This is a genomic window from Streptacidiphilus carbonis (assembly GCF_000787775.1).
In the GTDB taxonomy this organism is placed as follows: Bacteria; Actinomycetota; Actinomycetes; order Streptomycetales; family Streptomycetaceae; genus Streptacidiphilus; species Streptacidiphilus carbonis.
In genome coordinates, this window is record NZ_BBPM01000006.1 from 74,939 (window position 1) to 130,154 (window position 55,216).

General features: G+C 71.4%; 57 protein-coding genes and 1 pseudogene (1 of these 58 only partly in view). 28 read left to right on the top strand and 30 right to left on the bottom strand.

The features are described 5' to 3' along the window. Positions 1–54: 54 nt before the first annotated feature. Together TR46_RS06515 and TR46_RS06520 are read right to left on the bottom strand one after the other, a co-directional pair. Entirely contained in the window at positions 55–1,410 is a 1,356-nt protein-coding gene (locus tag TR46_RS06515) for an aminotransferase family protein (RefSeq protein WP_236655226.1), read from the bottom strand. 49 nt (positions 1,411–1,459) lie between these two features. Then, a complete protein-coding gene (locus tag TR46_RS06520) occupies positions 1,460–3,010 on the bottom strand; it encodes an aldehyde dehydrogenase (RefSeq protein WP_084718013.1) in 1,551 nt (516 codons plus the stop codon). A gap of 170 nt (positions 3,011–3,180) precedes the next feature. Here TR46_RS06520 and TR46_RS06525 point away from each other — a divergent pair, with 170 nt between their 5' ends. Beyond that, entirely contained in the window at positions 3,181–3,783 is a 603-nt protein-coding gene (locus tag TR46_RS06525) for a TetR/AcrR family transcriptional regulator (RefSeq protein ID WP_042395072.1), read from the top strand. 78 nt (positions 3,784–3,861) lie between these two features. Here TR46_RS06525 and TR46_RS06530 read toward each other — a convergent pair whose 3' ends face one another. From TR46_RS06530 to TR46_RS06540, 3 genes are read right to left on the bottom strand one after another with little or no spacing between them, the layout of a single operon-like run. Then, positions 3,862–5,037, bottom strand: a complete 1,176-nt coding sequence (locus TR46_RS06530; protein ID WP_084718015.1) for a M20 family metallopeptidase — start codon at positions 5,035–5,037, stop codon at positions 3,862–3,864. After that, entirely contained in the window at positions 5,034–5,714 is a 681-nt protein-coding gene (locus tag TR46_RS06535) for a DUF1028 domain-containing protein (RefSeq protein WP_042395075.1), read from the bottom strand. The genes TR46_RS06530 and TR46_RS06535 overlap by 4 nt, the downstream gene beginning before the upstream one ends. Continuing rightward, a complete protein-coding gene (locus tag TR46_RS06540; protein ID WP_236655239.1) occupies positions 5,711–6,181 on the bottom strand; it encodes a RidA family protein in 471 nt (156 codons plus the stop codon). The genes TR46_RS06535 and TR46_RS06540 overlap by 4 nt, the downstream gene beginning before the upstream one ends. Before the next feature lie 163 nt (positions 6,182–6,344). Here TR46_RS06540 and TR46_RS06545 point away from each other — a divergent pair, with 163 nt between their 5' ends. Further along, positions 6,345–7,280, top strand: a complete 936-nt coding sequence (locus TR46_RS06545) for a LysR family transcriptional regulator (protein WP_042395081.1) — start codon at positions 6,345–6,347, stop codon at positions 7,278–7,280. Between the two features lie 16 nt (positions 7,281–7,296). Here the strand turns inward: TR46_RS06545 and TR46_RS06550 are convergent, their stop codons facing one another. Then, a complete protein-coding gene (locus TR46_RS06550) occupies positions 7,297–7,920 on the bottom strand; it encodes a TetR/AcrR family transcriptional regulator (RefSeq protein WP_042395084.1) in 624 nt (207 codons plus the stop codon). Between the two features lie 80 nt (positions 7,921–8,000). Next, positions 8,001–8,276, bottom strand: a complete 276-nt coding sequence (locus TR46_RS06555) for an antibiotic biosynthesis monooxygenase (RefSeq protein ID WP_161790092.1) — start codon at positions 8,274–8,276, stop codon at positions 8,001–8,003. A 281-nt stretch (positions 8,277–8,557) separates the two neighbouring features. Here TR46_RS06555 and TR46_RS06560 point away from each other — a divergent pair, with 281 nt between their 5' ends. Continuing rightward, positions 8,558–9,202 (top strand): dihydrofolate reductase family protein, encoded by a 645-nt coding sequence (locus tag TR46_RS06560; RefSeq protein ID WP_042395091.1) that lies wholly within the window; start codon positions 8,558–8,560, stop codon positions 9,200–9,202. 87 nt (positions 9,203–9,289) lie between these two features. Further along, a complete protein-coding gene (locus tag TR46_RS06565) occupies positions 9,290–10,792 on the top strand; it encodes a carboxylesterase/lipase family protein (protein ID WP_042395095.1) in 1,503 nt (500 codons plus the stop codon). Between the two features lie 18 nt (positions 10,793–10,810). Here the strand turns inward: TR46_RS06565 and TR46_RS06570 are convergent, their stop codons facing one another. After that, a complete protein-coding gene (locus tag TR46_RS06570; RefSeq protein WP_042395097.1) occupies positions 10,811–11,083 on the bottom strand; it encodes a glutaredoxin domain-containing protein in 273 nt (90 codons plus the stop codon). 188 nt (positions 11,084–11,271) lie between these two features. On the opposite strand from TR46_RS06570, the gene TR46_RS06575 reads away from it, so the two are divergent. From TR46_RS06575 to TR46_RS40745, 3 genes are all read left to right on the top strand, one after another. Further along, the gene (locus tag TR46_RS06575) at positions 11,272–12,291 is read left to right on the top strand and encodes an ATP-binding cassette domain-containing protein (protein ID WP_042395584.1); all 1,020 of its coding nucleotides are present in this window, start codon (positions 11,272–11,274) and stop codon (positions 12,289–12,291) included. Beyond that, positions 12,288–13,133 carry an ABC transporter permease gene (locus tag TR46_RS06580; RefSeq protein ID WP_042395100.1) on the top strand — a complete coding sequence of 282 codons (846 nt, stop codon included), beginning with the start codon at positions 12,288–12,290 and terminating at the stop codon, positions 13,131–13,133. Before TR46_RS06575 ends, TR46_RS06580 begins: the two co-directional genes overlap by 4 nt. Positions 13,134–13,298: 165 nt before the next feature. Continuing rightward, on the top strand, positions 13,299–14,075 hold the full coding sequence (locus TR46_RS40745) for an amidase domain-containing protein (RefSeq protein ID WP_042395105.1): 777 nt from the start codon (positions 13,299–13,301) through the stop codon (positions 14,073–14,075). A gap of 199 nt (positions 14,076–14,274) precedes the next feature. On the opposite strand, the pseudogene TR46_RS44015 reads toward TR46_RS40745, so the two are convergent. The 3 genes and pseudogenes from TR46_RS44015 to TR46_RS06600 all read right to left on the bottom strand — a co-directional run. Next, a pseudogene (locus tag TR46_RS44015) lies at positions 14,275–14,430 on the bottom strand (mycothiol transferase); the annotation flags it as partial. Next, the gene (locus TR46_RS06595; protein ID WP_236655227.1) at positions 14,358–15,719 is read right to left on the bottom strand and encodes a YbfB/YjiJ family MFS transporter; all 1,362 of its coding nucleotides are present in this window, start codon (positions 15,717–15,719) and stop codon (positions 14,358–14,360) included. The pseudogene TR46_RS44015 and the gene TR46_RS06595, both read right to left, overlap by 73 nt. A gap of 109 nt (positions 15,720–15,828) precedes the next feature. After that, positions 15,829–16,131, bottom strand: coding sequence for a muconolactone Delta-isomerase family protein (locus TR46_RS06600; protein ID WP_042395109.1), 303 nt, complete (start codon positions 16,129–16,131; stop codon positions 15,829–15,831). A gap of 180 nt (positions 16,132–16,311) precedes the next feature. Here TR46_RS06600 and TR46_RS06605 point away from each other — a divergent pair, with 180 nt between their 5' ends. The 4 genes from TR46_RS06605 (at position 16,312) to TR46_RS06620 (ending at position 19,404) form a co-directional block, all read left to right on the top strand. Continuing rightward, the gene (locus TR46_RS06605; RefSeq protein WP_042395112.1) at positions 16,312–17,232 is read left to right on the top strand and encodes a LysR family transcriptional regulator; all 921 of its coding nucleotides are present in this window, start codon (positions 16,312–16,314) and stop codon (positions 17,230–17,232) included. A gap of 202 nt (positions 17,233–17,434) precedes the next feature. Next, positions 17,435–18,148, top strand: coding sequence for an SDR family NAD(P)-dependent oxidoreductase (locus TR46_RS06610; protein WP_042395114.1), 714 nt, complete (start codon positions 17,435–17,437; stop codon positions 18,146–18,148). Between the two features lie 49 nt (positions 18,149–18,197). Further along, positions 18,198–18,569, top strand: coding sequence for a nuclear transport factor 2 family protein (locus TR46_RS06615; RefSeq protein ID WP_042395117.1), 372 nt, complete (start codon positions 18,198–18,200; stop codon positions 18,567–18,569). Between the two features lie 112 nt (positions 18,570–18,681). Further along, positions 18,682–19,404, top strand: coding sequence for a carbon-nitrogen hydrolase family protein (locus TR46_RS06620; protein ID WP_236655228.1), 723 nt, complete (start codon positions 18,682–18,684; stop codon positions 19,402–19,404). 52 nt (positions 19,405–19,456) lie between these two features. Here TR46_RS06620 and TR46_RS06625 read toward each other — a convergent pair whose 3' ends face one another. Both TR46_RS06625 and TR46_RS06630 read right to left on the bottom strand, forming a co-directional pair. Further along, on the bottom strand, positions 19,457–20,602 hold the full coding sequence (locus TR46_RS06625; protein WP_042395120.1) for an RNA polymerase sigma factor: 1,146 nt from the start codon (positions 20,600–20,602) through the stop codon (positions 19,457–19,459). 8 nt (positions 20,603–20,610) lie between these two features. Further along, the gene (locus tag TR46_RS06630) at positions 20,611–21,018 is read right to left on the bottom strand and encodes a YciI family protein (protein WP_042395123.1); all 408 of its coding nucleotides are present in this window, start codon (positions 21,016–21,018) and stop codon (positions 20,611–20,613) included. 276 nt (positions 21,019–21,294) lie between these two features. Here TR46_RS06630 and TR46_RS06635 point away from each other — a divergent pair, with 276 nt between their 5' ends. From TR46_RS06635 to TR46_RS06660, 6 genes are all read left to right on the top strand, one after another. Beyond that, a complete protein-coding gene (locus TR46_RS06635) occupies positions 21,295–22,020 on the top strand; it encodes a G1 family glutamic endopeptidase (protein ID WP_052432588.1) in 726 nt (241 codons plus the stop codon). A gap of 90 nt (positions 22,021–22,110) precedes the next feature. Continuing rightward, complete coding sequence (locus TR46_RS06640; RefSeq protein ID WP_042395124.1) at positions 22,111–22,812, top strand: Clp protease N-terminal domain-containing protein; 702 nt, start codon at positions 22,111–22,113, stop codon at positions 22,810–22,812. A 173-nt stretch (positions 22,813–22,985) separates the two neighbouring features. Further along, positions 22,986–23,681: a response regulator transcription factor gene (locus TR46_RS06645; RefSeq protein ID WP_042395127.1), complete on the top strand. Its 696-nt coding sequence runs from the start codon at positions 22,986–22,988 to the stop codon at positions 23,679–23,681. Beyond that, positions 23,674–24,765: a sensor histidine kinase gene (locus TR46_RS06650; protein ID WP_042395130.1), complete on the top strand. Its 1,092-nt coding sequence runs from the start codon at positions 23,674–23,676 to the stop codon at positions 24,763–24,765. The genes TR46_RS06645 and TR46_RS06650 overlap by 8 nt, the downstream gene beginning before the upstream one ends. Positions 24,766–24,894: 129 nt before the next feature. Continuing rightward, entirely contained in the window at positions 24,895–25,890 is a 996-nt protein-coding gene (locus TR46_RS06655; RefSeq protein WP_042395134.1) for an endonuclease/exonuclease/phosphatase family protein, read from the top strand. 121 nt (positions 25,891–26,011) lie between these two features. Beyond that, positions 26,012–26,392 carry a VOC family protein gene (locus TR46_RS06660; protein WP_042395136.1) on the top strand — a complete coding sequence of 127 codons (381 nt, stop codon included), beginning with the start codon at positions 26,012–26,014 and terminating at the stop codon, positions 26,390–26,392. 3 nt (positions 26,393–26,395) lie between these two features. Here the strand turns inward: TR46_RS06660 and TR46_RS06665 are convergent, their stop codons facing one another. The 3 genes from TR46_RS06665 to TR46_RS06680 all read right to left on the bottom strand — a co-directional run bounded on the left by TR46_RS06665 (position 26,396) and on the right by TR46_RS06680 (position 28,549). Continuing rightward, the gene (locus TR46_RS06665) at positions 26,396–26,911 is read right to left on the bottom strand and encodes a putative immunity protein (RefSeq protein WP_042395139.1); all 516 of its coding nucleotides are present in this window, start codon (positions 26,909–26,911) and stop codon (positions 26,396–26,398) included. Positions 26,912–26,950: 39 nt separating this feature from the next. Further along, on the bottom strand, positions 26,951–27,979 hold the full coding sequence (locus tag TR46_RS37715; RefSeq protein ID WP_052432589.1) for a glycosyl hydrolase family 79 C-terminal domain-containing protein: 1,029 nt from the start codon (positions 27,977–27,979) through the stop codon (positions 26,951–26,953). A gap of 177 nt (positions 27,980–28,156) precedes the next feature. Next, a complete protein-coding gene (locus TR46_RS06680; RefSeq protein WP_042395143.1) occupies positions 28,157–28,549 on the bottom strand; it encodes a PPOX class F420-dependent oxidoreductase in 393 nt (130 codons plus the stop codon). 335 nt (positions 28,550–28,884) lie between these two features. Between TR46_RS06680 and TR46_RS06685 the strand changes: the two genes are divergently transcribed. Then, positions 28,885–29,247, top strand: coding sequence for a PGPGW domain-containing protein (locus TR46_RS06685; protein WP_236655229.1), 363 nt, complete (start codon positions 28,885–28,887; stop codon positions 29,245–29,247). Positions 29,248–29,263: 16 nt separating this feature from the next. Here TR46_RS06685 and TR46_RS06690 read toward each other — a convergent pair whose 3' ends face one another. Next, a complete protein-coding gene (locus tag TR46_RS06690) occupies positions 29,264–29,806 on the bottom strand; it encodes a winged helix-turn-helix transcriptional regulator (RefSeq protein ID WP_042395148.1) in 543 nt (180 codons plus the stop codon). A gap of 154 nt (positions 29,807–29,960) precedes the next feature. On the opposite strand from TR46_RS06690, the gene TR46_RS06695 reads away from it, so the two are divergent. Continuing rightward, positions 29,961–30,728, top strand: coding sequence for an SDR family oxidoreductase (locus tag TR46_RS06695; protein WP_042395163.1), 768 nt, complete (start codon positions 29,961–29,963; stop codon positions 30,726–30,728). A gap of 19 nt (positions 30,729–30,747) precedes the next feature. Here the strand turns inward: TR46_RS06695 and TR46_RS06700 are convergent, their stop codons facing one another. The 6 genes from TR46_RS06700 to TR46_RS06720 all read right to left on the bottom strand — a co-directional run bounded on the left by TR46_RS06700 (position 30,748) and on the right by TR46_RS06720 (position 35,586). Beyond that, the gene (locus TR46_RS06700; protein WP_052432590.1) at positions 30,748–30,993 is read right to left on the bottom strand and encodes a hypothetical protein; all 246 of its coding nucleotides are present in this window, start codon (positions 30,991–30,993) and stop codon (positions 30,748–30,750) included. Beyond that, positions 30,990–31,829 (bottom strand): MIP/aquaporin family protein, encoded by an 840-nt coding sequence (locus tag TR46_RS06705; RefSeq protein ID WP_042395166.1) that lies wholly within the window; start codon positions 31,827–31,829, stop codon positions 30,990–30,992. The genes TR46_RS06700 and TR46_RS06705 overlap by 4 nt, the downstream gene beginning before the upstream one ends. A gap of 75 nt (positions 31,830–31,904) precedes the next feature. Continuing rightward, positions 31,905–33,620 (bottom strand): glycerol-3-phosphate dehydrogenase/oxidase, encoded by a 1,716-nt coding sequence (locus TR46_RS06710; RefSeq protein ID WP_042395168.1) that lies wholly within the window; start codon positions 33,618–33,620, stop codon positions 31,905–31,907. A 193-nt stretch (positions 33,621–33,813) separates the two neighbouring features. Further along, on the bottom strand, positions 33,814–33,891 hold the full coding sequence (locus TR46_RS45695; protein ID WP_500799935.1) for a 50S ribosomal protein bL37: 78 nt from the start codon (positions 33,889–33,891) through the stop codon (positions 33,814–33,816). 89 nt (positions 33,892–33,980) lie between these two features. Then, entirely contained in the window at positions 33,981–34,196 is a 216-nt protein-coding gene (locus tag TR46_RS06715; protein WP_042395183.1) for a helix-turn-helix domain-containing protein, read from the bottom strand. A gap of 139 nt (positions 34,197–34,335) precedes the next feature. Further along, entirely contained in the window at positions 34,336–35,586 is a 1,251-nt protein-coding gene (locus tag TR46_RS06720; RefSeq protein WP_042395187.1) for an acyltransferase family protein, read from the bottom strand. A gap of 346 nt (positions 35,587–35,932) precedes the next feature. Between TR46_RS06720 and TR46_RS06725 the strand changes: the two genes are divergently transcribed. Beyond that, positions 35,933–37,315: a thioester domain-containing protein gene (locus TR46_RS06725; RefSeq protein WP_042395189.1), complete on the top strand. Its 1,383-nt coding sequence runs from the start codon at positions 35,933–35,935 to the stop codon at positions 37,313–37,315. Positions 37,316–37,599: 284 nt separating this feature from the next. Next, entirely contained in the window at positions 37,600–40,416 is a 2,817-nt protein-coding gene (locus TR46_RS06730; protein ID WP_052432591.1) for a glycoside hydrolase family 3 C-terminal domain-containing protein, read from the top strand. 108 nt (positions 40,417–40,524) lie between these two features. Here the strand turns inward: TR46_RS06730 and TR46_RS06735 are convergent, their stop codons facing one another. Further along, positions 40,525–41,385 carry a chitosanase gene (locus TR46_RS06735; protein ID WP_042395192.1) on the bottom strand — a complete coding sequence of 287 codons (861 nt, stop codon included), beginning with the start codon at positions 41,383–41,385 and terminating at the stop codon, positions 40,525–40,527. 372 nt (positions 41,386–41,757) lie between these two features. Continuing rightward, the gene (locus tag TR46_RS06740; RefSeq protein WP_042395196.1) at positions 41,758–42,357 is read right to left on the bottom strand and encodes a hypothetical protein; all 600 of its coding nucleotides are present in this window, start codon (positions 42,355–42,357) and stop codon (positions 41,758–41,760) included. 290 nt (positions 42,358–42,647) lie between these two features. Here TR46_RS06740 and TR46_RS06745 point away from each other — a divergent pair, with 290 nt between their 5' ends. The 3 genes from TR46_RS06745 (at position 42,648) to TR46_RS06755 (ending at position 44,743) form a co-directional block, all read left to right on the top strand. Next, entirely contained in the window at positions 42,648–43,829 is a 1,182-nt protein-coding gene (locus TR46_RS06745) for an epoxide hydrolase family protein (RefSeq protein WP_042395200.1), read from the top strand. 100 nt (positions 43,830–43,929) lie between these two features. Beyond that, positions 43,930–44,253 (top strand): cupin domain-containing protein, encoded by a 324-nt coding sequence (locus TR46_RS06750; protein ID WP_042395203.1) that lies wholly within the window; start codon positions 43,930–43,932, stop codon positions 44,251–44,253. A gap of 49 nt (positions 44,254–44,302) precedes the next feature. Further along, the gene (locus TR46_RS06755) at positions 44,303–44,743 is read left to right on the top strand and encodes an OsmC family protein (protein WP_042395206.1); all 441 of its coding nucleotides are present in this window, start codon (positions 44,303–44,305) and stop codon (positions 44,741–44,743) included. A gap of 57 nt (positions 44,744–44,800) precedes the next feature. Here the strand turns inward: TR46_RS06755 and TR46_RS45230 are convergent, their stop codons facing one another. The 3 genes from TR46_RS45230 to TR46_RS06770 form a co-directional block, all read right to left on the bottom strand. Continuing rightward, positions 44,801–46,204 carry a GH12 family glycosyl hydrolase domain-containing protein gene (locus TR46_RS45230; RefSeq protein WP_304941263.1) on the bottom strand — a complete coding sequence of 468 codons (1,404 nt, stop codon included), beginning with the start codon at positions 46,202–46,204 and terminating at the stop codon, positions 44,801–44,803. A gap of 133 nt (positions 46,205–46,337) precedes the next feature. Further along, a complete protein-coding gene (locus TR46_RS06765) occupies positions 46,338–47,966 on the bottom strand; it encodes a cellulase family glycosylhydrolase (protein WP_042395208.1) in 1,629 nt (542 codons plus the stop codon). 256 nt (positions 47,967–48,222) lie between these two features. After that, the gene (locus TR46_RS06770; protein ID WP_042395210.1) at positions 48,223–49,134 is read right to left on the bottom strand and encodes a helix-turn-helix transcriptional regulator; all 912 of its coding nucleotides are present in this window, start codon (positions 49,132–49,134) and stop codon (positions 48,223–48,225) included. Positions 49,135–49,316: 182 nt separating this feature from the next. On the opposite strand from TR46_RS06770, the gene TR46_RS06775 reads away from it, so the two are divergent. Together TR46_RS06775 and TR46_RS06780 are read left to right on the top strand one after the other, a co-directional pair. Next, entirely contained in the window at positions 49,317–50,294 is a 978-nt protein-coding gene (locus TR46_RS06775; protein WP_042395212.1) for an aldo/keto reductase, read from the top strand. A gap of 129 nt (positions 50,295–50,423) precedes the next feature. After that, positions 50,424–50,897, top strand: a complete 474-nt coding sequence (locus tag TR46_RS06780; RefSeq protein WP_042395214.1) for a type II toxin-antitoxin system PemK/MazF family toxin — start codon at positions 50,424–50,426, stop codon at positions 50,895–50,897. A gap of 85 nt (positions 50,898–50,982) precedes the next feature. On the opposite strand, the gene TR46_RS06785 is transcribed toward TR46_RS06780, so the two are convergent. Together TR46_RS06785 and TR46_RS06790 are read right to left on the bottom strand one after the other, a co-directional pair. Continuing rightward, entirely contained in the window at positions 50,983–52,473 is a 1,491-nt protein-coding gene (locus TR46_RS06785) for an MFS transporter (protein WP_084718027.1), read from the bottom strand. After that, a complete protein-coding gene (locus TR46_RS06790; RefSeq protein WP_042395216.1) occupies positions 52,470–52,769 on the bottom strand; it encodes a hypothetical protein in 300 nt (99 codons plus the stop codon). Before TR46_RS06790 ends, TR46_RS06785 begins: the two co-directional genes overlap by 4 nt. 173 nt (positions 52,770–52,942) lie before the next feature. On the opposite strand from TR46_RS06790, the gene TR46_RS06795 reads away from it, so the two are divergent. Beyond that, positions 52,943–54,013, top strand: coding sequence for a sigma-70 family RNA polymerase sigma factor (locus TR46_RS06795; RefSeq protein WP_042395220.1), 1,071 nt, complete (start codon positions 52,943–52,945; stop codon positions 54,011–54,013). 126 nt (positions 54,014–54,139) lie between these two features. Then, positions 54,140–55,216: the 5' portion of a hypothetical protein gene (locus tag TR46_RS06800; protein WP_152626328.1), read on the top strand. It continues 75 nt past the right edge of the window; only the first 1,077 of its 1,152 coding nucleotides appear in the window; the start codon lies at positions 54,140–54,142; its stop codon lies beyond the right edge, outside the window.

Genomic DNA, 55,216 nt, shown 5'->3' on the forward strand with positions numbered 1-55,216 from the left:
CGGTGGGGCGGTGGGGGTGGTGGGGGAACGGCCCGGCGGTCCTCTGACTCAGGGTCAGTCGCGTAGTTCGCCGTTCGGCTGCACCCGCTCCAGGACCTGGCGCATCGCGGCGACGGCCTCCTTGGCCTCACCCTCCGTCATGATCAGGGCCGGGGACAGGACCAGTGAGTGCGCGCAGTCGCGGACGATGACGCCGGTCTCGCGGCGGATCACGTCCGGCAGCAGCGGCTGGAGCATCGGCAGCGGCTCGCGGGTGGCGCGGTCGGCGACCAGCTCGACCGCGAGCATCATGCCGACCGAGCGGATCTCACCGACCACGGGCAGGTCCCCGAGCTGCGCCTGCAGCTCCCGGTGCAGGAGGGCGCCGGTCTCGGTGGCGCGGGCCAGCAGGCCCTCGCGCTCGATGATGTCCAGGTTCTCCAGGGCCACGGCGGCCGCGACCGGGTGGCCGTTGTAGGTGTAGCCCATCGGGAAGCCGAAGTCGGCGAGCAGCTGCTCGGCGACGTGGTCTCCGACCAGCAGCGCCCCCAGCGGGATGTAGCCGGAGGTGATGCCCTTGGCGGTGACGATGATGTCGGGGGTGACGCCGAAGTGCTGGGCGGCGAACCACTTTCCGACACGTCCGTAGGCGGTGACGACCTCGTCGAGGATGAGCAGGATGCCGTGGCGGTCCAACACCTCGCGCACCCGCGGCCAGTAGTCGGCCGGAGGGACGAGCATGCCGCCCACGCCCATGATCGGCTCGCCGATCATGGCGGCGATGTTGCCCGGCCCGATCTCGGCGATCCGCTGCTCCAGCTCGGCGATCAGGAAGTCCGTGGGGTCCTGGCCGTGGTAGAGCTCGCTGCGGTAGGGCCACGGCGGCGTCAGGTGGGAGACGTGCGGCATCATCGGAGCGAAGCCCTCGTGGTAGACCGGGAAGCCGGTCGCCGAGCCGCCGCCGTAGCCGATGCCGTGGTAGGCCTTGTCCCGGGCCAGGATCCAGGTACGGTTCGCGTCGCCGCGCCGGTGGTGGTAGTAGCGGGCCATCTTGATGGCGGCCTCGTTGCCCTCCGAGCCGCCGGAGGTGAAGTAGACGTGGCCCAGGCCCTCGGGGGCGATCGCGGTGAGCTTGGTGGCCAGCTCGATCGCGCGGTCGTTGGAGAACTCCCAGAAGCTGGTGAAGTACTCCAGCTTCGCCATCTGCTCATAGGCGGCGCGGGCCACCTCCTCGCGGCCGTGGCCGATCTGGGCGAGCCACAGGCCACCGGTCGCGTCCAGGTACTTGCGGCCGTCCACGTCGGTGAGGCGGCAGCCGGAGCCGCCGGTCATCACGACCCGTTCGGTGACCGAGCCGGGCAGGTAGGGGTGGATGATCCGGGCCCGGTCCGCGTCGCGGAGCTGGTCCGGGGTCATCGGGGTGCGGCTCATGGGGGGTGCCTTCCGTGCTGGGTTGGGAGTACGGCGTTCTGACCTGGCGTCAGCCGAAGGAGATCCAGGTGGTCTTCAGGCCGGAGTACTTGTCGAAGGAGTGCAGCGAGAGGTCGCGTCCGAAGCCGGACTGCTTGAACCCGCCGAAGGGCGTGACCGGGCTGAGCGCGTCGACGGTGTTGACCGAGACGGTGCCGGCGTGGAGCGCGTCGGCGACGCGGTGGGCGCGGGCGAGGTCGCGGGTCCACACGGACGCGGCCAGGCCGTACGGGGAGTCGTTGGCGATCCGCACGGCCTGTGCCTCGTCGCGGAACGGAAGGACCGTCAGTACCGGCCCGAACAGCTCCTCTCGGGCCAGCGGCGCGTCCGCCGGCAGGCCGGTGACGACGGTCGGGTCGAGGTAGGCGCCGACGCGGTCGGGCCGGGTGCCGCCGAGCACCGCCCGGCCGCCCTGCGCGCGTGCCGCGTCGACGGCGGCGAGCAGGCGCTGCGCCTGGGCCTCGTCGACCAGCGGGCCGAGCCGGGTGGCCGGGTCGAGCGGGTCGCCGGGGACGTAGGCAGCGGCGTGCTCGGCGACGCGGGCGGTGAACTCGTTCGCGATGTCGGCGTGGACCAGCAGCCGGGTGTTGGCGGAGCAGACCTGGCCGGCGTTGAAGCAGAAGCCGAACGCGGCCCGCTCGGCGGCGGCGTCCAGGTCGGCGTCGGGGAAGACGAGGTTCGGGCTCTTGCCGCCGGCCTCCAGCCAGACCTGCTTTCCGTTGGACCGCGCGGCGTAGGACAGGAAGAGCCGTCCGACCGTGGTGGAGCCGGTGAAGGCCAGCACGTCCACGTCCGGGTGCAGCCCGAGTGCGCGCCCGGCCGTCTCGCCGAGGCCGGGGACGACGTTGAGCACTCCGTCCGGGATGCCGGCCTCGACGGCGAGCCGGGCCAGCAGCAGTGCGGACTGCGGCGACTGCTCGGCGGGCTTGAGCACGACGCTGTTGCCGGCCGCCAGGGCCGGGGCGAGCTTCCAGGAGGCCAGGTCGAGCGGGAAGTTCCACGGCACGACCGCGCCGACCACGCCGAGCGGCACCCGCCGCACCAGCGCGAGGTTGCCGGGCGCCGTCGGGGCGATCTCGTCGTACAGCTTGTCGACCGCCTCGGCGTGCCAGGCGAAGCAGCCGGCCGCGCCGGGGACGTCGACGGCGAGGGCCTCGGCGACGGGCTTGCCCATGTCGAGCGAGTCGTACAGGGCGAGCTCGGGGCCGTGCTGCTCGATCAGCTCGGCCAGGCGGAGGAGGCGCTTCTTGCGTGCTTCGGGGGCCAGGCCGGACCAGCGGCCGTCGGCGAAGGCGGCCCGGGCGGAGCGGACGGCGGCGTCGACGTCCGCGGCGTCGCAGGCGGTGATCTCGGCGAGCGCCTTGCCGGTGGCCGGGTCGGTGTCGGTGAAGGTGGCGCCGGAACGGGCGTCGTGGTGGTCGCCGTCGACGAAGGCCCGGGTCTGCGGGGCCAGGCCCTCGGCCGAACGGCGCCACTCACCGGCGTCAGCGGGGACGGCGGAACCGGGAGCCGGACTTTCAGGGGCGGCGTTCTCAGGGGTGGCGGGGGTGGCGGTGCTCATGGGGAACCTCAGGCGTCCTCGAAGGGCAGGTGACCCGCGGTCTCGTCCACGGGGTCTGGGGCTACTGCCCGAGTTCTTTGATGTCAGATTCAAACAACTGGTTAAGGCAGCGTCAATGGCTGGCGTCGATGGGAATTGAAAAACTGCGGCGAACATCAGAGAATGCGGTCATGGCACGACCGAAGAACCAGGAAGCCCGCCGCGGGGCGCTGATCCACGCCGCCGGACGGGCCATCGCCGACCGGGGCATGGCCGGTCTGCGGATCAAGGACATCGCCGCCGAGGCAGGCGTATCGGCCGGATCGGTCCTGTACTACTACCCGGAGCTGGACGACCTCGTCCTGGCCGTCCACCAGGACTCGGTGGAGACCTACCTCGCCCAGCGCCAGCGCCGCAGCGAGGCGCCCGCGGGTCCGGTGGAACGGATGCGCGCCGTACTGGCGAGCGGGCTGCCGGAAGGTCCCGACGATCCGCTGCACCGGCGCCTGTTCGAGCTGCACGGCCTCGCCGACCGCAGCACCGGGCATGCGGCGCTGATGACCTCGCTCTTCGCCCGCGAGGTCGCGCTGTACTCGACGCTGCTCCAAGTCGGCGCGGCGGCAGGCGTGTTCACGCTCGCCGCGGCGGTGGCCGACACGGCGCGCAACCTGGTGGCACTGGAGGACGGCTACGGGCTCCACATCGTCACCCGCAACCCCACCGTCGACCGTCGCACCGCCCTGGAACTGCTCACCGCGCACGCCCGACTGGTCACCGCCTGCCCGGAGCTGTGAACTGCCAGCGCCGGGAAGGCCGGCGGGCCAGGCCGGCCGCCGGGAAGACCCGCGGGCCGGACGGCGGCCCAGGGCCGCTCAGCCGGGCGCGGTGAGGTCAGCCGCGGTCAGCGCAAGAGCGAGCGCGCCGTCGAGCAGGGCCGCGTCGGCTGCCGGGGTAGCGCAGACGGCGGCGAACTCGCGCTGGTGGTTGACCGCCGGAAGCGAGTCGATGCCGATGTAGGGGTGCAGGGCGCGGATCACCCGCGAGACGTTGCCCATGTCGGTCGAGGCCCGGTTCATCCGCGCCGCCGGGTCGTCGGGCGCGGCGAAGCGTCGGCCGATCCCCTCGGCGTTGCGGCGGTAGAGCGCGACCAGCTCCGCGTCGTTGCGGAACTCCGAGTAGGGCAGGGACTCAGGCTCGATCTCCAGCGCGCAGCCGGTGGCGAGCGCCCCGGCCCGGAAGCAGGCCTCGACCCGGGGCTGGACCCGGTCCAGTTCCTCCAGGCTTCCCGCCCGCACGTACCAGCGCCCGTCCGTGCGCTCCGGGACGGCGTTGGGCGCCTCTCCCCCACGGGTCACCATCCCGTGCACCCGTGTGCTCGACGGCAGGTGCTGGCGCAGCAGGCCGATGCCGACCTGGGCCACGGTGAACGCGTCGGCCGCGTTGCGTCCCTGCTCCGGGTAGGCGGCGGCGTGCGCGGCCCGGCCGGTGTAGTGGACGCCCAGGTGGGCGACGGCGAAGGGCTCGGCCTCGGCGACGTCGACCGGACCGGGGTGGACCATCATCGCCACGTCCACGTCCTCGAAGGCACCGCGTTCCAGCATGACGATCTTGCCCCCGCCGCCCTCCTCGGCCGGGGTGCCCAGCACGGTGACGGTCAGTCCGAGGTCGTCCGCGACCCGGGCCAGCCCGGCGGCGGCGCCCACGGACGAGGCGGCGATCAGGTTGTGGCCGCAGGCGTGGCCGAGACCGGGGAGCGCGTCGTACTCGGCGCAGAGCGCGATGTGCAGCGGACCACTGCCGACCGTGGCGGCGAACGCGGTCGGCAGCCCGAAGGCGCCCGGCGTGACCGCATAGCCGAAGTCGTCCAGCAGCGAGGCGGTCCAGCGGGCCGCCTTCTCCTCCTCCCAGGCCGTCTCCGGGTTGGCGTGCAGCCGGTGCGACAGCGCCGACAGCTGGTCGGAGGCCCGATCCACCGTCTGCGCCAGCACCGCCCGGACGGCCGCGGAGGCCTGAACCGGCCTGCATTCCAAGGGGGTTGCGGGACTCATCGCCGGTCTCCCAGGACGCCGTAGCCGGGCGCCGACTCGGGCGCGAGGGCCCGCTGGACGTAGGCGTCCTGCTGCGGCTCCCACAGCGCCCACAAGGCGCCGAGTTCGGCGACGGGATCGCCCTCGGTCCAGTCCACCCTCAGGTCGACGACCGGCCACGGCACGGAGTCGGCGACCAGCAGGCCGGCCGAGTGGACCGGTCCCTCCTCGCCGCCCGCTTCGAGACCGGCCGCCAGCGCGTCCAGCAGGCGCTGCGCGAGCGGAAGTTCGGGCTGCACGGCGAAGGCCGCCGCCATCGCCGACGGCACGTCGCCGTGCAGCAGCATGTTGCCCGCCGCCACGCAGTCCGGACCGACGGCATGCGCATGGGTGCCGAGGGTGTGCTCGCCCGAGAACACGGCGGGACTCCCTTCGGTGCCCACGGCCGTCAGCTGCCGCCAGGCCACCAGCGTCTCGGTGTCGGCGGTGTGACGGACCGCGTCCGTGGCGCTCGACCCGGCGGCGATCAGGTCGAGCAGCCAGGGGCCGAGCCGGGGGTCGGTGACGTTCTGCGTGCACGCCGCGCCGACCCCGGCCCGCACGTGCGCGCAGCGGGAGGCGACCGCCGGACTGGAGGAGGCCACGGCGACCCCGACCTGTCCGGAGCGGTGGCACCGGGCCGCGATGGAGAACGTCACAGCAGCTCCCCGCGTTGGGCGGCCTTGGCGTGCCGGATGCCGGCCGCCTCGGCCCGGCGCGAGACCGGGATGACGGCGGTGGCATCGATCTCCACCAGCCACTCCGGCCGGGCCAGAGCTGAGACCACGAGCCCGGTGGAGACGTAGTGCACGCCCTTGAGCCGGCGGCCCATGACCCGGTAGACCGGCTCGCGGTAGCGGGGGTCGACGAGGTAGATCGTGATCTTCGTGATCTCGTCCAGCGCGCTGCCGGACTCCTCCAGCAGCATGGCGATATTGGCCATCGCCTGCTCCGCCTGGGCCTCGACGTCGCCCACGCCCACGTTCTCGCGGGTCTCCAGGTCCTGCCCGATCTGGCCGCGCAGGTAGACGGTGCCTTCCGCGACGACGGCCTGGGCCAGGTCGTTCGCGAGGTTCTGCTCGGGGTAGGTCTCGGCCGTGTTGAAGCGCCGGACGCGGTGGAACACCAAGGCTCGGACCTCCTTTCCGGGGCTTGCGGGGGTGGGGGCATTGGGCCGCAAGGGGCCGCAGCACCACTATGGGAGCGGCGCTTCCTTTGGTAAAGCAGATCTTTTAGGGTTGGCTCATCTCCATTTCAGATGAGCGACGAGAGCCGGGAGCGGCGGACGCATGACGGAAGCAGTCGGGTTCACGCTGACGCAGTTGCGGTACTTCGTCGTGGCCGCCGAGGCAGGCAGCATGACCGCGGCGGCCGAGCAGTTGCTGATCGCCCAGTCGGCCGTCTCCACTGCGGTCTCCAACCTGGAGCGCGAACTCGGTGTGCAGCTGTTCATCCGCCGCAAGGGCAAGGGCCTGGTCGCCACCTCCGACGGGGAGCGCTTGCTGCTGCAGGCCCGCGACCTCCTCAGCCACGCGCTCGACGTGGCCTCCGAAGCGCGGGGCGGCGAGGGCGGGCTGAGCGGACCGGTCCGACTGGGATGCTTCGTCACCCTGGCGCCCTTCGTCCTGCCGCGGCTGCTGGCCGCGGCGGCGGAACGCCACCCTCGCCTGCGGGTCGACGTCCTCGAAGGCGAAGCGGACGAGCTCGACCGCGCCCTGCGCACCGGGCGGATCGACTTCGCCCTCACCTACGACCTGGGCCTCGGACCCGGCATCACGCGCGAGACCATCGCCGCCCTGCCCGCCCACGCGCTCGTCGCGGCCGACCACCAGCTGGCCGGACACGGCAGCGTCGACCTGGCCGAACTCGCGCACGAACCGTTCGTCCTGCTCGACCTGCCGCACAGCCGGGACTACTTCTGGTCGCTCGTCACCGCCACCGGCATCACCCCCGTCGTCCGCCACCGCTCCCACAACTACGAGGCGGTGCGCTCACTGGTCGCCCTCGGCCACGGCTTCTCCGTTCTGCACCAGCGCCCGGCGACGGACGACACCTACAGCGGCGAGCGTGTGGCCGTCCTCACGCTCACCAACGCGCACCCGCCGCTCGACCTCGTCCTCGCCCGGATGGACGGCGTCCGCCAGACCGCCCGCGCCACGGCCGTCATGGACCTGGCCCAGGAACTCCTGGCCCCGGCCCGGTCCGCCGACCTGCCGTCAGGATGAGGCCCAGGAGCACGGGTCAGCGCCGACGTGGGGGTTCGAGCGCGGTCAGCAGGGGTTCGATGGTGGTGAGGGCCTGGTCGGTCAGGGTGGCGAGCGGGTTGGCGTCCGGATCGGCCGCCCATCGTCGGGTGGCGGTGAACAGGACGGCGACGAGCACGAAGGCGACCAGTTCGACCTGGTAGTCGTCCGCGGGGCGGCCGGTGCGGCCGGCGAGCAGACGGGCCATCAGGTCGACACTCCTGCGCTCCTGGCCGGCATAACGGGCTTCGAGTGCGGGGACGTTCGCGATCAGCCGCATCCGAGCGAGGGTCTGCTCGCGGTCGGCTTCGGCGGCTGCCACGACCGCACTCAGGGCGGCGCGGATGGTCGCACTGAGCGGCTCGTCCGAGGGTCTCGTAGCCATGACGGGTTCGAACATCGCGGAGGCGTCGCTGCCGAGCACGACGTCCTCCTTGGTGGGAAAGTAGCGATAGAAGGTGGTGGTGGAGGTCTCGGCGGCTTCAGCGATCTGTTCGACGGTGGTGCTCTCGTAACCCTGCATCTCGAACAGGCGCAGTGCCTCGGTCCGGACAGCGCGCCGCAGCTTGATCTTCTTGCGTTCCCGCAGGCCGGGCGGTGGTGGGTCGGGCAGTGCGCTCATGGGGGTTGATCTTCACCCAAAGTGGTTGACGCGGCAATACGGGGGTGGACGGCGTGACGGGCGCAATGGGAGGGCGTCGGTCACCCCTGGAGCACCACCTCGTACATCTCGACAGGCGTGGGGGCGATACCCGCCTGCGAACTCGCCGCCTCACGGAGCTGAGCACCTCGGCCCTGGAACTGCTGCAGATGGTCCTCGCCGTCCCACAGCGAGATGCTCACGATCTTGCCGCTCCGACGGTCGGCCAACAGGTAGAAACCCTTGAACCCGGGGGCTTCACGGGCGTCCGGGAGCTGCTCCCGGGAGAACGTGATGAGGGCGTCGATGGTTTCGGGTTCCGCCTGGGCGGAGTTCACGCGGGCGATCATGGCATGCCTCTCGATCGGGCCGCCGACAGCCGACGCCGGTCCAGCCGACACCGCTCCCGGAGCATGCTGTTTTTCGGGTCAACAGCACAAATAGTAGTGCGACCCATATTTCTGCTGTCAACCCCTCGCTCCGGTCGCGCATCCCGACCGCGACTCCGCGCGGCCCCCGGTGATTGCAAACCGCTGTCACTCTGTCTACGGTCGCCACAGAAGTGATGGTGACTCGCAATCACTTCGTGCGCGCGTCCGAGAAGCAGGGAGAACATGCCATGTCCCGTGTGAGGGTCCACAACCTCTCCATCTCGCTCGACGGTTTCGGCACCGGCGAGGGGCAGAGCCTGGACGCACCCTTCGGCCATGCCGGCGTGCGGCTGCACGACTGGTTCTTCCAGACCCGGACCTTCCGCTCCATGCAGGGGCAGGACGGCGGGGAGACCGGGGCCGATGACGCCTTCGCCGCCCGGTGGAACGAGGGCGTCGGCGCGGAGATCATGGGGCGCAACAAGTTCGGCCCGCAGCGCGGGCCGTGGCAGGACGAGGAGTGGAACGGGTGGTGGGGCGAGAACCCGCCGTTCCACACGCCCGTCTTCGTGCTGACCCACCATCCCCGCCCGTCGGTGTCGATGCAGGGCGGCACGACCTTCCACTTCGTCGACGCCCCGTTGCCGGAGGCCCTGCGCCAGGCCCGCGAGGCCGCAGACGGTCTCGACGTGCGGCTCGGCGGCGGTCCGTCCACCGTGCGCGCCTTCCTGCGCGAGGACCTGGTCGACCACCTGCACATCGTCGTCGTCCCGATCGTCCTGGGTCGCGGCGAACGGCTCTGGGACGGGAACGAGGGGCTCGAACAGCGATTCCGCGTCGAAACCGTGACCACGCCGAGCGGCGTCACCCACCTCACCTTCACCCGCCCGTAGGAGCGTCCGATTCCCGGCCCACGACGAGGCGGCAGGCGAGGTCCCGCCAGCGCATGCGGTGACGGTGCTGCGCGGTGGCAGAGTCCCATGGAGGTCCGCAGGACGAGGAGCGGTTGGGTCCGAGGTCATCGACCCGCGGCGGATGTCGTTGCGTTCCTCGGGATTCCCTACGCTGCGGCGCCCTTTGGGATCAACCGGTTCAGGGAGCCGCGCCCGGTGCACGCCTGGGAGGGCGTCCGGGAGTGCCAGGACTTCGGCCCGGTGGCCCCGCAGTCGGCTCGGCTGCCGGGCGCGCCGTCCTGGTCACCCGGCGACGAGGACATTCTCACGCTCAATGTCTGGGCTTGCGCTTCTGAGGGTGGTCCTGCGCCGGTAGTCGTCTGGATCCACGGTGGCGCCTACACCTTCGGTTCCTCCGCGCAGCCCGACTTCGACGGCACCGCTCTGGCGCGAGCCGGGGTGGTCGCGGTGAGCTTCAACTACCGATTGGGCTTTGAAGGATTCGGTCACATACCGGGCGGGACCGAGCCCTCCTTCCCGGAGAACCGGGGTCTGCTGGACCAGGTCGCGGCGTTGCAGTGGGTTCGGGAGAACATCGCCGCCTTCGGTGGCGATCCGGAGAACGTCACCGTAGCCGGGCAGTCTTCCGGGGCGGCCTCGGCCGCCTGTCTGATGGTGATGGAGCGGGCACGGGGGCTGTTCCGTCGTGTGATCGCCCACAGTGTCGTCGGACCGTGCTACTCCGTGGAGTTGGCGGCCGAGACCACTCGGAGGGTTGCCGCCGCAGCCGCTGTCGCTGCCACGGCGGCCGAGGTGACGGCCGCGACTCCGCAGATGCTGGTCGCCGCCTCCGACCTTGTCGTCGACGGCTATCGGCGGGATCCGGGATCCGGGCCCCGGCACTACGACCCCGTGATCTACGGTCCCGTCGTCGACGGTGACGTCCTGCCGAACGATCCCCTGTCCGCCATGGCCGGCGGGGCCCGCGGCGAGGTGGACCTCCTGGTCTGCCACACGGCCGAGGAGTACTGGCTGCTGGACGCCGTCGGCAGCAGCGCGAAGGTGACCACCGACCAACAACTGGCGGCTTTCGCCATGGACTTCCGTCTCCCGGACGACCTGGTGGCGGGCTACCGGGCGCTGATGCCCGGGGCCCCGGTCCTCGACGTCTACCTCGCGATCTTCGGCGACCTGCGGTTCAGCGAGTACACCAGCCGACTCGCCGAGCAGCATGCTCTGGCCGGTGGCCGCACGTTCATGTCCCGCTTCGAGCGCCGGCGCGAGGGTCCACAGGGAGTGGTGCGTGCCTGGCACTGCGCGGACATTCCCTTCGCCTTCGGGAACCTCGACGTCCAGAGCGTCGAGTTCCTCATCGGCGGTCCCCCCGATGCCGCGGACCATGAACTGTCCCGACGGATGCTCGCGGCATGGGCCGGCTTCGCCGCCACCGGTGATCCCGGCTGGTCTCCCATGGACGGCGTCACGCCCACCGTGCACATCTGGGACACGGCACAGGACGCCGCACGGCCGCAGAGCACCAGCACCCGTGCCCTGTGGAGCCGGACAGGGTTTCCCCTCCTGCGGCCCTGAACCGGATGTGATGCCGGGTCAGGAGGCCAGCAGGTGGGGCGCGTACTCGCGGACCGCCTCCAGCAGTTCTCGCTTCGAGGGGTTGACCATGGCGTGTCCGGCGACGGTGACCGTGGGGACCGTCTCGTTCCCGTCCGCCACGGAGCGTACGAACGCCGCCGCGTCCTTGTCGCGCCAGATGTTCCGCTTGGAGTAGCGCAGCCGGGTGAAGAGCAGGCCCAGCCGCAGGTTCATGCAGAAAGCACAACCCGGACGCCAGTACATGACGACGCCCTCGCGCTCCTCGGACATGGCCCATCCCCCAACGGTGTCGCTGTCTCCGGCCGCCCAGCCTACTGGACGCCGAAGCGCGTACTGCAGGACGTGCAAGGGTGCGGGAGGGCAGCAGGACAGCGCCGAATCGGCCTGTGTCAGCGATATGTCAGCGGACGCCGCAGGCTGTCAGCGCTGTGGCCGCGGTGCCGGGCACCGTGGTGGGCATGACGCGAATCGACAACTACTCCCCCTCGGGGCGCCCGGTGGCGGTGTCCGTGCGGGGACTGGTCAAGCACTTCGGCCGGACCAGGGCCCTGGACGGCGTGGACCTGGACGTGCACGAGGGCACCGTCCTGGGAGTCCTCGGCCCGAACGGCGCCGGAAAGACCACTCTGGTGCGCTGCCTGTCCACCCTGATCACGCCGGACGCCGGCAAGGCCGTCGTCGCCGGGTACGACGTGGTGCAGCAGCCCCGGCAGCTGCGCCGCGTGATCGGCCTCACCGGCCAGTATGCCTCGGTCGACGAGAAGCTCTCCGGCCGCGAGAACCTGTACCTCATCGGCCGGCTGCTCGACCTGTCCGGCAAGGAAGCCCGCTCCCGCGCGGACGCCCTGCTGGAGCGGTTCTCGCTGACCGACGCCGCGACCCGCCCGGCCCGTACCTACTCCGGCGGCATGCGCCGCCGCCTGGACCTGGCCGCGTCGATGATCGGCCGCCCGCACGTGCTGTACCTGGACGAGCCCACCACCGGGCTGGACCCCCGCACCCGCAACGAGGTGTGGGCCGAGGTCAAGGCCATGGTGCGGGACGGCGTGACCGTCCTGCTCACCACCCAGTACATGGAGGAGGCCGAGCAGCTGGCCGGCGAGCTGACCGTCATCGACCGCGGCAAGGTCATCGCCAACGGCGGCACCGACGAACTCAAGGCGAAAGTCGGCGGCCGCACCCTGCGGATCCGCCCGGCCGACCCGCTGGAGCTGCGTCCGCTGGCCGAGGCCCTGGACCGGCTGCGCCTGGCCGGTTCCGCCACCACCGTCGACGCCGAGTCCGGCGAGGTCCTGGTGCCGATCGTCAGCGACGAGCAGCTGACCGGCGTGGTCGGCGCGGTCACCGCGCGCGGACTGACCATCGGCTCGATCACCACCGAACTGCCCAGCCTGGACGAAGTGTTCCTGTCCCTGACCGGCCAGAAGACCTCCGCCCCGCAGGACCTGCGGCCCGAGCTCGAGGAGGTCGCCGTATGAGCGCCGCCACCGTCTCCCCCACAGCCCCCACGTCCCCCACCATCACCATCGTGGCCGACCCGAAGATCGGCCTGCGCGGCCACCTGCGCCACACCGGTGCGCTCATCCGCCGCAACCTGCTGTGGATCAAGCAGGACCCCGAGTCGATGATGGACGCGGTCCTGATGCCCGTCATCTTCACGCTTCTGTTCGTGTATGTCTTCGGCGGTTCCATCGGCCAGGCGCTCGGCGGCGGCCAGGGGGCGTACGTCCAGTACGTGATCCCCGGCATGATCGCGATGATGAGCATGAACATCGCCCAGGGTGTCGGCACCGGCTTCAACGAGGACTTCAACAAGGGCATCATGGACCGCTTCCGGTCCCTGCCCATCGGACGCGGCTCCGTCCTGGTCGCGAAGATCGCCGTGGAACTCATCCGCCTCCTGGTCGCCACCACCGTCGTGATGGTCATCGCACTCCTGGTGGGGTTCCACGTGCACGGCCACTGGGGCGGTCTGCTGGCGTCCATCGGGCTGTCCGCGCTGTTCGGCTCCGCCGTCATGTGGATCTTCCTGGTCCTCGGCGTGACCATGAAGAACGCCCAGTCCGTGCAGGCCATGGGATTCCTGGTGATGATGCCGCTGCAGTTCGGCTCGTCGATCTTCGCTCCGACCAACTCGATGCCGGGCTGGCTGAGCAGCTTCACCGCGTACAACCCGATGTCCGGCCTGGCCGACGCCGCGCGCGGCCTGATGACCGGCGGCCCGATCACCCACGGCCTGACGGTGACCCTCGCCTGGACCGTCGGCCTCACTGTGATCATGGCACCGATCGCGATCCGCAAGTTCACCCGCAAGACCTGAGCCCCGGGGGCCCGGTGCGCCGTACAGGCGGTTCGACCCACGGACATCATTGCTGCGCTCATGCCATTCTCTTGCCGGTGTGGTGCAACGCGACGGGGAGTGTGGGGAGTCAAGGTAGGTGACAGATGGTGTGATTCGGATTCAAGAGCAAGGAAGTCCATCACAGTGACGCATGTTCTCCGCAGTCGTGTCGCCGCCGCGGCGGTCGTCGTGGGAATCGTCTGCGCCGGTGCGCCGGTCCTGGCCGGCCCCGCGGTCGCCGCTCCGCGGCCGTCCCTGACCCAGTCCCGGACGCTGCCGGACACGGATGTCGTCTCCCGCGCCGTCGAGGTCCGCTGGGCCGACGCACATTGGAACTGGACGGCCTGGAACGACAGCACCCCGGTCGCCTTCGGAAGCGCCCAGCCCGAGTACCAGTGCGCCGAGTTCGTGGCCCGGGCCATGGCCGCCGCCGGGTTGGTGCCCGGACTGGGCCCCGACGACCCGCAGAGCGACTACTTCAACTACACCGCGCCCAACGGCAAGGTCTACGACCTGCTGCTGATCTCGGAACTGCCGCAGTACAACAACCTCTACGCCTACCTGCAGGACAGCGGCGTCGGCCAGGACGTCGGCGACCAGCCGGGGCAGGCGCAGCCCGGGGACATCGTGGTCACCTACCTCGGCCCCGGGGGCACCCTCAGCCATGTCGGCCTGGTCGCCCAGGCGGCCACCGACACCACCGAGGCCACCGTGGACGCGCACAACAACGCCCGCCTGGACTACGGCTACCACTACTACGCCCCCTCGCACCTGGTCCGGCTGGTCCCCAACGCCCTGCTCGAAGTCTGGGCCTGGACCGCCGAGCAGCGACTGCTGCACCCGACCCCGGCAGCCCCTGCCACGCCGAGCCCCCGGTCCCGGCTCGCCCTGCCCACCGACCCCGCCGGCCCGCAGGTCTGACCCCCAGCGCGCGGCAATGTCCTGGAGACCCGCCGAGGGGCCGCCGGCTACGGCCGGGCGGCCCCTCGTGCCGTGTCGTGGCCGTGGCGGCCGTGGCGGCATTGCTGATCGTCCAAGCGCTCCGCTGGTACCGCAGCGGCTTCCCAGGATGCGCGAGGGTGATCAGCCGTCATGAGCCGTGGGCCCCTGCACCAGTGGGTCAGCGCGGGCCGCGCCCCGTCTGACCGTCGATCAGTTCTCTGGCGATGTCCAGGTGGCCGGCATGCCGTGCGGTCTCCTCGATCATGTGCAGCACGACCCAGCGCACACTCGTCGGCTCCTCCATCCCCGGGTCGCCGTGCCTGCCGAGTGGCCGTGCCGAGAGCGTCGTCGTCGCCAGTACCGCCTTGGAGCGTGCGCACTGCTCTCGCCCGCTGCGGGCCGCGCCGGGGATGTTTGCTGTGGCGGCGTCAGGTGGTGGGGGAAGCCGACACGCAGGAGGCCTGCGGACAGGGCCGAGGCGAGCACCACAGCGGCGGCAAGCAGCAGCGCCTGGTGGTAACCGTGCCGGAGCAGCGGCGTGACCACCAGCGGACCAAGGATCTGGCCAACGGAGTAGCCGGCGGTCAGCAGTGCGACCGAGCGCGGGAACCGTAGGTGGGAACCGGTGGCGAGGGCCAGCGTGCTGACGCCGATGAAGGTCGCACCGAACAGCACCGCGGAGGCCAGGGCGGATGCCACCCCCCCGACCAGGGCCGGCAGCGCGATGCCGACCGCCTGGATGACCAGCGCGGCGAGCAACAGGTCCGGCCGTGACCATATGCGTCCCAGCCACGCCCACAGCGCCGAGGACGGCACAGCGGCCAGCCCCACCAGGACCCACGCCCCGCTGCCGACCCAGCTCGGGGAGCCCTGCTCGATCGCGGAGACAAGGAACGTGCCCGCCACGATGTAGCCGACGCCTTCCAGGCTGTAGGAGAGCAGGAGCGCCGTGAACCAGCGATGGGTGCGGATCCCCGCCGCACCGGGGCAAGCCCCGCCACCGTCCGCGGTCGTCGGCGAGGCCGTCTCCGGGCGGAGATTCCATGCCGCGGCTCCCAGCAGGCCGGCCAGCAGGGCCGAGGCGTACCAGGCGGCCCGCCAGTCGGCGAAGGAGTGCAGCACGAGGACCAGTAGGCCGGACAGCGCGATGCCGGCGCCCACTCCGCCGAAAGCCCAGCCTGGAAGGTGGGCCGGATGCTCCCGCAGGTGACTCAGGAGGGAGCTGACCGCGATGACGAAGACCAGGGCGCTCGCCGCCCCGGCGAGCAAGCGCAGAGCCATCCACACCGCCGTGCTGTGGGTAGCGGGCATGGCGGCCAGGGTTCCCGTCAGCACGATCAGGGAGGTCCGCAGCAGGACAGACGATCGGACCAGTGCGGGGAGCAGGATGCCGGCGAGCGCGCCTACGAGATAGCCGACGTAGTTGGCGGTGGCCAGGTTCGCCCCGGCGGCTGCGGACAGCCCGGCCCCGGTGTGCATCAACGGCAAGATCGGGGTGTAGACGAAGCGCCCGACCCCCATGCCGGCTGCGAGCGCTGCCGCGGCTTGGACGACGTGGCGCCAGGGTGAGTGGATCGGGCCGTGTCCTCGCGCTGAGGAGGCGCGCCGGAGTTGTACGCTCATCGCGAGCTCCCTGTCCGGACGGGTCGGTGGGTGGGCGGGCGGACTGCGGAGCTCGATGCACAACGCTGCCGCGGTCGGGCCGCGGCGGCAGCCAACGGGGTCGTGCTCATCACTGTGTGCTCTTGCTGCGGCCCGGGTCGTTGGGGTGGGACTCGAGCGCCGTGACGACCAGGGTCATCCACGGGCGCAGCGGGAGGGTGCCGAGAACCTTCTCGTGGAGTTCGGTCTCATCGGCGGCCAGCCAGATGCCGAGGCTGCGCAGCTCGCCGACCGGGCGCCACAAGCGTGCCAGGTGGCCGTCGGCGGCCAGCTCTCGGGCGCGAACGGCCTCTGCCGCGCGTCGACGGTCGACCTCGTCCTGGCTGGTGCCCTCGGGAACGGTGGTGGTGATCTCGACCAGGAACTCTCGCATGACCCAGCTCCATTCGCTGGGGCGCCCGGCGCTGGGCGGGACGCCACCGGTTGTCGGTTCGGTGCTCGTTGCCTTCCGGCGGCTGACCGCCGCACTGCACCCATCCTCCGGCCCGCGCCGGGCCGGCGCCACGACCGGCATCCTCACTGCTGATAGGCGCAGCCTCCTACACGACGTAGCATGAGCGCTGTGGAGCTGCGCCAACTTCGCTACTTCGTAGCGGTCGCCGAGGATCTCAACTTCGGTCGGGCCGCCGCGCGGCTCCTGATCGCCGGCCCGTCCCTGTCCCAGCAGATCAAAGCCCTCGAACGGGACCTCGGGGTGCGCCTGTTCGACCGCGACCGCCGGTCGGTCGCCCTCACCGCCGCCGGGTCCTCGCTGCTCCCGCAGGCGCGCGACCTGCTGGCCCGCGCCGACGACCTGGAACGCCGTGCCGGCACCCTGTCCGGATCGGAACCGGTACGGCTGGGCTATGTCAGCTGGCTACCGCCGGACCTGACCGCGCGGACCTCGGCGGCGGCCCGGGTCCATGTCGACGCCTGGGTCGCCCCGTCCCACGCCCAGGCCGCCCGGGTCGCCGACGGCAGCCTGGACCTGGCGGTGTGCTGGGTACGGACCGGGGACCTGGAGCGGCACCGGCTGCAGGCCCGACTGGTGGGCGCCGACCGGCTGTACGCGGTCTCCACAGGTGGCGACACCGGCGTCGTCCGCACCCACGACACCGCCGTCCTGCTCGACGCCGACACCACCTCCTGGTCGTCCTGGAACGTCTACGCCGAGAAACTGGTCCGGGACACCGGGGCCCGCGCGGTCCGCATCGCCGACAGCGGCATCACCGGGCCGGCCTTCTTCGACCACGTCCGCCGCAGCGACCGTCCCGTGGTCAACTCCCCCAAGGGCCAGACCGCCCCGCTGCCGCCCGATCTGGTCCGACGCCCGGTCGAGGCGCCGCAGATCCTGTGGACCTGGTCCCTGGTCCTGCGCGCCGGTGAGACCCGCGCCGCGGTCCTGGCCGTCGTCGACGCCCTGTGCGCCGACGTCGGCGACCTCGGCATCCACGCTCCGGACGCCTGGCTGCCCGACGACGATCCGCACCGGTAGGCCGGCCCCGCCCTGCTGACCTTTGCTGGGAGGCGCCGCCTCGCAGCAGGGAGGAAGCTGGTCCTGACCTGGACCCCCGTGGCCTTTGACGTCGGGTCCCACCAGTGCCTACGTTCCCAGTAGTCGACCGGCCGACCGGTCCCGGCCGGGAGATCCGGCCCGGATCCCCAGCTTTTCAGGACTGTCTCGAAGAAGGTTCACCATGCGTCCGCACACCCAGAAGGTCGCCGTCGTCACCGGTGCATCGCAAGGCATCGGCGCCGGTCTGGTCGACGGCTACCGCAAACTCGGCTACGCCGTCGTCGCCACTTCGCGTTCGATCGCCCCCAGCGACGATCCCGACGTGCTCACGGTCCAGGGGGACATCGCCGATCCTGCCGCGGCCCAGCGCATCATCGCCGCCGGCGTCGAGCGGTTCGGCCGGATCGACACCCTGGTCAACAACGCTGGACTGTTCCTGGCCAAGCCCTTCACCGACTACACGGCGGACGACTACACCGCGGTGACCGCTGTGAACCTTGCCGGGTTCTTCCGCATCACGCAGCTGGCCGTCGCGCAAATGCTCGGTCAGAACAGCGGCCACATCGTCAATATCACCACCAGCCTGGTCGACAACGCCGACGCCCGGGTGCCGTCCGTGCTGGCCTCGTTGACCAAGGGCGGCCTGCAGTCCGCCACCAAGTCCCTGGCCATCGAGTACGCCGCCCGCGGCATCCGCGTCAACGCGGTCTCGCCGGGCATCATCAAGACCTCCATGCACCCCGAGGACAGCCGTCCGGCCCTCGCCGCCCTCCACCCGGTCGGCCGGATGGGCGAGGTGGGCGACATCGTCGACGCCGTCCTCTACCTCGAGAACGCCCCGTTCGTGACCGGCGAGATCCTCCACGTCGACGGCGGCCAGAGCGCCGGCCACTGACCCGACCACCAGGAGCACCAGGAGCACCAGGAGCACCAGGAGCAGCACGATGCACCCTGCACCAGACAGCGAAGCGATCCTGCGCACCGTCCTCGACCAGTGGAAGGCCGCCGTCGACAAGCACGAACCAACCCGGGTCGCCGACTTGTTCACCAAGGATGCGATCTTCCAGGGACTGCACCCCTACAGCGTCGGCAGGTCCGGCGTCGCCGACTACTACGCCTCACAGCCCCTCGGGATTACAGCCCTGTACCGGATCCTGGAGACCAGGCGCCCGGCCGACGACCTCGTGCTCGGCTACCTCAGCGTCGACTTCTCCTTCAGCGACCGCCCGTCGCTGGGCGTCAACCTCAGCCTCCTGCTGCGGCGCGAGGGAGATGCCTGGCACATCAGCCACTACCAGGTCTCCCTTCTCCCCTGAGCCGTCACCTGAGCTGTCACCGAGGCGCCTGACCCTTGCGTGGCGTCCCGTCGTGGTCGGCCCACCGCCCCGAAGCGAGGTCGTCGCTGAGGTCCTCTACCTGCCCGCTAGGGTGATCCTGCGATTCGACGAGGGGGACCGGGTGGAGCAGCAGTTGAGCATCGCGGTGGCGCAGCCGAGGTGCGTCGCCCACGACGTCAGGGGCAATGCGCAGGCCCACGCGGAGGCCGTTCGGGCTGCGGACGCGCGGGTGGTGGTGTTCCCCGAGATGTCGCTGACGGGATACGAGCTGGACGCGGTGCCAGTCGCCCCGGACGACGAAAGGCTGGCTCCCATCGTTGCCGCTTGCGCCGAGACCGGTGCCGTCGCCCTGGTCGGCGCTGCCGTGCCAGGACCGTGCATCGGCGTCCTGGCTGTGGACGGGGACGGTGCCCGGGCCGTCTACGGAAAGGTCCACCTGCACGGCAGCGAGGCCGACCGCTTCGTGCCCGGCGAGCCCGCCGTGATCGAGGTGGACGGCTGGCGGCTGGGACTCGCCGTCTGCCGTGACACCGGCGTGCCCGAGCACGCCGCGAGGACGGCGGCGCTGGGAATCGACGGCTACCTGGCCGGGGTCGTCCACGCCGACGACGAGGTCGAGGTCCACGGCGAGCGCGCGCGTCGGGTCGCCGCCGACCACGGCGTGTGGGTCGCCACGGCCGCCTTCGCCGGTCCGACCGGCGGCGGCTTCGACCGGACCTCCGGCCGCTCGGGGATCTGGTCCTCCGACGGAAAGCTGATCGCCGAGGCGGGCGCCGCCCCGGACGAGGTCGCACGGGCGGTCTTCCGCAAGTAGCTGCCCTGACCCCCGCTCACCTGGCGCGAAGCGACGACTCCCCAGCGGGCCGTCAGCGACGTCGGTGGTTGTTGAGCCGCGCGGCCTGGCGTGTCAGATGGTCGCGTTCGGCGAGGTCGGGTGCCTTGTGGGCGGCCTCGGCGTACAGCCGTGCCGCCGTCGCCAGGTCGCCGTCGCGCTCATGGAGGTACGCCGCGACCGCGGTGTGACGGGGCAGTGAGTCGTCCAGTTGCGCCAGGGCTGCCAGGCCGGCGCGCGGTCCGTCGGCCTGGCCGACCGCGACCGCGCGGTTGAGCCGCACGACCGGACTGTCCGTCAGACGGGTGAGCTCGTCGTACCACTCGACGATCTGCACCCAGTCGGTCTCCTCGGCGGTGGGCGCGTCGGCGTGCAGCGCCGCGATGGCGGCCTGGGCCTGGAACTCGCCCAGCCGGTCGCGGGCGAGCGCCGCCTGCAGGATTCCGACGCCCTCGGCGATCATCCCGGTGTCCCACCGGCCGCGGTCCTGCTCGGCGAGAGGTACCAGGCTGCCGTCCGGCGCGGTCCTGGCGGGGCGCCGGGCGTGGTGGAGCAGCATGAGGGCGAGCAGTCCGGCCGCCTCGGGGTGGTCGACTGCGGCGGCGAGCTGGCGGGTGAGGCGGATGGCTTCGGCGGCGAGGTCGACGTCGCCGCCGTAGCCCTCGTTGAAGACCAGGTACAGCACGCGCAGCACGGTGGCGACGTCGCCGGGCCGGTCGAAGCGCACGTCGGAGACGGTTCGCTTGGCCCGGCTGATCCGCTGCGCCATGGTCGCCTCGGGTACCAGGTAGGCCTGGGCGATCTGGCGGGTGGTCAGCCCGCCGACGGCGCGCAGGGTGAGCGCGACGGCGGACGCCGGGGTCAACGAGGGGTGGGCGCACAGGAAGTAGAGCTGGAGGGTGTCGTCCACCGCGGACGCGGGCCCGGGCGCCGGCTGTTCGTCGAGGAGGTCCTCACGGCGCCGGCGGGCGGCATCCGAGCGGGTGGCGTCGAGGAATTTGTGCCAGGCCACGGTGACCAGCCAGCCCTTCGCGTCGCGCGGAGGGTCGGCCGGCCAGAGGCGCGCGGCCTGGACCAGTGCGTCCTGGACGGCGTCCTCGGCCGCCGCGAAGTCGGCTCCGCGGCGGCCGAGGACGGTGAGCACGCTCGGGGTGAGGCTCCGGATCAGGGCCTCGTCCATCGATGAGGTCACTCCGTGACGGTGGAGTGGCAGCCCAGGAACGGGCGCAGCTCCAGCCACTCGTGGATCGGCCTGCCGGCCGCCCCGGGGGCGGCCGACAGTTCCCCGGCCAGGTCGAGTGCGCGCTGGTAGCTGTCGACGTCGATCACCATCCACCCGGCGATGAGATCCTTGGTCTCGGCGAACGGACCGTCGGTGACCGGCGGGCGCCCCTCGCCGTCGTACCGCACGAACGTTCCGCCGGGGGCGAGCGCCTGGCTGTCGACGAACTCGCCGGTCTGCTCCAGCCGGGCCGCGAAGTCGTTCATGTACTGCATGTGGGCCGAGATCTCCTCCGGCGTCCACTTCTCCATCGGCACGTCGTTGACCGCGGCCGGGGCGCCCCGGTAGTGCTTGAGCAGCAGGTACTTGGCCATGGTGATCCTCCTCGCTGGTGCGACCCATTGTGGTCGCGTTCACAGCCGGGACGGAGCCGGACACCCGATCTCGACATCGCCGACAAACCTTTTTCCGGGGGCGGTGGTGCTGACGGCTGACCCGGGCCGGGGCGGGAGCGATCCTCCCACGGGCGGCCGGCCGCGGCGTCTCCCCGGAGGGGCGGCCGAGGCCCGGTTGACATGTGCAGGTCGCTCAACAATCCTCTGTTGCACCATCAGGTCGCCTGAATCCCAGGCGAGGACAGGGGGATCCGCATGCGCCGCACCACGACCGCCGCACTGCTGGCACTCGGGCTCACCACCGCACTGGCAGCACCCGCCTCCGCCCACGCCGCACCCGCCGTCCGCCACCTCGACCACCGCCTGGTCCGGCACGCGGGCGCGAACGACAACTGGGGCGGCTACGCCGTCACCGGCGGCACGTACCGCACCGTCACCGGCGACTGGACCGTGCCCGCACTGGACTGCTCGGCCACGGCCGGCGACATATCCTTCTGGTCCGGCCTCGACGGCTGGACCAGCACCAGCGTCGAACAGATCGGCCTCGACGCGGTCTGCACCCGCAAGGGAGCCGTGCAGTACAACCCGTGGGTCGAGATGTACCCGGCGAACTCGATCTACTTCACCGAGACCGTCAAGGCCGGGGACGCCATGACCTCCTCGGTGACCACCAACGGCAGCGGCAGCTTCACCCTGACACTGGCCGACCCCACCCAGGGCTGGACCAAGACCTACACCAAGACCCTCACCGGCGCGCCGCTCAGCTCCGCCGAGGTGATCGTCGAGGCCATCGGCAGCCAGACCATCCCGCCCTGCCCCGACTTCCACCAGGTCCGGTTCACCGACGTCACCGCCAACGGCCAGGCCTTCGGCTCCGCGGGTACCGTCAGCACCACCAACCTGGAGCGCAACGGCGTGCTGCTCACCCAGGACGGCACACTGACCGGCACCGCCTTCCCCGTGACCTGGCTGCACACCTGACCCTGCGGGGGCGGACCCGTCCGCGGGCGCGCGACGATCGTGCGTCAATTACGGATTGACGATTAGGGGTCGTCAATCTACGATTGACGCATGAGCCCACTCAACATCAACCTCGCGGACCTGATCGCCCGTCTCGCCGAGGAACTGCCCGACGCCGACGACCTGGCCCGTATCACCGAGGCGCAACTGCGCGCCCAGACCCTGTCCGACCTCGGCGACCAGCTCGTCGGCCACTACGTCGGCAAGGCCAAGCAGGCCGGCGCGTCGTGGAGCGAGATCGGCGACGCCATCGGAGTGTCCAAGCAGGCCGCCCAGCAACGCCACACGCCCGCCCCGTTCGATCGGTACACCGACCTGAACCGGCACAGCATCGTGCTGGCGCAGGAGGCCGCCCGGACCCACAGGCACGACTTCATCGGCACCGAGCACATGCTGCTCGGCCTGCTCGGCGAACCGCGGGGCCTGGCATACGAGGTGCTGCTGGCGAAGACCGAGTCGGAGCAGCGCATCCGCGACGCGGTCGAGGAAGCGCTGCCACCGGCCAAGAAGAAGGCACCGCGGGGTCACATCGCGTTCCGAGCGGACGGCAAGGAGGCTATCGAGCAGGCCCTGCGCGCGTCCGCCGACCTCGGCCACGACTGGGTCGGCACGGAGCACTCGCTGCTCGGCCTGATCCGGGTCGAGGACAGCCCGGCCGCGCAGATCCTGCGCAACCTCGGCTTCACCGCGGAGGAACTGCACGAGACGGTCCGGGCCGAGGCCCCCGACCGGTTCACCGAGCGGAACCAGTAGCAGGGAGCCAGGAGCAACGGCAAGACAGGTGGACCCCGCACCCGCACGGATGCGGGGCCCACCGGCGAGCGCTCCGTACGGCCGTGCGGTCCGGCGTCGGCGACCACCACGTACCGTGCCGTAAGCGCTTTTCGATACGCCGACGATATGCGCCGACTCGTAGCATCGGGAGCATGCGTGTGCTGATCGTCGAGGACGAGCCCTACCTGGCCGAAGCCATCCGCGACGGCCTGCGCCTGGAGGCGATCGCGGCCGACATCGCGGGCGACGGCGACACCGCGCTGGAACTGCTGGACGTCAACAGCTACGACATCGCCGTCCTGGACCGGGACGTCCCCGGGCCCTCCGGTGACGAGATCGCCCGACACATCGTCGCCTCCGGCAGCGGCATGCCGATCCTCATGCTCACCGCCGCCGACCGTCTCGACGACAAGGCGTCCGGTTTCGAACTCGGCGCCGACGACTACCTCACCAAACCCTTCGAACTCCGAGAACTCGGGCTCAGGCTCCGAGCCCTCGACCGCAGGCGCGCCCACAGCAGGCCTCCCGTGCTGGAGACCGCAGGCCTGCGGCTGGACCCGTTCCGCAGAGAGGTCTACCGGGACGGCCGCTTCGTCGCGCTGACCCGGAAGCAGTTCGCCGTGCTCGAAGTCCTGCTGGCCGCCGACGGCGGTGTCGTCAGCGCCGAGGAACTCCTGGAACGCGCCTGGGACGAGAACGCCGACCCGTTCACCAACGCCGTGCGCATCACGGTCTCGGCACTGCGCAAGCGTCTCGGCGAGCCCTGGACCATCGCCACCGTGCCGGGCGTCGGCTACCGCATCGACCGCCGTCCGGGATCCGGGCCCGAGGGAGGAGAGCGTGGATAGGGACCCCGGTCTGAGCGTCCGCGTCAAACTCACCCTCAGCTACGCCGGATTCCTCATGGTCGCAGGCGTCCTGCTGCTCGCGGCGATGGGGGTGTACCTGGAGCATTCCCTGCCCAACGTGACCACCATCATCGGCGGAGGACTGCTGATCCGCTCCGAGCTCCTGCGCGGCTTCCTGCCGGCGGCCGCCGCCGTCATGGCGTCGCTGCTGGCGTTCGGACTGCTGGGAGGATGGATCCTGGCCGGGCGCATGCTCGCCCCGCTGACCCGCATCACGGACGCCACCCGGATGGCCACCAACGGATCGCTCTCGCACCGGATCCGGCTGCCGGGCCCCAGCGACGAGTTCCGCGCACTCGCCGACGACTTCGACACGATGCTCGCCCGACTCGAAGCGCACGTCGCCGAACAGCAGAGATTCGCCGCCAACGCCTCTCACGAGCTGCGCACCCCGCTAGCGATCTCGAAGGCCCTCCTCGACGTGGCCCGCACCGATCCGGACCGCGACACCGGCGAACTCCTCGACCGCCTCCGCACCGTCAACACCCGGGCGATCGACCTCACCGAGGCGCTGCTGGTGCTCAGCCGCGCCGACCGGGACACGTTCACCCGGGAGCCCGTCGACCTCTCCCTCCTCGTGGAGGAGGCCGCCGAGACTCTGCTGCCGCTCGCCGAGAAGCACGGTGTCACCGTCGACGCCTCCGGTGACATCGCCCCGGCCTTCGGATCGCCGGCGCTGCTGCGGCAGATGACGACGAACCTGGTGCACAACGCCATCGTGCACAACACGCCGGAGCAGGGCGCGGTCCGGATCAGGACCGGCCTCCGCCCCGGGACCGCGGTGCTCACGGTCGAGAACACCGGCGAGAAGCTCTCCCCGGACCTGGTCTCGACCCTCACCGAGCCCTTCCGGCGCGGCACCGAGCGCATCCGCGACGACCACGGAGGCGTCGGCCTGGGCCTGGCGATCGTCAAGAGGATCATCCAGGTGCACGACGGATCCCTCGCCATCACCCCGCGCTCCGCGGGCGGCCTGCACATCACCGTCGAACTGCCCGCACCGCCGCCGCATGCGGCCGCATGAGCCCCACCAGCAACCCTTCCACCATTTCAGATTTCGGGAACGTCACCAGTGAGCGATGCGACACGAGAACACGCGGACACGCGGCAGCAGGACGCGGCCCAGGAGCGGCCCGGGACCTGGACCGCGGGCATGCGCCGGGCGATACGCGGCGGCCTCCGGCCGGGGCCGTGGAAGCGCGGCCCGGTGCTCGCGGCGCTCGCCCTGCTGCTCGGCCTGGTCATGCTGCTGCACGCCGACATCCCGAACCGGATCTGGAACATCGGCAGCCTGGTGGAGACCCTGCTGCCGTGGTTCGGCCTGTTCGTCCCGGTGCTGCTGGCAGCGGCGCTCTGGCGCCGCTCCGCCTCCGCGGCGGTCGCGCTGCTGCTGCCGGTCGCGGTGTGGCTGAACCTCTTCGGCGGAACGCTCGGCGACAAGTCCCACCCGGGCGGGGACCTCACCGTGGCCGAGCAGAACGTCGACGCGGGCAACCCCGACCCGGCGGGCACCGCCCGCGACCTGGCCGCCTCCGGCGCGGACGTACTGGCCCTGGTGGAGCTGACCCCGCAGGCCACCGGCGTGTACGAGAAGGGGCTGGCGAAGGCGTACCCGTACCACACGGTGCAGGGCACGGTCGGGCTGTGGAGCAGGCTGCCGCTGTCGGACACCCGGCCGATCGACGTCATGGACTACGGGCCGCTGGCGGCCACCAAACCGGCCGTCACGGAACTGGCCTCGAACCGGGCGCTGCGCACCACGGTGGCCACCGACCGCGGACCGCTGACGGTGTACGTGGCCCATCTGGGATCCGTGCGGGTGAATCTCAGGGCGGGCTTCTGGACCGGCTCGCGGGACATCGGCATCCAGGCCCTCGGCAGGGCCGTCGCCACCGCTCCGAGCCGGCGGGTGGTGCTGCTGGGCGACCTCAACGGCAGCACGGACGACCGGGCGTTCGCCGCGCTCACCTCGCAGCTGCGCTCGGCCCAGGACGCGGCCGGGAACGGCTTCGGCTTCACCTGGCCGGCACGGTTCCCGGTCGCGCGGATCGACCAGATCCTGGTCCGCGGCGTGCGGCCGGACAGCTCCTGGGTGCTCCCGGCCGACGGCAGCGACCACCGGCCGGTCGCGTCCCGCATCAGCTGGTGAACGCGGCAGGCCGCCCACAAGCACGGCCTCGTCGTCCCGCACCGCGGGTCCCGCTGACTGCGGCACGTTCGTTCGCGTATGGTCTCCTCGGCGGTTCCCCGATGGAGAGCAGGTTTCGTCCATGGCATGTCGGATCAGCGAACTGGTGCTGGGTTGCCGCGACCCCGAACTGCTGGCGCGGTTCTGGTGCGAGGTCCTGGACTTCGTCGTGCTCGACCGCGAGGACGACGGCACCTTGGAGATCGGGCCGCGCGAAGGGTTCGGCGGACCGCAGCCGACCATCATCCTCAGCATCAGGGAGCAGCCGGAACCCGGGAAGTCCCGGCTGCACATCGACGTCAACGCCACCGACCGCGATCAGGACGCCGAGCTCGAACGCCTGCTGAAGCTCGGCGCGCGGCCGGCCGACATCGGTCAGACCGGGCAGGAGAACTGGCATGTCCTGGCCGATCCCGAAGGCAATGAGTTCTGCCTGCTCAAGGCCCGTCTCAACCCGCTCTGACGCTCAACAATCGAACACCGACCAGCAGATCCCGGTGCGCAACCGCTGGTCGTCCAGAACGAGTTCGCGGATCGCGTCCGACAGCTGCTCGCGCTGCCAACGGCACTCGAGCCGTCCGGCGCTGTCGGCCCGGTCCGCGGGTGCCGCCGCCCGTACTGTCTTGATCGCGTAGGCGGCGGCCCCGAGCTCATGTGCGGCGACATGCGCGACCACCGCCGCCTGACCGGCGGCGAATGCGGCGTGCCGGGCGGCACCGCTCAACGGGCGTGCCGCCGCCATGGCATGGCCCCCCGCCGCGCGCGAGTCCGACATCCTGACCTCGCCCCGCGCCCAGGCCCGAATCCGCTCGATCGCCTGGCGGGGCCGGGGGTCCGACGGCCGCACGGCCTCGAAGTGGTGCAGCACGTGCTCGGCGCACACGGCCGCCCACAGCGCGAGGAGCCGGTGGTCGGAGTCGGTGAGCGTCCCCCCGCGGCGGATGGTGGTGAACCTGGGGTCGCGCTCCTTGGGCAGGATCACCGCTCCACCCTACGCGGCCCGGGCACGGCCCGGACCGCCCTACCGTTCGGTCCAGTTCTCGCTGGCGCTGCCGTTGCAGTCGTAGATGTCGGCCTTCGCGCCGTCGGCCACCGAGGCGCCGGTGACGCTCAGGCATCTGCCCGACCGGTCCCCGACGATGGTGCCCGCGGAGGTGACGGTCCAGCTCTGGTCGGCCCCGCCGTTGCAGGCGGCGATGTCGACGGCCGCGTAGTTCGCCGTTGATCCGCCGCTGACCTCAAGGCATTTGCCGGACAGTCCGCCGACGATGGTGCCGTTCGGGCCGGGCGTCCAGTTCTCGCTGCCGCTGCCGTTGCAGGCGTAGATGTCGGCCGTGGCGCCGGTGGCCGTCGAACCGCCGGTGACGCTCAGGCACTTGCCGGACAGGCCGCCGACGAAGGTGGTGCTCGGGCTGCTGCCGCCGCTTCCGCCGAGGGTGAGCAGCGCCGCGCTGCCTGCCGCCACGGTGACGGTCAGGGTGCTGCCGTTGACGGCCACCGGGGTGGCGGTGGGAGCCGGCAGGCTGCCGTCGGCCTGGACCGTCCGGCCGCCGAGGGTGATGCCGGTGGTGGCGGCCAGACCGCCCGCGGTGAGGTCGACCCGCTGACCGGTGGTGTAGGAGGCGCCGAGGTTCAACTGCAGGGTCGTGGCGCCGTTGCCGGCCGGGTCCTGCACATCGTCCAGCACCACGGTCATCGTGCCGTCGGCGTGCTTGACGGCGTAGGTGCGCACGGTCGCCCAGGCGGGGTTGTCGACGTTGAGGAAGCTTCCCGTGCCGACCTGGTGCACGGCGGCCAGCCCGTAGTACTCCGGTTGCGCGGCCAGGGTTCCGGCGGCCGCGTCGGCGGCGGTCGGGGCGCACAGCGGCGTGTAATACATGAACAGGGGCTTGGGTGCGTTGCACTGGATCACGGTCCCGTGCATGTAGTCGCCGGCCACGCCCTCGCGGGCCAGGTCCAGTTGCTCGTCGATCTCCCAGAGGGCCGAGGCGAAGACATTGCTGACGCCCTGCTGGCCCTCGCACACCACCGAGTTGCCCTCGTCGATCACAGCCTGGCAGATGAGCGGATGGAGGGTTCCACCGACAGCGCTCGGCCGGGGCGGTCGCGAGAGGCGTCGCGCGGGCGCGGGCGAAGCCGACCGGTCCGTCTACCGTTCGGCCCCGCCCGACAGGCGCCGGCGCACGCCGTCATCACCCGTACCTGCTCAACGCCGCCCCGGCGCCTGCTACTGCTTGGTGCAGTGGCTAGGGCGGACCACGACCTTCACGCGGTAGGGGGCGTCGTCGAGGCCCCCGCGGTCGATGGCGGGGCCGTAGCGCTCGGCGAGGACGAAGAAGAAGTCGCCGTCCGTGTCGGGCTCCATCCGCTCGACGGTGCCCCGAACTTCGAGGTACCGATAGGGCTGCTCCGGGTCGTTGACCGACAACGCGACGGCCGGATTCTTCTCCATGTGCCGGTACTTGGCCCGCTGCGTGGACGTGGTGAAACTGAGGAACTCGCCGTCCCACTGGAACCAGACCGGCGTCACCTGCGGCGCGCCGTCCGCCTTGACCGTGCCCAGGTGGCCGAAGAGAGGGCGCTCCAGAAGGTCGAGATGACTTGCGGGGATCGTGCTCATCGATGGCGCTCCTGCCTTGTGAACGGGCTGAGCAGCCAAATTATCACCATGCCACATACCAAGATCTACTTGGATTCGACCTGCCCGAACGCGTCCGGGCCGGTGGCCAGTCGGTCCTGTGCGGCCTGCCAGGCACTGTCGTCGCGCGGAGCAATGTTCCGGTCAGCAACCGGAACCCCGACCGGCGCGCGTGCTGACGCCGCGCAGACAGACGACTTCCTAGACTGGTCGGAGCCCCCGACGCCGAGCCGAGGACATCAGCCATCCACCGACACATCCGACACCTCAAGCACGCCGCAGTCATCCTGGCCGGGTCGGTCCTGCTGCTCGCCGGCGTGGCCCTGCTGATCCTGCCGGGCCCCGGGCTGCTGCTCGTCCTGGCCGGCCTGATCACCCTGTCCACGGCCTTCCCGCGACTGGAGCGCTACGTCGAACCGGTACGGCGCCGGGCGCTGAAAGCGGCGGAGGACAGCGTCGCCTCACCGCTGCGCATCGCCGGCTCGGTGCTGGCCGGCCTGGCACTGATCGCGGCAGGCGTCCTCTGGGGCACCGTACCGGGGCTCCCGCTGGAAGGCTGGCCGACCGGCTCCGGCCTGATCCTCTCCGGCCTGATCCTGCTCGCCCTACTCACCTACAGCTACCGCCGCACCCACCCGCACCCCGCATCCGGACACGCATCCGCCCCGGACCACGACTGACCGGCCGCGGACCGCCTCAGCCTGCCGCGGGCGCGGGCGTTCGTGCTGCCGTGACCGGCTCCAGGAGCCGGCGTGAGGTGGTGATCGCCTCGGAGACGGGGTCGGACTCGGTCGGCTCGAAACCGGGGCCGCGTTCGATGCGGATCTCCGGGACCCGGACGACCGTGCCGCACTCCTGACAGCGTCCGTCCTGGTCGATCAGGCCCGCGTCCTGGTCGTGGCGGAAGGTGCGCTTCGCTCCGGCCGGGGAGTAGAACTCGTCCCCCCAGTTCATGAAGGCGCGCAGAGCCGGCCACAGCGCGATGCCCTTGGCGGTCAGCCGGTACTCGACGCCGCCCGGGGCATCCCCCTCGCGCGTCAGTACGCCCTCCTGCACCAGCGACTTCAGTCGGCTGGTCAGCACGGCGCGCGGGATGCCCAGCTCGGCGGCGAAGTCGCCGAAGCGGGTCACGCCGAAGAACGCGTCGCGAACGATCATGAGCGTCCACCGCTCGCCGACGACCTCCAGCGTTCTCGCCAGCGAGCAGTTGCGGTCCGCGTACGTGCTGGGGAGTGTCATGGACCCATTCTAGCGCCAGCTAGTTCAGTCATTGAACTGACACATGCTACGGTTTCCAACGAAGAGCAGTTCAGTCAGTGAACTGATGCCAATTCGCCGCGCTCACAGCCGCTGCCCGAGCGGACCACCGAGCCATCGAAGCAGGAGATCAACCATGTCGTCCGTACTGATCACCGGCGCCTCCCGGGGTATCGGCCGAGCCGTCGCCGTCGAACTGGCCGGCCGCGGCCACCGGGTGGTCGCCACCGCCCGCCGCCCCGAGGCGCTGGGCGACCTTCCTGTCGACCAGCGCCTGCGCCTCGACGTCACCGACCAGGAGAGCGTGGACCAGGCCGTCCGGGACGCCGGCAGCATCGACACCGTCGTCAGCAACGCCGGCGACACCGTTCGCGCGCCGCTGGAGAGCGTCCCGCTCGCCGAGGTCGAACGGCTCTTCCAACTCAACACCCTCGGTGCACTGCGAGTCGCGCAGGCAGTGCTTCCGGCCATGCGCGAGCGGGGAAGCGGCCGCCTGGTCTTCGTCTCCAGCGTCCAGGGGCGGCTGGTGCTCCCGCTGATCGGCCCCTACGGCGCCAGCAAGTGGGCGCTGGAGGCCCTCGCCGAAACCCTCGCCATCGAGACCGGCCGCTTCGGCGTCAAGGTGAGCATCGTGCAGCCCGGCGCAGTCTCTTCAGGAGGCGCCGAACGCTCCAAAGTGCTGCTGCAGGACGACGACCCCTACGCTGGGCTCTACCGGGCGCTGCCCGCGCTCCGCGGCGAACCGATCACCCCGCAGCTGGTGGCGGCAGCGGTCGCAGACACGGTCGAGAACCCCGACCCCGCCCTGCGTGTGCCGGTCGGCGCACCCGCCGAGCGCGCGCTCCGGGCCCGCAAGGAGGCCCCGGAGGACAGGCCGTTCCTGGCAGTCGACATCGACTGGTAGCGGTCGCACGGTCCGCCGGTCAGGAGGCGGCGGTCAGGAAGTCAACTGCTCTCGCCAGGTTCGACGGCAGGTCGACCATCGCGTCCAGCACCAGTCGTCGATCGCTCCACGGGGCGAACTCCTTCTGCTGGAGTGCCACGTCCTCCCATGTCGGTTCGGCGAAGCCCTCGATCCCCCGGGACCGGCCCTCCAGCCGTCGGCGATGGACCACCGGGCAGCGGCGGTCCTGGTCCCAGTTGGCCTTGAGCTCCTCCGCGCGGATCACTCGTCGTCGGTCAGGACCCGACCGGCCTGCACCTCCTGGATGGGCAGGAACCGCGCGATCAGGAACTGGTAGGCACCGGCCCCGAGCAGGCCGCCGATCAGCGGCCCCACGATGGGGACCCAGAAGTAGAGGTCCCCGTACTGGTCGCGCCAGGCGTGCCGGTAGCCGGTCAGGAAGCTCGCCAGCCGCGGACCGAAGTCACGGGCCGGGTTGATGGCGTAGCCGGCGTCCGCGCCGAACGCCATGCCGATCGCCACCACCAGCAGTCCGGTGATGAACGCGCCCATGTTGGCCCTGGGCGCCGTGTTCCTGACGTCGGTCAGCGCCATGATGACCAGCAGCAGGATGGCGGTCCCGATGATCTGGTCGCGCAGCGCCCCCCACTGGCTGATCGGCAGCGTGCCGTTGCCGGGCAGGGTCGAGAACACGAACTGGGTCTTGATGGTGTGCCCGGGGTCGGCCTTGGCCAGTACTTCGGTGTAGTTCCAGCGGACCAGCAGCGCCGCGACGAACGCGCCCGCGGTCTGCGCCAGCGCGTAAGGGACTACCTTCGCCCAGGAGAAGCCGCGGAACGCGGCCAGGGCGACGGTGACCGCCGGATTGAGATGGGCTCCGGAGATCCGGGCCGCGACGTAGACGCCCAGCATCACACCCAGACCCCAGGCCCAGGCGATGCTGTCGTGGTTGCCGATGCCGGCGGCGACCACCTGGGCCACCACCCCCACGCCGAACAGGATGAGGATCATCGTTCCGGCGAACTCGGCCAGCAGTTCACCGATCAGTTCCCGCGACGCGCTGGGTTCCAGCGATCGGGCCGACAGGGTGGCCGAGGCCATGGTCGTTGTCCTTTCTCAGCGCACGTTTCGGCGCAGGTTTCGGCGCAGCCTCCGACGCGGTCGCCAACGCAGCTCTCAGCGCAGCGGAAGGATGTCGGGGGCGCCGAGCCTGGCGGCGTCGGCTGTGTGGTCGTCAGGCTGCTGCTGCGCCTCGCGCTCGGCCTCCACCCGCTTGCGGTAGTGCTCGACCTCGTCGCGGACAGTGTCCTGGTCCCAGCCGAGCGGCCCGGCCATCAGGTCGGCCGCCTGCTGCGCGGCCGCCAGGCCCCGGTCCCAGGACTCGATCGAGGCACGGGTGCGCCGGGTCAGGACGTCGTCCAGGTGGCGGGCGCCCTCATGGGTGACCGCGTACACCACCTCCGCCTCCAGGTAGTCGTCCGCGCCGGCCAGCGGGGCGCCCAGCGACGGATCGGTCCGGACCAGGTCCAGCACCTCGCCGACCATCGACCCGTAGCGGTTGAGCAGGTGCTCGATCCGGGCGACGTGCAGCCCCGCGTCCCGGGCCATGCTCTGGCGGCGGTTCCACAGCGCCCGGTAGCCGTCCGCGCCCACCAGCGGCACGTCCTCGGTCACCGAGGTCGCCGGGGTGCCGCCGTCCAGGGTGCGCACCGCCTCGTCGACGGCGTCCTTGGCCATCACCCGGTAGGTGGTGTACTTGCCGCCGGCCACCACGACCAGGCCGGGCACCGGGTGGCCCACCAGGTGCTCGCGCGAGAGCTTGCTGGTCTCGGCGGCGTCCCCGGACAGCAGCGGCCGCAGCCCGGCGTACACCCCCTCCACGTCGTCCCGGGTCAGCGGTGTGGCCAGCACCCCGTTGACGTGCTCCAGCAGGTAGTCGGTGTCGCGCGAGCTGACGGCGGGATGCTGCTTGTCCAGGTCCCAGTCGGTGTCGGTGGTGCCGATCAGCCAGTGCCGGCCCCAGGGGATGACGAACAGCACGCTCTTCTCGGTGCGCAGGATCAGCCCGGACTGGGAGTTGATCCGGTCCCGGGGCACCAGGATGTGCACGCCCTTGGAGGCCCGGACGTGGAACTGGCCGCGGGTGTCGGCCATGGCCTGGGTGTCGTCGGTCCACACCCCGGTCGCATTGATCACCTGCCGGGCGTGGACCTCGAACCTGCGGCCCGACTCCAGGTCGTACGCCAGCACCCCGGTGACCCGTTCGCCCTGCCGCAGAAACCCCTCGACCCTGGTCCGGTTGGCCACCAGCGCGCCGTAGGACGCCGCGGTACGGGTGAGCGTCATGGTGTGCCGGGCGTCGTCGACCTGCGCGTCCCAGTACTGGACCGCTCCCACCAGGGAGTCCGCCTTCAGCGCGGGCACCTCGCGCAGCGCGTGGCGCCGGGTCAGATGCCGGTGGCGCGGAAGGCCGCGGGAGTTGCCCGAGGTCACGCCCAGGGTGTCGTACAGCAGCACGCCGGCGCCCACGTAGGGGCGCTCCCAGACGCGGTGCTTGAGCGGGTAGAGGAACTTCACCGGGTGCACCAGGTGCGGCGCCAGCCGCTGGATCAGCAGGCCGCGTTCCTTCAGCGCCTCCTGCACCAGCCGGAAGTCGAGCATCTCCAGGTAGCGCAGGCCGCCGTGGATCAGCTTGCTGGAGCGGCTGGACGTGCCGCTGGCCCAGTCCCTCGCCTCCAGCAGCCCGACGGTGAGCCCGCGGGTGACGGCGTCGAGCGCGCATCCTGCCCCGACCACACCGCCGCCCACCACCAGGACGTCCAGTTCGCCGGCCGACTCCATGGCGTGCAATGCGTCCTCACGGGCCTGCGGCGATAGGGCGACCGGCCTCATCAGCCATCTCCTTGTCAGACGACGGGAACCACGACGCCTTCATCTGACCAACCGTCGGCCGGGGCCGCACCCACAGCGCCCCCAGCCGCCGCCGGACGGGTGAGCGCGTGAAGCCCGGAGGCACATGGAGAAAATGACCGGCGACCACCCGTTCGGGTGGTCGCCGGTCCTCGGTCGGCTCCTGGTCCAGGTCTCAGGACTGGGGACGACGGCCGTGATTGGCCTTGTGCTTCACACGTGCCTTCTTCTTGCGGCGACGCTTCGACGACATGACCACTCCTCTCACCGGGGCGGACTCCTGCTGCCTCACGTCCAAGCTCGCACACCGGGGCTCGGACGGCGCGCCGCTCAGCCCCGGCGTCAGTCCCAGCGGGGGTCGAGTGCCGCGAAGCGGTTCCCCCGGCCCGGCTCGGCGCAGGCCAGGCCGAGCGCGACCAGGGAGTCCAGATCCCGCCGGACCCGCTGCTCGCCGGCGCCGAGCAGGTCGGCGAGTTCGGCGGCGGTGGCCGGCGAGTGGGCGACCAGGTAGCGGTATGTCTCCTCGGCGCGGTCGTCGAGCCCCACGGATTCGAGCATGCGGTGCGTCCTCCTGGTTTCGGGCACCATGACCTCTGCCCTCACCACTGTTCTACCCGCCCTGGTTCAACGCCCCCTGTGCAACGGGTGAACTTTGGGCCCCGCAGGGGAAAACCCGGGAACCCCGGGAACCCCCTCCTCAGAGGCGCTGCCCCTCGAGAACGCCCTGGCCCGGCAGAACCGGCTGCCCGTCGCCCCCGGAAGACTCGGGCCGGGGCCCGCGCCGCAGCGCGGACGGGCGCGGCGGCGTCCAGTCCTTCAGCCTGAGCGCCTGACGCTCCACCAGGTGCCAGGACAGGAACGCCAGCGCCAGGGTCCCCGCCACCGACAGCGACAGGTAGACGGCCATGCCGTGCTTCGGCACCCCGTACAGGGTGAGCAGCTGCTCCGCCAGGAAGCCGTAGATGTACGCGCCGTAGGAGTAGTCGTGCTTCCGCCCCACCCAGTGCAGCCAGGACGGGAGCCGCACGCCGAGGTAGAACAGCAGGTAGGCGAAGGCCGGGTAGCCGAACACCAGGAACCCGCCGTAGTGCATCGTCACCAGCAGCACTGCGGCGGCGCCGAGCGCCAGCAGGCCGTTGATGTGGATCCGGTGCTGGAACAGCCGCATGGTCGCGCCCAGCATGAAGCAGAACCCCAGGTACACCAGGAAGTGTGTCTCCAACCCGCCCAGGAGCGGGACGGCCACGGCGGCTGAGGGCTCGCGCGCCTCCGAGGCCCGGGCCGGCGCGTCGACGAAGTTGACCAGCATGCTGCTCCACAGCCCGACGGTGATCAGCAGCACCGTCCTGGGAGCACGCTTCAGCACTCCGCCTGCGGCGAGGATCCCCACCACGACGTAGCAGAAGATCTCGTACGAGAGCGACCACAGGGTGCCCTCGAAAGCCGGGTTGTGGACCAGGCCGCGGTGGGTCGCGGCCGACATCACTCCGGAGATGTCGAAACCGGAGCTCATCGCGGTGATCCAGGAGCCCTTCAGATAGGCCAGGGGTCCGGACCGGGACGACCAGAAGCCGGCCGTCGAACCGAACAGTCGGATGTGCACCAAGGGGGCCACCACCAGTGCGGTGACCAGGAGGGAGGCCCACAGGCCGGGCAGGATCCGCAGGGCCCGGTGCCAGGCGAAGCGCGCGCTGGACAGCCGGGTGCCACTGGAGGTGATCATGAAGCCCGAGAGCACGAAGAACCCGGCCACGGCCAGGGTGCTGCAGTCGACCGGGGAGACGCTCAGAGCCCAGAGCGGCTTCCAGCCCCGATCGCTTCCGTAGCCGAGCACATAGGCGTGGGCGTAGACCACGGACAGCGCCAGGAGCAGACGCAGCAGGCCGAAACTGTTGGCACGTCCGACGAGCAGCCGGTCCAGAGTCCCTCGGGAGCGTATCCAGGACATGATCGGTTGGAGATCCCCTCGCTGACGGCGCCGCAGCGACCCCGCGACGAGGAGCACACGTCCCTGTTCAGGGAATGAGCCCGGGCTGTGGGACAGCATATAGTCCGGCAGCGGCCACCCGACTGCCCCGTCGCACCCGCTGCGCCACAGTCCCTCGGGCGGGAGTCGATACCGGTTCGCGGGGCCCCAAACCTGCTGGGGGCGGGGAATTTCACTCCTTGCACATGAAAGCGCGTAAATCCCACTAGTATGCACATGCCAATGGGGGGCAACCGATCTGCTGCTGCGTCAGCACGCTCGACGCAGACGATGCCGCGGGCCCCCGGAACCATCGAAAGGGCAAGGCATGATCGGAATACCACGGCGGGGAGCAGCGCAGCTCACCGCCGCGCTGCTGGCGACGGGTGCGTTCGCGGCGGGTGGGCTGGCGACGGCGACCACCGCGACGGCGGCCGACCCGAACGGCAGTGCGGTTGCCACGCTGGGCAACGTGCTGCACGGCCAGAGCGTGGACATCCCCCGCGAGGGGCAGGGTGTCGCGGGAACGGTGGCGCTCAAGGAGGACGGGCAGAAGCTGGAGGTCTACTGCATCGACCTCTACCACGGCACCCGTGCCGGGGTGAAGTACCAGGAGACCGGCTGGGACCAGTCCGTGCTCTCCGCCAACCCGGACCGCGGCAAGATCCAGTGGATCCTGGAGCACAGCTACCCGGTGCTCAATGCGTCGGCCCTGGCGCAGGAGGCCGGCGTCGGCAGCCTGACCGCGGACGAGGCGGCGGCCGCGACCCAGATCGCGATCTGGCACTTCTCCGACAAGACGGACGCGACCAGCAAGGACCAGACCACCACGGCGGTCGCCGGCTGGCTGGAGCAGAACGCCACCGACGCCTCCGAGCCGGCTCCCTCGCTGGCCCTCTCGCCGGCCTCGGTCGCGGGCAGGAGCGGCGACAAGCTCGGACCGATCACGGTGACCACCAACGCCAAGTCGGTCGACCTCAAGTTCACCGCGCCCAGCGGCGTCGCGCTCGTCGACGGCAGCGGTCAGGCGGTGACCAGCGCGGGCAACAACGACAAGCTGTACGTGAAGGTGCCCGCGGGCACTGACGCGGGCACCGCCCAGCTCAGCGCCTCGGCGACGGCCAGCCTTCCGGTCGGCCGGGCGTTCAAGGCGCTGACGGGCAACAGCCAGACGATGATCCTCGCGGGCACCGCCCCGGTGCGGGTCGACGCCGCGGCCTCGGCGCAGTGGGCGCCCAAGGGCGCGGTCCCGGCGGCGAACGCCACCGAGGACTGCAAGCAGGGCGGTGTCGACGTCACCGTGACCAACGGCGGCGACCAGCCGTGGACCGCGCAGGTCAACGGCAAGTCGGTCAGCGTCGCGCCGGGCGCGGGCGAGACCGTGCTCGTCCCGGTCAAGGAGGGTGACACCTACAGCATCACCGTCACCGGGCCGAACGGGTTCAGCAAGACCTTCACCGGCGCGCTGAAGTGCCGGCCGACCGGCGGCGGAACGCCGAGCGGCAGTGCGAGCCCGTCGGCCTCAGCCTCGGCGTCCACCCCCGCCTCGGCTCCGGCGGTCCCGTCGCCGTCCGCCAGCGGTGGTCTGGCCGAGACCGGTGCGAGCAGCAACACCCCGGTCATCGCCGGTGTCGGTGCGGCGCTCGTGGTCCTCGGCGGCGGTGCGGTGTTCTTCGTGCGCAGGCGGCGCGGCGGCGTCCACGCCGGCTGAAGTCCTGGTGAACCTCCCGGACACTGAGTCCGGACGCTGAAGTCCGAGCGTTCGAGTCCCGAGCGTTCGAGTCCCGAAGGGGGGCGTGCACGGCCGAGTCGGCCGTGCACGCCCCCCTTCATTGGTCCAGACCCATTGACATCCCTTCGTTTCTTCTGAGTTCATGTCAAGTGGCCCCGGCCGGAGCGCATCCGGCTCCGAAGCCACGGCGAGATGCATGCCTCTGCCCACCGAGAGAGCGCTCTCCCACCCGGGAGCGGGGGCGGAAGATCCTTGGAGGTCCCGTGCGCACGACCCGAACAGGGGCGAGAAGGCCCACGTCCTACCTGGTCACCCTGGCCCTGGTGGCCGCCGGCGCAGGCGCCCTGGGCGCGGGGGCTCCCGCAGCCGCCGGCGCCCCCGCGACGGTCCGCGCGGCCGCCACCGCCGCCTGCCCCTGGGTGCAGTCCACCGCCCCGATCCCGCAGCGGGTGAGCCAGCTGCTGGCGCAGATGTCCACCGCCCAGAAGGTCTCCCTGGCCACTGGGGCCGGCGGCTCCAGCTACGTCGGCTTCACCCCGGCCATCGGCTCGCTGTGCATACCGTCGATGAACCTGGAGGACGGACCGGCCGGCGTCGCGGACGGGATGACCGGCGTCACCCAACTCCCCGCCCCGGTCGACGCCGCCGCCACCTGGGACACCGCGGCCGAGCAGACCTACGGCCGGATCGTCGGCTCCGAGGAGGCCGCCAAGGGGACCACCGTCGACCTGGGGCCGACCATCAACATCGACCGCGACCCGCGCTGGGGCCGGGCCTTCGAGTCGGTCGGTGAGGACCCCTACCTCAACGGCCGACTCGGCGCCGCCGACATCCGCGGTGTGCAGTCCACCGGGGTGATGGCCCAGGTGAAACACCTGGCCGTGTACAACCAGGAGACCAACCGCAACACCCCGTCCGACAACGCCGTCATCAGCGACCGCGCGATGCAGGAGATCTACCTGCCCGCCTTCCGGGACGCGGTGCAGCAGGGCGCGGCCTCCTCGGTGATGTGCTCGTACAGCACCGTCAACGGCACCTACGCCTGCCAGAACCCGTACCTGCTGAACACGACGCTGCGTCAGCAGTTCGGCTTCCAGGGCTTCGTCACCTCGGACTGGGGCGCCACCCACTCCACCGCGGCCTCCGCCGACGCCGGCCTGGACCAGGACATGCCCGGCAACGACGGCTACTACGGCAGCAGCCTGCAGAACGCCGTCAGCTCCGGCTCCGTCAGCCAGGCCACGCTGGACACCATGACGTCCCGGGTGCTGTCCCAGATGTTCGGGTTCGGACTCTTCGACAAGGCGCCGACCGGCTCCCCCTCGCAGACCGCCACCAGCGCCGCGGACCAGAGCGCCGGCACGCAGATCGCCCAGGAGGGCACGGTGCTGCTGAAGAACAGCGGCAGTGTGCTCCCGTTCGGCTCCTCCACCTCGTCCATCGCGGTGATCGGCGCCGACGCCTCCACCTCGCCGCAGACCGCCGGGGGCGGCAGCGCGGCCGTCAACTCCAGCGGCACGGTCACCCCGCTCCAGGGGATCACCGCCCGGGCCGCCAGCAGCGGCGCGACCGTGCGCTACGACAGCGGCTCGTCCACCGGCTCGGCCGCCTCACTGGCCGCGTCCTCCAGCGTGGCGGTCGTCTTCGTCAGCGACTTCGAGTCCGAGGGCAGCGACCTGGGCGGCATCGACCTGCCGAGCTCGGAGAACTCGCTGATCTCGGCCGTCGCCGCGGCCAACCCCGACACGGTCGTGGTGCTCAACACCGGTTCGGCGGTGACCATGCCCTGGCTCGCCTCGGTCAAGGGCGTGCTGGAGGCCTGGTACCCGGGCCAGGGGGCCGGCACCGCCATCGCCTCGCTGCTGTTCGGCGACACCGACCCCTCCGGCCACCTGCCGGTGACCTTCCCGACCTCGCTCAGCCAGGTCCCGGCGAACACCACCGCGCAGTGGCCGGGCACCAACGGCACGGTGCAGTACTCCGAGGGCGTGGACGTCGGCTACCGGTACTACGACGCCAACCACCTGACGCCGCTGTTCCCCTTCGGCTACGGCCTGTCCTACACCAGCTTCGCCTTCAGCAACCTGAGCGTCGGCACCCTGCCGAAGGGCGGGGCGGCCACCGTCACCGCGACCGTCACCAACACCGGCTCGCGGGCCGGCGCCGACATCGCCCAGCTCTACGTCACCCAGCCGGCCTCGGCCGGCGAACCGCCCAAGCAGCTGCAGGGCTTCGCCCGGGTCTCGCTGCAGCCGGGAGCCGGCCAGACCGTCAGCTTCCCGCTGGCGCAGGCCGATCTGCAGCACTACGACACCGCCTCCGACACATTGGCCGTCAGCACCGGCAGCTACGGCATCTCGGTCGGCGACTCCGACGCCGACCTGCCGCTGACCGGGACCCTGCAGGTCGCCGCGGCCCAGCTCGGCCAGCCGCTGACCGTCACCGCGCCCGGGGCGCAGGAGGACGCGACCGGCGCCCCGGTCTCGGTGCAGGTGGCTGCGAGCGACAGCACCAGCGGCCAGAGCCCGAGCTTCACCGCGACCGGGCTGCCGGCCGGCACCTCGATCTCCGCCTCGGGGCTGATCAGCGGATCCCCGACCGCGGCAGGCACCAGCACGGTCACCGTCACCGCCGAGGACGCGGCCGGAGCGCTGGCCACGACCACCTTCCTGTGGACCGTGTACCCGGCCGGATCGGCCGTCGCCGGACCGCTGGTGGGCTACGCCGGGCTGTGCCTGGACGTGGCCGGGGCCAACACCGCCGACCGGACCAAGGTGGACGTCTACACCTGCAACGGCACCGCGGCCCAGCTGTGGTCGGCGGGGTCCGGTCAGACCCTGCAGGCGCTGGGCAAGTGCCTGGACGTGAACGGCGCCGGCACCGCCGACGGCACCCTGGTGCAGCTCTACACCTGCAACGGCACCGGCGCCCAGGTCTGGCAGCGGCAGTCGAACGGCGCTCTGCTCAACCCCGCCTCGGGCAAGTGCCTGGACGACACCGGATTCTCGACGACGCCCGGCACCCAGGTGCAGATCTGGTCCTGCACCGGCGCCGCCAACCAGTCCTGGACGCCGAGCTGACCGTACGTCGGGCGGCGGGCTCCCGGAGCCGGTCCCGGCCCGCCGAAGGCCTCGCCCACCGCCGCGCGGACGGCGGCGGCGGGCGAGGCCCTGCGGGGTTCGGGCGCGTCAGTTCTTGATGGTGTAGCTGTCGCCGTAGGTCTTCCAGGTCAGCGGGGGGTTGAGATCGAGGTTGCCGGCCTTGAGGAAGACGCGCTGCTCGGTGTCGACCCGGCTGGTGTCGTCGTGGGCGGCCTCGGTGAGCATGGCGGCCTTGCGGGCGTCCAGGAAGGCGTTGAGGTAGGTGGTCTCGTTGCCGCCCTGGGCGGGGGTCCTGGCCTTCTTCATGGCGGTCTTGCGGATGCCGCCGAAGCTGGTCGGGTCGTCGCCGGGGCCGTGCATGACGATGGCGTCGTAGTAGATGAACTGGCCCAGCGCGCGCAGCCCGTCGGCCTCGGCCTGCTGGACCGCCGGGTTGAAGTAGACCCGGTCGCGCTCATTGTTCTGCGCGGTCTGGAACACGGTGTCCTTGGCCGCCGTCCTCCAGTCGTTGACGAAGGCCGTCCCCAGGCCGCTGTGCGAAGCGGTGCCGTTGTCCTTCCTCAGCGCGGGCAGGTACTTGGCCAGGATGTTTCCGGGCTTCGTGTCGGTGTAGGCCTGCACCAGTTCCAGCATGTCGCCGGTGCCCGAGCAGAAGCCGATGATCCCGGCGGTGTACCCGCGCCCGTCGCCGATGTCCTCGATGTACTTGTACTGCGCCTTCCAGTCCAGCGAGGAGTTCTCGGCGCTGGAGACGAGCTCCATCGCTATCTCCTTCTTGTGCGCGTCGGTGAGGTTGACGCCGCTGGAGGCGTTGGCGTGCGGGGTGGACGCCGCCATCGCCTGGACGCCGGTGAAGGCCAGGCCGCCCGCGACCAGGGTCGAGGCTGCGGCGAGGACCGCGGTGCGCTTGGGCTTGCGGTGGCGGGTGCCGGTCGCACGAGTGGTCATCATGACTCCTGTGAGGGTTGTCCGCCGGGGCGGCGGGGCGGCACGGAGCGACTGCGCGTCAGAACAGCAGCACCCCAAACGAGTTAGGAAGTATTACTAACTCGGGTGGAAGTGATTCTGCTGGCCTGAAGCGTCCCCGTCAATGAGTCCGACTCTGGGGAGATTCGTGCCGTCATGTCCCGGGGGCGGATCCGCAGCCGGACCTGGGACTCCGTCAGCAGCCCTGCCACCAGGCGGACTCCCTCGGCGGTGGGCCGGCGGCGCCTGCCGCGTACAGGGCCCGCGCAGGGTTACCGGGGCCGGGCACCCTAACCGGCTTTGTGGCGCCCCTAAGACGCCCTTAAGCTGCCGCTCGGGTCCGATGCCGCCCGGTCAGGGGGCGGAGCACCCGTTCCAGACAGCCGCCAGGGCGGTCGGCACCTGGGCGGCGCAGTGGCCGTTCGAGGGGGAGCCGTCGCTGGCCAGATCGGTCCAGCTGCCCGACTCGAGGACGAGGTACTTGCGCACGCTGCCCTCGTCCTGCATCGCGACCTGCTCGTCCAGGGTGGCGCCGGCGGTCGGGCGGAACCTGGCGGCTGCGTAGGTGACGCCGGCGCACTCGCCGTAGAGGAACGAACCCGGCTGGGGTTCGATGTGCTTGAGCGGCGGATTCTGGCGCGCGTACGCCTGGGTGACCGCGTCCTTGACGCCCGCGGAGGCGACCAGGTCCCGGCAGCCGGGATCCGCCGACTCGGAAGTGGCCTGCGTCGACGGCGACGCGGACGGGGCTGACGTGGGCTGAGTCGACGTCGACCGGGCCGGAGCCGACTGCGCCGGCGTGCTTCCCGCCGTCCCGGAGACGGCGATCGGGTTCGACGGGATGCCGCCGCCCGGGTGGTCCTTGGTGTTGCAGCCGCTGAGCAGCGCGGCGGCGCACAGGACGGCGGCGACGGCAGCCGGGCGAGCAGCGAGTTCACAATGACGACGCTTCATATGTCTTCTCGTTCAGGAGGGTTCGATCCGTGGGGGCGACGACCCGGCGGCGCCCGAACACGGCGCCGACGCTGGGCCCAGGTGTTACACCGCTGAGGGGCCGCCCCGGTTGCATGTCGCGGGCAGGTTTTCCGCCGCGGCCGGCGTCGACGCGCGGGAGCAGCGCACGGATCTGATCTACCCTCCCCGCGCCGTGCAGACCGAGCTGTTCCCGCGCAGGTGAGCGGCGGGACGGCTCGTTGGTCCAGTGACCGCGTTCCCACCGCGGCACGGGTTGTAGGGTGACGGGCATGGCTGACGCTGCGCCTCGTCCCGAGCCGTTCAGTCCGCGGACCGACCCCGCGGCACTGGAGGATCTCCGCACCCGGCTGCGCGCGACGCGCTGGCCGGACGCGCCCGAGGACGCCGGGTGGTCGCTCGGGACCGACCTCGACTACCTCCGCGAGCTCGTCGCCTACTGGGCCGACGGGTTCGACTGGCCGGCGCAGGAGGCGGCGCTCGCCGAGCTGCCCCGCTTCCGGGTCCCGATCGGCGGCCTGGGGATCCACTTCGTGCATGCCCGCGCGGTCGAACCGGCCGCCCCCGTCCTGCCGCTGGTGCTCAGCCACGGCTGGCCGGACTCGTTCTGGCGCTACACCAAGGTCATCCCGCTGCTCACCGATCCCGGCGCGCACGGCGCCGACCCCGCGGACGCCTTCGACGTAGTGGTTCCCGACCTGCCGGGCTACGGGTACTCCGAACGTCCGACCGGCCCGCCCCTGGACTCCGTCGCCGTCGCCGGCCTGTGGGCCGAACTCATGGGCGTCCTCGGCTACCCCCGGTTCGGCGCGGCCGGCGGCGACATCGGCAGCCACGTCAGCCGCTACCTGGCGCTGGACCACCCCCACCGGGTGGTCGCGGTCCACCGCACCGACGGCGGCCTTCCCGTCCCCACCGGTGACCCCGCGGACCTCGAACCCGAGGAGCGCGCCTGGTTCGAAACCGCCGTGGCCTGGGGCGAGGCCGAGGGCGCGTATGCCGCCGTGCACCGCAGCAAGCCGCAGACCGCCGCGTTCGGGCTCACCGACTCGCCCGCCGGGCTCGCCGCCTGGATCGTGGAGAAGCTCCGGGCCTGGAGCGACTGCGGCGGTGACATCGAGCAGAGCTTCACCAAGGACGAGATCCTCACCAATGTCACGCTGTACTGGCTCACCGGGACCATCGGCTCCTCGATGCGGATGTACAGCGCGAACGCCGCGATTCCGCTCGATCAGCGCGCCCGCCGGGTGGAGGTGCCGTCCGGGTTCTCGATCTTCCAGGGCGATGTCGTGCGGCCGCCGCGGGCCTGGCTGGAGCGCACAACCAACGCCGTACGCGTGACCGAGCCCGAGCGCGGCGGCCACTTCGCGCCCTTCGAGGAGCCCGAGCTCTACGCCGAGGAGCTGCGCGCCTTCTTCCGCCCCTACCGGGCGGCGGCGGGCCGCCGGCCCTGACGGGAGGGCCAGGTCTCGGCCATGTCCTTTTTCTCGCCGACCTGCGGTCCCGGACCGGACCGGGCGTGCGGGAGGCCTCCCGCTCAGCCACACTGATGCCATGGTCGAACTCTCCCTGGTGGCCGAGGCCCAGCTCGCTCAGGCGCGCCAGTCCCCGCACGGCCGCTCCGCACGGCTCCTGCTGCACCAGAACCTGCTGCGCCAGACGCTGATCGCGCTGACCCGGGGCTCCGTCCTCGGCGAGCACGAATCGCCGCATGCCGCGAGTCTGCAGGTGCTCTCCGGCCAGGTGCGGATCAGCACCGGGAGCGGTGAAGTGGTGGGTCTCGGACCCGGGGAACTCGCCGAGGTGCCGCAGGAGCGCCACGACCTGCTGGCCCTCAGCGACGCCATCGTGCTGCTGACCACCGTCACCGGGGTCTGACGCGGCCGACGACGGGCCCCCTGGGACCTTACTGGTTACCCTCGTCGCTATGACCGACGAATCACTGCGCTCCGTCCGCATCGAGCGGACCGCCACCGGCCACTTCACGGCGACCAATGCCCGCGGCGGCACGATCAGCTTCGGTACGAGCTCCGACCCCGACGGCGGGGCCGGGTTCACTCCGGTGGAGCTGCTGCTCGCGGCCATCGGGGGCTGCACCGCGGCCGATGTGGACGTCGCCACCGGCAGGCACGTGGAGCCGAGCAGATTCGACGTCACCGTCACCGGTAACAAGGTCAGCGATGAGCTCGGCAACCGCATGACCGACCTGGCGGTCACCTTCACCGTCGCCTTCCCGGACGGGGAGCCCGGCGACCGGGCCCGGACGATCCTCCCGCGCGCGGTCAGGACCTCCCACGACCGGCTCTGCACCGTCAGCCGAACGGTCGAGGCGGGCACGCCCGTGCGGGTGACCGTCGCGGACGTCTGACGCCGAGCGGTCCCCGGGCCCGGAGGGTGGATCCGGTGCCCGGGGACCGCGCCCGGGTCAGCTCGCGGTGCAGCTGAGCGTGGGTGTGCCGTTGCTGCCGTTCCAGGTGCCCTGGAGGCCGAAGGTGGTGTTGCCCCCGGCCGGGATCGCGCCGTTGTAGCTGAGGTTGGTCGCGGTGACCGCGCTGCCGGTCTGGGTCAGTGCGGCGTTCCAGTAGCTGGTCTCCTGCTGGCCGTTGGGCCAGGTCCAGGTGACGGTCCAGCCGTGGGTGGCCGCGCTGCCCTTGTTGGTGACGGTGACGGTGTCGGTGAATCCGGGCGTCCACTGGTTGGTGACCGCGAGCACCGCCGAGCAGCCGCCGCCTCCGCCGGACGCCGCCTGGGTGGTCGCGGTCGCGCTGCCCGACGCGGGCGAGAGGTTCCCGGCCGCGTCGAATGCCTTCACGGTGTACGTGTAGGCGGTGGCGGCGCTGAGGCCGGTGTCCGTGTAGGAGGTGCCGGCGGTCGTGCCGACCAGGGTTCCGCCCCGGTACACGTCGTAACCGGTGACGCCGACGTTGTCGGTCGCCGCGCCCCAGGTGAGCGAGGCGGAGTCGCTGGTGGTGGCGCTGACCGCGAGGCCGGCCGGCGCGCTCGGGGGCGTGGTGTCGGTGCCTCCGCCGCTGCCCGTCGTCGAGGCGGCGAAGGAGAAGCTGTTGGTGCCGAGCCCCTGGCCGCCCTGCCAGATCTCGAAGCCGGCCTCGGCGTCGATCAGGTAGTGCGCCGGGTTCACCGAACCGCGCGACACCGCGTCGCTGATCAGCGACTTGACGTCGAGGTCCGTGACGGAGGTGCCGCCGCCCTGCAGCACATAGGAGATGATCTTCCAGGAGGTCTGCTGGCCGGTCCACACGTTCCAGTTGTGGCCGGCGGCGGTGGAGGTCCCGGTCTGCGACCCGAAGGGCTGGACGCCGCCGCGGCTGTTGAGCCAGATCATGATCTCGGTGCCGTCGGGCTGGCCGGTCGTGGTGGGGGTGGAGTTGATCCACAGGTCGTAGGCCACGTCATAGGCGCCGCTGGCCGGCTGGACGGTGCTCCAGGAGGAGGTGGCGCTGCCGAGTTGGCTGATCTGGATCGGCAGGCCGCTGCCGGTGGTGCAGGCGCCCCAGTGGCAGCCCTTGTAGAGCGAGGGGTAGGTGGCGGGGGCCCCGCCGGAGAGGTTGAAGTTCGCCGTGGACACCGACCAGGCGGTGCCCCCGGTCGAGGTGACGCACTGTGCGGCGGTGGAGTTCCACTCGTTCGACTGCAGGGTGTACTCGCCGTTGGCGACCGGCAGGGTGCCGGTCGGGGTGCAGATCGAGGTGCCGCCGGCCGCGTGCGCCGCCGGGGCTGCGGCGACGGGCGCGATCAGCCCGGCGAGGGCGAGGACCAGGAGGGACGCTCTGAGGCGTCGGACCAGGGGAATCAATGGACGGAGCTGCACGAAGGTGTCCTTCCCGGGTGGGGGGTGAGGGCTGTCCGCAGGGGTGGTGCTCCGGGCGCACGGGTGCGGGTACTACTGCGTGCGCCCGGAGGTCGGGGGCGGCTTCCGGTACCGGTGCCGCAGCCGCAGCCGGTCAGCTGCAGGGGACGCCGTTGAGGGCGAACCCGGACGGCGCGGCGTCGCTGCTGGTCCAGGTGCCCTGGAAGCCGAAGCTGACGTCGGCCGCGGGGGCGATCGCCGAGTTGTAGGCGAGGTTGGCGGCGGTGACCTTGGCCCCGCTCTGGGTGATGGCGGCGCTGTAGAAGTTGGTGATCTTCTGGTCGCCGCCGAAGGTGAAGGCCAGGCTCCAGCCGTTGACGGAGGTGGCGCCGGTGTTCTTGATGTCCACCACACCGTTGAAGCCCCCGGCCCACTCGCTCGACAGCGTGTAGGTGGCCTTGCAACTGCCGCTGCCCGCACCGGAGCTGGGGCTTGCGCTGGCACTGGCGCTCGCACTGGCACTGGCACTGCTGCTCGGGCCGCCCGTGCTGCCGCTGCCGGTGAGCGGGAACTCGATCGTGTCGAGTGCCGACTGCTTGGCCGCCGAGACCGGCGTCGGGTCGTAGCCGTTGTCGAGCAGCGCGTACGGGTCCTCGCCGTTGAGCGCCCAGTAGGTCCAGCTCAGGCTGTTGGCCTTGATGTAGCCGACGAGGCTGCTGAACCACTGCCCCTGGGAGCCCGCCGTGCTGTCGGCCGCGTCCGTGGCTGCGTTGGGGGTGCCGAACTCGCCCACCCAGACCGGGGCGATGCCCTGTTCCGCCAGGTAGCCCCAGTGCTTGTCCCACACCACCGCCAGACTGGCCGGGGTGGTGCCGGAGTTGAACCAGGTCTGCGCGTACTCGTGCGGCCCGTAGTCGTGCGCGGAGTAGACGACGTGTCCGGCCGAGGTCAGGGTGACCGGGTAGGCGGCGGCGCCGTCCAGGTTGCCGCCCCACCAGTCGGTCGAGTAGCCGCCGCTGACGGTGGCGTCCGGGTAGTTGCTGATCCCCTCGACGAACACCAGCGCGCCGGGGTCGTCCGCGATGACCCGGTCGCCGGCGGCCTGCGCCGCCAGCCGCCAGTCCGTGGCGGGGTCGCCGCTGCCCCAGGTGGCGCCTGCCGCGTAGGCCGTGTAGGCGGGGGTGTGCGGCTCGTTGCGCAGGTCGAACCCGATCACCGTGGGGTTGCCCGCGTAGCGCTTGGCCATGGTGTCCCAGTCGGCCAGCCAGGCCGAGGCCGGGTAGGCGCTGGTGTACCAGAGGCCGTTCTGCTCGGCGCTGTTGCCCGCCTCGGACCGGTGGTCGTCCAGGATGATCCGCAGGCCGTCCTGGCCCGCGTACGCCACGATCTTGTCCAGGATCTGCAGCGAGGTCAGCCCTTTGAGATCGGTGTTGATCGGACCGCCGTTGCCGTAGTAGCCGAGGTTGGACGGCACCGGGTCGGTCTCCACCATCTGGTTGGAGAAGGGGATCCGGATGGTGTTGTAGCCGAGGTTCCTCATGTCGTCGATGACGGCCTTGTAGTCGGCGCTCCAGAGGCCGTGGGCCACCGCGTCGGGGGTCTCGAAGCCGTACCAGTTGATACCGGCGATGCGCACGGTGTTGCCCGCGCTGTCGAGGATGCGGCTGCCGGAGGTGTGCCAGTAGCCGGATCCGACCGCTCCGGCGGCGCCGGCGGCGGGCGGAAGTGCGACGGCGGCCCCCAGCGCCGCACCGATCGCGGCCAGGGCCAGCCCGATCCGCATGCATGCGCGGCCTGCCGTGGGTGGGAGCGCTCCCAATCTCATGGTGCGTCAGACCTTTCCTGGGTGGATGAAAGGTGGCGACCGGGTCCGGGCGGGGAGTGGCCGGGCTCTCGGTTCAAGTCCCGCAGGCTCGCCGCATGTTTGACGCCGTGTCATATCAAGACAGGAGTGTGAATGGGCGTCAAGGGGTCTGGCATTGTTCATTTGTCGAACGCGTGACAGTGATCCGCCGGAGCGGGCCGGACACGCGGATCCGTCAGCGCCGGGGCTCCTCGGCGCTCTGCCCGGTCCGTTCGTCGGCCGTGGCGTGGCCGGGTGCGGCCATGTCGAGCAGGAGCATCGCGTCGTGGTCGGGCGTGCCGGGCTCGGCGACGTAGATGCCCATCCGCTGGCCGGGGGTGCTCTCCAGGTTCATGCCTTGGAAGCCGAGGGTGAGAGTGCCGACCCGGGGATGGTGGAAGGTCTTGCCGGCGCTCTTGCGTCCGGTGACGTCGTAGCGGTCCCAGAGGCTGGCGAAATCCAGGCTCTTGACCAGGAGTTCGCCGACCAGGCCGGTCAGGTCAGGGGCGTCCGGGTTGGTGCCGGCCAGGGCGCGCAGGCGGCTCACGCAGCCGCGGACCTGGCTCTCCCAGTCGCTGCCGAAGATGTCGCGTGCGGCCGGGTGCAGGAACAGGTACCGGCCCAGGTTGCGCTGCTTGGCGGGCCAGTCGTCGATGCCCGCGTACAGGGCCAGGCCGCCCGGGTTGGTGGCCAGCAGGTCCATGCTTCGGCTGACGATGTAGGCCGGGTTGGGCCGCAGGCTCTCCAGGACCAGCTTCAGGTGCGGGCGCACGGTGCGGCTGGGAACCGGCGCGGGCTCCGAGACGAAGCGGGCCGCGCGGATGGCCAGTTCCCGCAGGTGCTGGTGCTCCTGGTCGTCCAGGTCCAGGGCCCGGGCCAGCGCGTCCACCACACCGGGGCCGGGCCGGGTCTCCTTGCCGCGCTCCAACCGGATGTAGTAGTCGATGCTCACCCCGGCCACCGTCGCCAGTTCCTCGCGCCGCAGACCCGGAGTACGGCGCACCCCGGGGCCGCGCTTGAGCCCGGCCGCCTCCGGGCTGGTCTGCGTGCGGCGCGCCCGCAGGAAACGCCCCAGCTCACCCTCGCTGCCGTGCTGCTCAGCTGCCATGGCCCCAGTCTCACACCCGCGCAACCGGGAGGCCGACCCGCCAGAGGGGCCCTGTCACACCCCGGCACGGCCCGGCCTGCCGGAACGGCGCGCGCGGGTACAGAGTGGACCACGGCGAAGTACCCCGGTTGCGCCCCCGCAGGCCGACCGCCGCAATGACCACAGCGCTAGGAGAGTCCCCGATGAAGTACATCAAGCTGCGCGACCTGGAGGTCTCCCGGATCGGGCTGGGGGCGATGGGGATGTCCACGGCCTACACCGGCTCGGGGACCGACGACGCGGAGTCGATCCGCACCGTGCACCGGGCCCTGGAGCTGGGCGTCACCCTGATCGACACCGCCGAGATCTACGGCCCCTACACCAACGAGGAACTCCTCGGCCGGGCTCTCAAGGGCCGCCGCGACCAGGTCGTGCTGGCCACGAAGTTCGGCATGGTCTCCCACGCCGGCGACGGCCCGGGGAACCTGGACAGCAGCCCGGCCAACATCCGCACCGCCGTCGAGGGCTCCCTCAAGCGGCTCGGCACCGACCACATCGACCTGTACTACCAGCACCGGGTCGACCCGAAGACGCCGATCGAGGAGACCGTGGGTGCGCTGGCCGAGCTGGTCGCCCAGGGCAAGGTCCGTGCGATCGGCCTGTCCGAGGCCGGCCCGGACACCATCCGCCGGGCGCACGCCGTCCACCCCGTCACCGCCGTCCAGTCCGAGTACTCCCTGTGGACCCGCGGGCTGGAGCAGCGGGTGCTGCCGGTACTGCGTGAGCTGAACATCGGCCTGGTGCCGTTCTCGCCGCTCGGACGCGGGCTGCTGACCGGCCGGATCCGCTCCACCGACGAGCTGGCGGCCGACGACTTCCGGCGCAGCAACCCGCGCTTCGCCGGGGAGAACTTCGACCACAACCTGGCGCTGGCCGACCAGGTCCAGGCCCTGGCCGCCGAGATCGGCGCCACCCCGGCCCAGGTCGCCCTGGCCTGGGTGCTCGCCCAGGGCGACGACCTGGCTCCCATCCCCGGCACCAAGCGCGTGCAACGCGTCGAGGAGAACACCGCCGCCGACGCCCTGCGGCTGACCGACGATCAGATCGCCCGGCTCAGCAGCCTGCCGCAGGCCGCCGGGGACACCCACAACGAGGCCCAGATGCGGATGATGGAGCGCTGACCCGCTCAGTTCCGGCCGGGGTGGTCCGGCGAGCGGCCGGTGGCAGGACACCGCCGGGTCGATCGGCACGGGGGGCGCCGGCGCACCCTGACTGGCCGGTTGATCGGTGCAGGCCCTACCGTCTTGCCAATGACGACCTTCTCCTCCCCCGCCCACGGCGCCGGCAGCGCCGCCCACGAGTTCCCCGGCCGCAACGGACCCACCGCGACGACCGAGGCCGACCCCCACCGGGTCGGGCCGGTCCGCACCGAGTTCGCGCCCGACCACGACGGCGACCCCGACCCCGGCGAGATCGTCTGGACCTGGGTGCCCTACGAGGAGAACGACGGGCGCGGCAAGGACCGTCCGGTGCTCGTGGTGGCGCGCGAGGAGCAGGGCACGCTGCTCGCCGTGCAGCTCTCCAGCAAGCGCCACGACCGGGACGCCGACTGGGTGGCCCTCGGCCAGGGACCCTGGGACCGCGAGGGACGCGACTCCTGGATCGCCGTCGACCGGGTGATCCGACTGCACGAGCAGGGCATGCGGCGCGAGGCCTGCGCCCTGGACCGGGGCCGGTTCAATCTGGTCGTCAACCGGCTCAGGGAGCGCTACGGCTGGAGCTGACCGGCCGCGGCGGTGCTCAGCCGCGGCGGCACGTGTGAATCCCGGGACGGCGTCGGACGCCGTCCCGGGATTTCGTTGCGCGGTGTCATGCGGGGTCGTAGGAGGGTTCCAGTCCGTGTCGGCTTTCCGGTAGGGCGGCGGGTTCGCCGCGGGTGTTGGAGGCGCGCAGCCCGATGGCTCCGGCTGCCAGCAGGCAGAGGGCGCTGACGAGCAGGGCCCGCTGGAATCCGGCGGTGAGTGCCTCCGAGGGCGGGGTGTGCGCGGCCAGCAGACGGCTGGTGCGGCTGGTCGCGATCCCGCTGAACACCGCCAGGCCGAGCGCTGACCCGAGCTGGAACGAAGTGGTGATCAGAGCCGCGGCCAGTCCGGCCTGTTCCTCGGGCACGCCCGCGTTCGCGGCCGTCTGCACACCGGCGTACAGCAGTCCGAGCCCGGCCCCCATGAGTACCAGCGGGGCGAGCAGGTCGCCGAGATAGGTGCCGTCCACCGGGATGCGGGAGAGCCAGAAGATGCCGCCGGCGGCGATCAGCGCACCGGAGACGATGACCGGACGGGTACCGGTCCGGACGAACATCTTCGTCGCCACGGTCGAGCCGAACCCGATGCCTACGGTCACCGGCAGGTACGAGAGCCCGGTCCGCAACTGGGAGTAGCCCAGCACGTCCTGCATGTACAGAGTGACGAAGAAGAACATCGAGTAGAACCCGGCCCAGGCGATCACCTGGGTGGCGTCGGCCGCGGCCAGGCCCTTGATCCGGAAGATCGACATCGGGACCAGCGGATGGGCCCGCCGCTGCTCGTTGACCACGAACGCGGCCATCAGCACCGCCGAGGCGGCCAGCCCGCCGATGGTGCGTCCGGCACCCCAGCCCTCGTCCGGCGCCTTCACCAAGGTGAAGATCAGCAGCAGCATGCCGGCGGTGACCAGCACCGCTCCGACCGCGTCGAAACCGCCCGGCACGGACCGGCCGCGGTCGGCCTTCAGGATCCGGATGGCTCCGACCAGCACCAGCGCGCACAGCGGAAGGTTCACGAAGAACACCCAGCGCCAGCCGAGGTCCTGGGTGAGCAGCCCGCCGAAGAACACCCCGACCGCCGCGGCCAGTCCGCTGATCCCGGCCCACACGCCCAGCGCCTTGTGCCGGTCCGAGTTCTGGAAGGTGGTGGTCAGGATGGACAGCGCGGCCGGGGACATCATCGCCGCCCCGAATCCCTGGGCGAGCCGGGCGCCGACCAGCAGCCCCTGGCTGTCCGCCAACCCGCAGGCCAGCGAGGACGCCGCGAACAACGCGGTCCCGGCGATCAGCAGCCGCCGCCTCCCCAGCAGGTCCCCGGCCCGACCGCCGAGCAGCAGGAACCCGCCATAGGTGACCAGGTAGCCGCTGACCACCCACTGCAGGTTCTGCACCGAGAACCCCAGATGCGTACGGATGGTCGGCAGCGCGACGTTCACGATCGAGCCGTCCACGACGTCAAGGAACGTCACCGCGCACAGCAGCGCCAGCGTGACCCTGCCGCGCCCGGTCGCCAGGAACGACCCCTGCGGCGGTGCCGTCGCGGTCATGGCGTCGCTCACGATCCGGCGGCTTCCATGACGGGGCCGACCTCGACGCCGCCGCCGACCCGCAGCACCGGGCAGTCCTTGGCCAGCGCCAGCGCGGAATCCATGTCCTCGGCGGACACCACCGAGTAGGCGACCATCCGGGAGCCGCTGCCGCCGACCTCGCCGACCGAGGCGTAACCGGTCACCGCGTTGCCGACGTCCACCAGGGCCGGGCCCAACTCCCCGAACCAGGCCTGCCACTCGGCCGGCGTTCCGGCGTCGGGCGCGTAGTCGGAGGGCACACGGAAGGAGAAGACGTACTTGGTCATGATCTGTGGTCCTGTTCTGTTTCGGGCGCCCCGGGCCGGGACCGCCTCCAATCGGGTAGACGCCACCGCCCTCCCGGAATTGGGCGGCGCAACACCGCCCAATTTGCCGAGCCGACGGGATCCATACCGTTGAGCGGCCGAACGCGCTGCGAAGAGACGAAAGGCGAGGATGCATGCCTACGGAGACGGACACGACGGACCTGATCGCTCGGGCCCGGGCCGGAGACCACAACGCGTTCCGCGACCTGGTCCAGGGCCACTCCCACGAGTTGCAGGTGCACTGCTACCGCATCCTGGGATCCCTGCAGGACGCCGAGGACGCACTCCAGGAGACCCTCGTGTCCGCCTGGCGTAACCTCGGCGAGTTCGGCCAGCGGTCCTCACTGCGGACCTGGCTGTACCAGATCGCGACCAACCGGTGCCTGAGCATGCTGCGCGCCGACAGCCGACGCCCCCGCACCGCCCCCACGGCTCCTGAGGCCACCCTGCCGGAACCCTCCGGCGCCGGCGACGCCCCGCCCTGGTTGGAGCCCTACCCCGACGTCCTGCTCGACCGACTCGTCGACCAGCGCCCCGGGCCGGAGGCCCGCTACGAGACCACCGAGGCCATCTCCCTGGCCTTCATCACCGCCCTGCAGCTGCTGCCCCCGCGCCAACGCGCCGCGCTGGTCCTCCGCGACGTCCTGGGCTACCACGCCGCCGAAGCGGCCCGGATGCTCGACACCACCCAGGAAGCCGTGAGCAGCGCCCTCAAACGCGCCCGCGCCACCGTCGACAACCACCTCGCCGGATCCGGCAGCAGCGGCGGCGGCGCCAGCAGCACCGACGCCGGCAGCCGCCGGGCCGACCGCCAACCCGACACCGCCGCCGAACAACGGCTGGTCGCCCGGTTCACCGATGCCATGGAACGCGCCGACCTGGACGCCCTGATCGAACTGCTGGTCACCGACGTGCGGCTCTCCATGCCCCCGGCCATGGTCGAGTACCGCGGCATCGAGACAGCCGAGCGCATCTTCGCCTCCGTCACCTTCCGCCCCGGCCACGCCTACCGCGTGGTACCCACCCGCGCCAACGGCCAGCCCGCCTTCGGCCTGTACCTGGCAGAACCCGATGCCCGCGTCTACCGCGCCTCCTGCTTCCTGGTCATCACCACCGCGGGCGACCGCATCACCGCCATCACCAGCTTCAGCACCGAGGTCATGACGCGCTTCGGACTGCCCCGAACGTTCCCCGAAGCGGACTGACTCCTGGCGCGGGATGACTGCGTCACGGTCGGATAACGAAGCCGATCCCGTGCAGCAGCACCGGGGCGACTGCCGTCTGTTCCTGGTGCCGCCGATGACGGCGGACCGACTCTGGGGGGATCAGTCGTGCGGAAGTCAGGAAAGTACACAGCGACGTCGCTGATGGCGCTCGCGCTGGTGGGCGCGGCGGGGACGGGCTCGGTCGGCCTCGCGCCCGCCGCGGCCGCCGCGGCCGTCACCACGCCCACCGCGGCGGCCGGGTACTGCCAGGTGGCCACGCCGCCGCAGTGGACCAGGGCGATGCAGTCCGGCCGGCTGCCCGGCGTCGCCGGCCTGCACAGCCAGACCCTCGCGGTGTCGGCCGACGGGCTCACCCGCTTCGTGGTCCTGTCCGACGCCACCAGCCAGCGACTGGTGGAGATGCACGGCAAGTCGACGGCCTACCGGGTGATCGCCCGGTACCCGTCCGGCTGGCAGTCGGGCACCGGTTTCGGCATGGCGGGCTTCGACGGCCGACACCTGGCCTACCTGGTGAACACCGACTCGTCCGACACCACCTGGAAGATCTACTCCTACGACACCCGTGGCACCGCCGCGCCCCGGCTGATCGGCGCCCAGCAGGACCTGGAGGTGCCGGCCGGGCCCTTCGTGGTCCCGCAGGTCAGCGCCGGGCTGGCCACCTGGGTGCAGCCGCTGCGGGACGGCACCAGGCAGGTGCACGCCTACGACCTGGCCGCCCACCGGGACCGCGTGGTCACCACCGCGCACGTCTACCGATCGGTCTTCGCCGGAGACCTGCTGGTCTGGCAGGTCTCCCCGGCGCCGGACGCGCCGACCGTGCTGCGGGCGGTGGACGTCAGGACCTGGGCGCCGGTGCGGCTCCCCGCGCCGCTCGCCGCGGTGCGCGACGCCTGGGAGGTCGTCTCGGACGGCACCCGGTGGTTCTGGCTCTCGTCCGACTTCTCCGGCATCAGCGCCTGGCAGCCCGGCTGGGCCCGACCGGTGACGGTGCTCGCGGGCGGCGCGGGGGTGCAGGGCCTCGGCCTGGCCGGGCGGCTGCTCAGCTACACCGACGACACCGCCACCTACCTGGTCGACCTGAGCAGCCACAGCCGCACCCGGGCCACCCCGCGCTGGGGCCTCTCGGAGGTCAACGGCACGCGGATGGAGATCGGCTACCTGGCCACCGACAGCAAGACCGCG

Bases quoted from the DNA above. Each gene is read 5' to 3' on its own strand.
- TR46_RS06735 (WP_042395192.1), bottom strand. From the start codon at position 41,385: ATGACCACTCGTGCGACCGGCACCCGCCACCGCAAGCCCAAGCGCACC.
- TR46_RS06560 (WP_042395091.1), top strand. From the start codon at position 8,558: ATGTCCCGTGTGAGGGTCCACAACCTCTCCATCTCGCTCGACGGTTTC.
- TR46_RS06600 (WP_042395109.1), bottom strand. From the start codon at position 16,131: ATGCGAGAGTTCCTGGTCGAGATCACCACCACCGTTCCCGAGGGCACC.
- TR46_RS06515 (WP_236655226.1), bottom strand. From the start codon at position 1,410: ATGAGCCGCACCCCGATGACCCCGGACCAGCTCCGCGACGCGGACCGG.
- TR46_RS06580 (WP_042395100.1), top strand. From the start codon at position 12,288: ATGAGCGCCGCCACCGTCTCCCCCACAGCCCCCACGTCCCCCACCATC.
- TR46_RS06775 (WP_042395212.1), top strand. From the start codon at position 49,317: ATGAAGTACATCAAGCTGCGCGACCTGGAGGTCTCCCGGATCGGGCTG.
- TR46_RS06565 (WP_042395095.1), top strand. From the start codon at position 9,290: ATGGAGGTCCGCAGGACGAGGAGCGGTTGGGTCCGAGGTCATCGACCC.
- TR46_RS06610 (WP_042395114.1), top strand. From the start codon at position 17,435: ATGCGTCCGCACACCCAGAAGGTCGCCGTCGTCACCGGTGCATCGCAA.
- TR46_RS06725 (WP_042395189.1), top strand. From the start codon at position 35,933: ATGATCGGAATACCACGGCGGGGAGCAGCGCAGCTCACCGCCGCGCTG.
- TR46_RS06545 (WP_042395081.1), top strand. From the start codon at position 6,345: ATGACGGAAGCAGTCGGGTTCACGCTGACGCAGTTGCGGTACTTCGTC.
- TR46_RS06615 (WP_042395117.1), top strand. From the start codon at position 18,198: ATGCACCCTGCACCAGACAGCGAAGCGATCCTGCGCACCGTCCTCGAC.
- TR46_RS06605 (WP_042395112.1), top strand. From the start codon at position 16,312: ATGAGCGCTGTGGAGCTGCGCCAACTTCGCTACTTCGTAGCGGTCGCC.
- TR46_RS06630 (WP_042395123.1), bottom strand. From the start codon at position 21,018: ATGGCCAAGTACCTGCTGCTCAAGCACTACCGGGGCGCCCCGGCCGCG.
- TR46_RS06795 (WP_042395220.1), top strand. From the start codon at position 52,943: ATGCCTACGGAGACGGACACGACGGACCTGATCGCTCGGGCCCGGGCC.
- TR46_RS06745 (WP_042395200.1), top strand. From the start codon at position 42,648: ATGGCTGACGCTGCGCCTCGTCCCGAGCCGTTCAGTCCGCGGACCGAC.
- TR46_RS06740 (WP_042395196.1), bottom strand. From the start codon at position 42,357: ATGAAGCGTCGTCATTGTGAACTCGCTGCTCGCCCGGCTGCCGTCGCC.
- TR46_RS06720 (WP_042395187.1), bottom strand. From the start codon at position 35,586: ATGTCCTGGATACGCTCCCGAGGGACTCTGGACCGGCTGCTCGTCGGA.
- TR46_RS06550 (WP_042395084.1), bottom strand. From the start codon at position 7,920: ATGAGCGCACTGCCCGACCCACCACCGCCCGGCCTGCGGGAACGCAAG.
- TR46_RS06755 (WP_042395206.1), top strand. From the start codon at position 44,303: ATGACCGACGAATCACTGCGCTCCGTCCGCATCGAGCGGACCGCCACC.
- TR46_RS06520 (WP_084718013.1), bottom strand. From the start codon at position 3,010: ATGAGCACCGCCACCCCCGCCACCCCTGAGAACGCCGCCCCTGAAAGT.
- TR46_RS06660 (WP_042395136.1), top strand. From the start codon at position 26,012: ATGGCATGTCGGATCAGCGAACTGGTGCTGGGTTGCCGCGACCCCGAA.
- TR46_RS06640 (WP_042395124.1), top strand. From the start codon at position 22,111: ATGAGCCCACTCAACATCAACCTCGCGGACCTGATCGCCCGTCTCGCC.
- TR46_RS06705 (WP_042395166.1), bottom strand. From the start codon at position 31,829: ATGGCCTCGGCCACCCTGTCGGCCCGATCGCTGGAACCCAGCGCGTCG.
- TR46_RS06715 (WP_042395183.1), bottom strand. From the start codon at position 34,196: ATGCTCGAATCCGTGGGGCTCGACGACCGCGCCGAGGAGACATACCGC.
- TR46_RS06765 (WP_042395208.1), bottom strand. From the start codon at position 47,966: ATGCGGATCGGGCTGGCCCTGGCCGCGATCGGTGCGGCGCTGGGGGCC.
- TR46_RS06625 (WP_042395120.1), bottom strand. From the start codon at position 20,602: ATGGACGAGGCCCTGATCCGGAGCCTCACCCCGAGCGTGCTCACCGTC.
- TR46_RS06645 (WP_042395127.1), top strand. From the start codon at position 22,986: ATGCGTGTGCTGATCGTCGAGGACGAGCCCTACCTGGCCGAAGCCATC.
- TR46_RS06770 (WP_042395210.1), bottom strand. From the start codon at position 49,134: ATGGCAGCTGAGCAGCACGGCAGCGAGGGTGAGCTGGGGCGTTTCCTG.
- TR46_RS06790 (WP_042395216.1), bottom strand. From the start codon at position 52,769: ATGACCAAGTACGTCTTCTCCTTCCGTGTGCCCTCCGACTACGCGCCC.
- TR46_RS06680 (WP_042395143.1), bottom strand. From the start codon at position 28,549: ATGAGCACGATCCCCGCAAGTCATCTCGACCTTCTGGAGCGCCCTCTC.
- TR46_RS45695 (WP_500799935.1), bottom strand. From the start codon at position 33,891: ATGTCGTCGAAGCGTCGCCGCAAGAAGAAGGCACGTGTGAAGCACAAG.
- TR46_RS06525 (WP_042395072.1), top strand. From the start codon at position 3,181: ATGGCACGACCGAAGAACCAGGAAGCCCGCCGCGGGGCGCTGATCCAC.
- TR46_RS06635 (WP_052432588.1), top strand. From the start codon at position 21,295: ATGCGCCGCACCACGACCGCCGCACTGCTGGCACTCGGGCTCACCACC.
- TR46_RS06750 (WP_042395203.1), top strand. From the start codon at position 43,930: ATGGTCGAACTCTCCCTGGTGGCCGAGGCCCAGCTCGCTCAGGCGCGC.
- TR46_RS06530 (WP_084718015.1), bottom strand. From the start codon at position 5,037: ATGAGTCCCGCAACCCCCTTGGAATGCAGGCCGGTTCAGGCCTCCGCG.
- TR46_RS06595 (WP_236655227.1), bottom strand. From the start codon at position 15,719: ATGAGCGTACAACTCCGGCGCGCCTCCTCAGCGCGAGGACACGGCCCG.
- TR46_RS06710 (WP_042395168.1), bottom strand. From the start codon at position 33,620: ATGAGGCCGGTCGCCCTATCGCCGCAGGCCCGTGAGGACGCATTGCAC.
- TR46_RS06695 (WP_042395163.1), top strand. From the start codon at position 29,961: ATGTCGTCCGTACTGATCACCGGCGCCTCCCGGGGTATCGGCCGAGCC.
- TR46_RS06655 (WP_042395134.1), top strand. From the start codon at position 24,895: ATGCGCCGGGCGATACGCGGCGGCCTCCGGCCGGGGCCGTGGAAGCGC.
- TR46_RS06570 (WP_042395097.1), bottom strand. From the start codon at position 11,083: ATGTCCGAGGAGCGCGAGGGCGTCGTCATGTACTGGCGTCCGGGTTGT.
- TR46_RS06780 (WP_042395214.1), top strand. From the start codon at position 50,424: ATGACGACCTTCTCCTCCCCCGCCCACGGCGCCGGCAGCGCCGCCCAC.
- TR46_RS06575 (WP_042395584.1), top strand. From the start codon at position 11,272: ATGACGCGAATCGACAACTACTCCCCCTCGGGGCGCCCGGTGGCGGTG.
- TR46_RS06690 (WP_042395148.1), bottom strand. From the start codon at position 29,806: ATGACACTCCCCAGCACGTACGCGGACCGCAACTGCTCGCTGGCGAGA.